Raw genomic sequence first — 57,671 nt, 5'->3', positions numbered from 1 at the left:
ATCAAACTGCCGATCCACATCCCAACTGGCCGTGCGCCGCGCCCTTCGCGCCAGTGTGTGGCCGGTATCGCGATCGCGCGGATCAATGATTGCCACGCCAAGATTGCTCTGCCAGCCGAACAGCTCATGCTTGAGCGCCGCTTCGAAGCCATTGATCCGCGCCGACGCAACGTTCTGTGGGCGTGAGTTGCTGCCGAGGATGATCGCGTCTTCCAGATCGGTGCGGTAAATCGAGGCTTCCAGCCGCGCGCTGTCGCTCAACTGGCTACGCCATTGCAGTTCGTAGCTTTTCGAGGTCTCCGGTTTCAGGTCGGGATTGCTGAAATTCGGGTAGTACAGGTCGTTGAAGGTCGGCGCGCGGAAACCTTCGCTGTAGCTCAGCAGCAGATCGTTATCCGAATTCAGGGGCAGGGTGAAGGTGCCGCTCCAGGTGTTCTGGGTACCGAACTGTTGGTTGTCGTCGTGGCGCAGGCCGATCTCGGTGGAGAAACTGTCCGCCTGATAACGATGCTGGATAAAGGCTGCGCGGTTCCAGCGGCTGTCCTCGTCAAACGCAGTGCTGCTGTTGATCCGGTCTTCGTACCAGTCACCACCGAGGATCAGGCTGTTGCGCGCGTCGAGCGTCAGGTCGTTCTGCCAGTTCACTGAGTCGCGATAGGTGTTGAACACCGTGCGCTCGTCACTGAGCTTGTCGAAAGTCTTCTCGCGGTTTTCGCTGTGGCCGAATTCGACGCGGGTTTTCCAGGTTTCGTTGACCCGCGCATCGACGTAACTGCTCACGCTGCTGACATTGAAGTCGCTGTAGGGCTGCTGTTGCACCGACTCGAACGTGTCCCTGTCGAAGCGACCGAACGGGTTGTCGAATTCGCCCTTGCCACGGTTATCCAGCAGGTTGGCGCCGACTTCGATGCCCTCGGCCAGCGCGTGGCTGAGGCTCAGGCTGAGGGATTTGTTGCGGTAAGCGTCATGGTCGCTGTCGCTTGGATACGAATCGTGGGTACGGTCGATCCCGGCAGTTTCGTCGAGGCTGGCACCGAGGTTGAAACGGGTTTTGTCGTCACCGCCGGACAAACCGAGGCTGCGCTGCCAAGTCTGCTGGCTGCCGAAGCCGAGGTGCAGGCGTGGCTGCAAGCCTTGCCCAGTGCCGCGCCGGGTGAAAATCTGGATCACCCCGCCAATTGCATCGCTGCCATAAATCACCGAGCGCGAGCCGCGCAGCACTTCGACGCGCTCGATCTGCTCGATGTTCAGGTGCTGCAGATTGCTGTCGCCGGAGGTCGAGTTGCCGATGCGCTGGCCATCGACCAGCACCAGGCTCTGCGCCGACTGCGTGCCGCGGATGTAGATCCCCGGCAGACTGCCGCGCCCGCCGGTCTGCGCCACTTGCACGCCGGGCACGCGACGCAGCAGATCCGGCACGTCGCTTGGTTGCAGGCGATCAATGTCTTCACGGGTGAACACGGTGTTGGCGGCGCTGCTGTCGTTGCGCGCCTCGACCTGACGATTGGCGCTGATCAGTGTGTCCGGCAGCTTCAGCGCCTGATCACGTTCGAAGGTGTCGGCGACAGCGCTGGCGCTGGGTAGCAGGAGAAAGGGCAGGGCGAGGCGCGAGAGGTTCATGGCAATCTATGGTCTTTGCAAAACCATGTAGGAGCTGCCGAAGGCTGCGATCTTTTGATTTTGCTTTTTAAAGGTTCCGGAGCTGCCGAAGAGCAAGATCAAAAGATCGCAGCCTTCGGCAGCTCCTACAAGGGATTGCGTCAGCTGTTGAGCAAGGCCAGTCGCTGGCGAATCGACGCTTCGATCCCGGCCTCATCCAGCCCGCACTCGGCGAGCATCTGCGCCGGTTTCGCATGCTCGACGTAGCTATCCGGCAAGCCCAGATGCAGCATCGACTTGAGGATGTTCTCGCGGGCGAGAAACTCGCTGACCGCGCCACCGGCGCCGCCCATGATCGCGTTCTCTTCGATGGTCACGATCAGTTCGTGGCTACCGGCGATCTCGCGCACAAGCCCTTCATCCAGCGGTTTGACGAAACGCATGTCGACCACGGTGGCGTCGAGCTTCTCGGCGACTTTCAAGGCTTCGCTCAGTTGCACACCGAACACCAGCATGGCGACTTTGCTGCCCTGGCGACGGACGATGCCCTTGCCGATTTCGATTGCTTCCAGATCTTTTTCGATCAATGCATTCGGGCCGCTGCCGCGTGGATAACGCACCGCCGCCGGGCCGTTGTAGAGGTGGCCGGTGGTGAGCATCTTGCGCAGTTCATTTTCATCGCTCGGGGTCATGATGAGCATGCCCGGGATGCAGCGCAGGTACGACAGGTCGAAGCTGCCGGCATGGGTCGGGCCGTCTTCGCCGACCAGACCGGCCCGGTCGATGGCGAACAGCACATCGAGGTTCTGCACCGCGACGTCGTGCACCAACTGGTCGTAACCGCGTTGCAGGAACGTCGAGTAGATTGCGACCACCGGTTTCGCGCCTTCGCAGGCCATGCCGGCGGCGAACGTCACCGCGTGTTGCTCGGCAATCGCCACGTCGAAATAACGCTCGGGGAAACGCTCGCTGAACGCCACCAGATCCGAGCCTTCCTTCATCGCCGGAGTGATGCCGACGAGGCGCGCGTCGGCCGCGGCCATGTCGCACAGCCACTCGCCGAACACCGCCGAATACTTCGGCCCGCTGGTGGCTTTTGGCGCGGCGGCCGGGGCGTCCAGTGGTTCGAGTTTGGTGATCGCGTGGTAACCGATCGGGTCGACTTCCGCCGGGGCGAAGCCTTTACCTTTCTTGGTGACGATGTGCAGGAATTGCGGGCCTTTGAGATCGCGCATGTTGCGCAGGGTGGCGATCAAGGTTGGCAGATCGTGGCCGTCGATCGGGCCGATGTAGTTCCAGCCCAGCTCTTCGAACAGGGTGCCGGGGACCAGCATGCCCTTGGCATATTCTTCGGTACGACGGGCGATTTCCCAGGCGCCGGGCAGGCGCGACAGGACTTTCTTGCTGCCCTCGCGCATGCTCGCGTAGGTGCGGCTGGAAAGGATCTTCGCCAGATAATTCGACAGCCCGCCGACGTTGCGCGAGATCGACATATCGTTGTCGTTGAGGATCACCAGCATGTTGGCGTTGACTTCCGGCGCATGGTTGAGCGCCTCGAACGCCATGCCGGCGGTCAGCGCACCGTCGCCGATCACGGCAATGGCCTTGCGATCGCTGTCCTGCAGGCGGGCGGCAATGGCCATGCCCAGCGCGGCGCTGATCGAGGTGCTGGAGTGGCCGACGCCAAAGGTGTCGTACTCGCTCTCGGAGCGACGCGGGAAAGCGGCGATGCCGTCTTTCTGACGCAGGCTGGCCATGCGCTCGCGGCGACCGGTGAGGATCTTGTGCGGATACGCCTGATGCCCGACGTCCCACAGCAGACGGTCGTCCGGAGTGTCGAAGACGTAATGCAGCGCGATGGTCAGCTCGATCACGCCCAGGCCGGCACCGAAATGCCCACCGGTCTGGCCGACCGTGTAGAGCAATTCCAGGCGCAACTCATCGGCCAGGGTTTCCAGCTCGGCTTCGCCTAACCGGCGCAGGCCGTCCGGCGTGTTCGCGCGGTCGAGCAGGGGCGTGGTCGGGCGCTTGCGGGGAATCTCATGAAACGTCGTGGGCATCAGGCGAATCGTTATAGGTATAAAAGATGCGGCAGTTTACCTGATGCATCGCCCCCTGCCCACGCGTTGGTATTTTTTGGCCGATACGCCGTCAGTTGCGTCGCTCGACGATATACCGGGCCAGCTCGCGCAACGGCTCGGCTGCCGCGTCAAACGGTCGCAGTGCCTGCAGGGCTTGGTCGCGCAGTTCCAAAGCGTAGGCCTTGGCAGCATCGAGGCCGAGCAGCGCAGGGTAGGTCGGCTTGTCCCGGGCAATGTCGGCGCCCTGGCGTTTGCCGAGGGTGGCGGTATCGCTTTCCACGTCGAGGATGTCGTCCTGCACCTGAAACGCCAAACCGATGGCCTGTGCATAAGTCTGCAAGGCCTGTAGCTGATCGGGCTGGGCGCGGCCGCTGGCCAGCGCGCCGAGCTTGACGCTGACTTCAATCAGCGCGCCGGTCTTGTGCCGGTGCATCTGTTCGAGGGCCTTCTGATCGAGTTTGAGACCGACCGAACCAAGATCGATGGCCTGGCCACCGACCATGCCCGCCGGACCGGCGGCCTGGGCCAGCGCGGTGACCATCTGCAGACGGATTTCGCTGCTGCAATCGCTCAGGCGCGGATCGAGCAGGGCGCTGAAGGCCAGGCTCTGCAGGCCGTCACCGGCGAGGATCGCGCAGGCTTCGTCGAATTTCTTGTGGGTGGTCGGCTGGCCGCGACGCAGATCGTCATCGTCCATGGCCGGCAGATCGTCATGCACCAGCGAGTAGGCATGGATCAACTCGACCGCACACGCCGCGCCGCTGGCCTGTTCGGCCTGACCACCGAGGGCTTCGCACGCGGCGTAAGCCAGCAACGGACGGACGCGTTTGCCACCGTTCATCACGCTGTAGCGCATCGCTTCGTAGAGCCGCGCCAGTTCCGGCAACGGCGCGTTGAACAGGGTCTCCAGCGCCGCATTGACCCGGGCCTGACTGCTCGCCGAATACGCCGCAATCATTCTGGCTCATCCGCGTCGAAGGGTTCCTCGGCGAGCTCGCCATCGCGCTCCAGCAGCACCTGCACTTTCTGCTCGGCCTGGGCCAGCGCCGCCTGGCAGTCCCGGGTCAGCCCGATGCCCTGCTCAAAAGCGGTCAGCGAGTCTTCCAGCGACAATTCACCGTTCTCCAGACGCTCGACCAGTGTTTGCAGGTCGGCGAGGGATTGTTCGAAATCCAGTGCAGCTTTTTTGCGGGCCATGGCGGCAATTTCCGGTAGACGTTAAACCGGCGCGACACTAGCAGATAGGGGGGGTATGGGCAAATGAGGGGGGCTGCGCAGACACCGCCAAGACCCGGATAGACGCTGTGGCGAGGGAGCTTGCTCCCGCTGGGTTGCGCAGCAACCCCAAAATCAGCCACCGCGATCAACAGGTGAACCGTGGTTGGCGGTCGGGGCCTGCTGCGCAGTCCAGCGGGAGCAAGCTCCCTCGCCACATGATTTTTGGTGACTCAGGACCATATAGGCTTGTTCGGCTCATTTTGTGAGCCGAATAACTTCGCTATTCGGCTCACGCCCTCTCGAAAGCGCAATTCCTACAGCAATCACACATGTATCCGATTGTTAAAAAACTGCCGAATCGCTAATCTTCGCGGCTTCTACGGCCCGACAGTTGCGGGTCATTCAGACGAAACGCAGTTCACCGCTGTGAAGTACCGAGGATCGGGTGCAAGGTTTCGTTCAAGGCATGGCAGGAGGCGTCACATGCGATCATTTCTTTTGCTGCTGATGGGCCTCGCCTGCGCGCCTGCGCTGTGGGCGGCGCCGACTGCAGAGTTGTCCGAGCCGGTCGGCGGCTGGCGTTATCACGGCTTGCTCGATCGTTCGGAAAACCCGCAGGTCGCCTACCCGACGCCGCCGATCGATCGCGGCATCCAGCGCAATCGCACGATGATCCAGGGCCAGCTCAAGGCCCTGGGGCACATGCGCCCGCCGCACAGCCTCGCCGTCAACGGCAATCCATTGAATCTGTACACCGATGATCAGGGGCGTTTCGCTCGGCCCTACGCATTCGGTGCGGGTTCCAACAGCGTCGAAGTGATCAGCGCCGAAGGCCAGTCGCTCAAGCGCGTGCAATTTTATGAAGCAAATAATCTGCGCACGCCGGCGCGGATTCGTCTTGTCTTGGGATGGGACGACCCGAAAGCCGAGCTGGATCTGCACATTGTCACACCCGACGGTCAGCATGCGTTCTGGTCGCGGCCAGCACTGAGCAATGGCGGCGGCCTCGACCCGGATGGCGTCGACGGCCCCGGCCCGGAAATGTTCACCATGACCGCGCCGCTGCACGGCACCTATCTGGTCTACGTCAACTATTGGGGCAACTACGGCGATGGCGGCTATAACTTCGAGGAGACCAGCAACCAGAACGAGGTGATCACCTCGCAGATCACTCTGGTGCTGAACGAAAACACCGTCGACGAAAAACGCGAAACCTTCATCGTGCCCCTGCGGGCGATCGGTGATCTGTTGCTGGTCAAGACTTTCAACTATTAAGCATCCCGCCACGGATGAACTCGGATGTTGTGAACATGAGCGATAACACTGTGACTCCAGCTGCCGCGACACCGGCGGCCAAACCTGCGCGGCGCTGGCCGCTGGTCGTGCTCGGGCTGTGCCTGGTGGCCGGTGTGGCGGGCGGTTTCGGCTGGCTGCTGCTCAAGCCCAAAGCGCCGCCGGCGACACTTGCCAGTGACAAGCTCGGCCTTGGCCGTCCGGACGCCTTGCTCGAAACCCGTTCACTGAGCCAGTTGCCCAAGGATCTGCTGACGGTGCCGTTTCTCAAGGCGACGCTGACCGAAGATTTCGTCTTCTATTACGAAACCCACGCCGACCGCCTCGGCCTGATCGGCAGTCTGCGCCGGATCATCTACGAGCATGACCTCAAATTGCAGGACAGCCTGATCGAGCAGCTTTTCGATCAACCGGCCGACGTTGCGCTATGGCGTGGCGCCGATGGTCGCTTGAAGGATTTCCTGCTGGTAATGGATCGTGGCGGCCTGGCCAAGTTGCTCGAGCCGTTGGCCAAGGTCGCGCTGGATGACACCCAGCTCAGCGTCTTCGGCAATCTCAAAGTCGGCAGCGACGAAGTGCCGCTGTATCAGCTCACCTACAACGCGAGCAAGTCGCTGCTGTTCGCGTCCCGCGGCGACAAACTGGTGGTGCTGTCCAATCCGGCGAAGTACTACGACCCGGAAAGCGGCGTCTCGGAAGAGTCGGGCCGCGTCTCCGCGCAAGCGCTGGCGGCATTGCTCAATGGCGAAAAGCTCTTCCCGGAAGCGTTCGGCCTGCCAGAGAAAAGCCCGGAAACCAAACAGCGTCTGTCCGTCAATTCCAGTGTCCTCGCCATGGGCTATCAGCGCTTCATCCCGAATTTCGCCGGGTTGCGTTTTGACATGGACGACAAGGGCTGGCACAGCTATCTGGCCATGGATGAGCTGGAAAATCAGCCGGACTTCGATTTCAAACCGGTCTGGCAAGCGATGCCGCTGGGGGCGAGCGCTTGCGTGACCCTGCCGGTGGCCGCCGAACCGCAGAAGCCGATCCTGATCAAACTCGGCGCCGACGAAGCGGTGGCGCAAACCCTCACCGAACACGTCGCTGGCGCGGCGGGCCTGTGCTGGTACGCCGACTCGCGGCTGTACACGCCGTTGCTGGTTGCCAGCCTCAAAGACGAAGACAGCAGCAAGCTTGATGGTGATCTCGGCAAACTGTTCGGTTCGATGGTCGGCGCGTTCGAAGCCAACGTCGCCGAGAGAGTATTCCCGGTGATCGACAAGCAGGAAGGCTCGAGCCACGTCTGGCAGCGTCAGGTCAGTTCCAGTTTCGGTCCGTACGCGGCGAAGACCGCTGAAAACCCGGAGGCGATTTCCGGCAAGGCGTTCATGAAAGTCAGCCTCGCCCGTCATGGTTCGACGCTGCTGTTTTCTCTCGACGACAAACTCGTCGACAAAGCCCTCGGCACCCTCGACAAGCGTTTCCCGCCGATGGCAGACGTGCTGCCAAAAGATGTGCTGATGCCGATCTACTTCGGCCCCGATGCGATGGCGCAACTGATGCAGCGCGAAACCCTCGACAGCCTGCCGCAGGACATGGAACCGGTGTTCTTCAATGCTGCGCAAACCTACCTGATGCCGAAACTGCGCACCCTCGGCGGCTACGGTAAATATGCCCTGACGCTGCCCGAAGGCAGTGAGCCGGACGGCCACTGGCAATGGCTGCCGCTGGAATGGAAAGCGCTGTGAGCGCACTGATCCGCAGCCTTGGCCTGCTCGCGCTGTTTCTGAGCGCAGGTGCCCGCGCAGTTGATGCGCCGGCGCTCGATCCGGCGCAATCCCAGGTATTCCGCGCCTGGTTCGTGCGCATCGCTCAAGAGCAATTGAGCCAGGGGCCGAGCCCGCGCTGGTATCAGCAGGACTGCGCCGGGCTGGTGCGCTTTGCCGCCAACGAAGCGCTGAAAGTCCATGACGACAAATGGCTGCGCAGCAATGGTCTGTCCAATCGTTATCTACCGCCGGAGCTGGCGCTGAGCGACGAGCAGCGCAAGCTCGCGCAACAGTGGCAGCAGGGCGGCGGCAAGGTCGGGCCGTACGTCAACGCGATCAAACTGATTCAGTTCAACAGCCACCTGATCAGCCGCGATGTGTCGCAGGCGCGGCCCGGTGACCTGATGTTTTTCGATCAGGGCGACGACCAGCACCTGATGATCTGGATGGGCCGCTACATCGCCTATCACACCGGCACCACCACCCCCACTGACAACGGCATGCGTTCGGCAAGCCTGCAGCAACTCATGACATGGAAGGACACCCGATGGATACCCGACGCAGCCAACCCCAACTTCATCGGCGTCTATCGACTGAACTTTCTCTCCCAATGACCGGTGCCCGCATGTTGCGTATCTGTTCGCGAATTTCCTTGCTGTTGGCGTTGCTGCTGCCGTTGACCAGCGCCAACGCCGAAGACTCGGTGGAGCCGAGCAATTACACGCCGGTGGCCGGTGAGAGTTTCTTTCTGCTGGCCGACAGCAGTTTTGCCAGCGACGAGCAGGCGATGGTCCGCCTCGAAGCACCGGGTCGTGACTACCGGCGCTTTCGCATGGAGCCGTACGGTGGCGCCGACATTCGCGTGTATCGCATCGACAAGCCGCTGGACTTCCTCAAGCGCCAGAAGAACCTGCACCGCGTCGTCAGTGACGGCCAGTTCAAGGGCGAAGGCCTGTCCAACACCCTCGCGTATCTGTGGGACAACTGGTATCGCAAATCCCGCCGGGTGATGCAGCGTGCGTTCTCTTACGAGTCGCGCAAACAGGTCACCGAAGAAGTGCCGGAGCTGAAGATGGGCGAGGCCATGGTTGCGCCGACGCCTTACGACGCGCAGCCGCAATTTGCCTTGATCCCGGGTCTGCCGGTGGTCAGCCAGTTCCGTTATCCGCTGTGGCAGGCCAAGCCGATTCAGCCGCCGGCCGGGGTCAATCTGGCCGGCTCGTCCAGCGACTTCGTCAGCGTCGCACCGGGCAACGTCTACATTCCGCTGGGTAATCTGAAGCCCGGGCTGTATCTGGTCGAAGCGTTGATCGGCAAATACCGCGCGACCACCATGGTTTTCGTCTCCAACACCGTCGCGGTGAGCAAGATTGCCGGTGATGAACTGCTGGTCTGGGCCGCACGCAAGCATGAAGGCAGTTCGGTGGCGAAGGTCAATGTGTTGTGGACCGACGGCCTCGGCGTGATGAGCAGCGGCGCCACCGATGCCGACGGTTTGCTGCGTCTGAAACACGTCAGCCCGGAGCGTTCGTTCGTTATCGGCGAGGACGAAGAGGGCGGCGTGTTCGTCTCGGAAAACTTCTACTACGACAGCGAAATCTACGACACCAAACTCTACGCCTTCACCGACCGGCCGCTGTATCGTCCGGGCGATTGGGTGTCGCTGAAAATCGTCGGTCGCGAGTTCAAGAATGCACGGGACTCGGTGTTGCCGGGTGCGGCGGATGTCAGCGTCAGCGTGCTCGATGCCACGGGTACCGAGCTGCAGACCCTCGACCTGAAACTGGATTCCAAGGCTGGAACCCAAGGCCGCTTCCAGTTGCCGGACAACGCCGTCGCCGGCGGCTACGAGATCCGTTTCAACTACAAGGATCAGGCCTACAGCAGTGCCTTCCGTGTGGCTGAGTACATCAAACCGCACTTCGAAATTTCGCTGAATCTGGCCAAGCAGGACTACCGCACCGGCGAGCCGGTGAAAGGCAGTCTGGTGTTGCTCTATCCGGATGGTAAACCGGTGGCCAACGCCAAATTGAACCTGAGCCTGCGCGCCCAGCAACTGTCGATGGTCGACAACGAGCTGCAATACCTCGGGCAATTCCCGGTGGAGCTGACCAGTACCGAACTGACCACCGACAGCAAGGGCAACGCGACCCTCGACCTTCCGGCCGCCGACAAGCCGAGCCGCTACATGCTCACGGTGTTTGCCAGCGACGGCGCGGCGTATCGGGTCAAGACCACCAAGGAAATCCTGATCGATCGTGGCGCGGCAACTTTTCGCCTGAGTGCGCCGCAGCGTTTCAGCGCGGTCGGTGACAAGGTCGCCTTCAGCTATGCCAACGAGGGGGGTACCGAACAAAGCAAAGCGGTGACGCCGAGCAGCTACGCCTGGGTACGCCTGGAAGACCAAAGCAGCGGTGAAGGCAAACTCGCTGCAGCTGACAAAGGTTTCAGCCTCGCTTTCGAGCGTCCGGGCACTTACAACCTGACGCTCAAGGATCAACACGGTCGCGTCCTCGGCGCCACCGGCCATTCGGTCACTGGCGACGGTGTCAAAGCGGTGCCGGGCACGGTGGAAATCGTCCTCGACAAGCCCGAGTACAAGGCCGGCGAAGAAGCGCTGGCGCTGATCACCTTTCCCGAACCGGTCAGCGATGCATTGCTGTCGCTGGAGCGCGACAAGGTCGAAGCCACCGCGCTGCTGGCCAAGGGCGGTGACTGGCTGAAACTGGAAAAACTCAGCGACACCCAATATCGCGCGCGCATAGCGGTGAAGGATAACTTTGCGCCGAACCTGACCTTCTCCGTGCTCTACACCAAGGGCGGTCAGTACAGCTTCCAGAATGCCGGGATCAAAGTGATCGCGCCGCAAATCGACGTGGCGATCAGCACCGACAAAGCTGTGTACCTGCCGGGCGATACGGTCACGGTCGACCTGACCACGCAGTTCGCCGGCAAAGACGTCCCGGCACACTTGACGGTCAGCGTGGTCGACGAAATGGTCTACGCGCTGCAACCAGAAGTCGCGCCGACCATCGATCAGTTCTTCTACCACCCACGGCGCAACAATGTGCGCACCAGCGCCAGCCTCTCGTTCATCAGCTACGACGTGGCGTTGCCGGGCAGCCCTGGCGCACCGGGCAAGGCCAACCGCAGCGAACGCGGCGTGAAAGTGCTGGAACGTCCACGCCGTGAAGACGTTGACACCGCGGCATGGCAGCCGGAGCTATTGACCGGCACCGACGGCAAAACCCGTTTCACCTTCAAGATGCCGGACTCGCTGACCCGCTGGCGCATTACCGCCCGCGCCATCGCCGATGACGGTCAGGTCGGGCAGAAGAAGCAGTTTGTCCGTTCGGAAAAACCGCTGTACCTGAAGTGGAGCGGGCCGAGCAGATTCCGCAAGGGCGATCAGCCGCAACTGGGTGTGTTTGCGTTCAGTCAGGCAGAGAAACCGGTCAAGGCTGAACTGGTCACGCACTATGCCGGCGCCGAACAGCGCTTGCCGGTGACCCTGAACAGCGGCATCAATTATTTGCCGCTTCCGGCGTTTGCCTTGGCCTCGGGCGAGTGGATGGCGGAGCTGGTGCAGGACGGCAAAGTCGCCGATGCCCTGGCTGTACGCTTGAGTGCAACCGGTGAAGGCTGGCAAGTCACGCAGACGCAAAGCCTCGATGTGGTCAGCGGTGACACTCCGTTGAGTTTGCCCGCTGATGCCACGGATATTCGTCTGCGGCTGGATGACAGTCCACAAGCGCTGTTCCGTGCCGCCCTCGACGATCTGCTCAGCTACCCGTACGGCGGCGTCGAGCAGACGGCCAGTCGCTTGCTGCCGCTAAGCATCGCTTATCCATCGCTGGCCTCGAACCCGCAGACTCGCGATCGCTTGCGTCTGATCATGCAGAACAGCCGGCTGCGTCTGGTGCAAATGGCCGGGCCGTCGGCGAGCTTCACCTGGTGGGGCTACGACGGCGAGCCGGATGCATTCCTCACCGCCTATGCCTATTACGCCGACTGGAATGCCAGCCGCGTACTCGACCTGACCCTGCCGCCGGAGCACTGGCAGCGGGTGCTGGAGGTTTACGCCAAGCAGGCACCGAACACGCCGTTGTTGCAACGGGCGTTGATTCTGTCGTTCGCTAGGCAGATGCAGTTGCCGGTGACCACGCTGCTCAGCGGTTTGATCGACGATCTGGCCAGGGCGGGTGAAGGCCGTGCCGAAACCTTGCTCGACGACGGCCAGGACAGTCTGGTGATGAGCGATCCGGATTCGGCGCTGGGTCTGGCAGCGGCGCGGGTGCTCGCCGCATCGTTGGCCGCGCAGTCGAAAGTCGCTTTGCCGGAGGCGTTCAATCGTCAACTGGGCGCAGCACAACAACGTCTGGCGACCAGTTCGCAGCCCTTCGTTGAAGCGCTGAACCTGTCGCTGCAGCCGTTCGATCAAGCTCGCGCGACGGCGTTGCTGCAACGGTTGCTGCCACAGCAATCGACGCTGGAACGTGCGCTGGCGCTGACCTGGCTGCAACGCAGCATCGCCCAGGCGTCACCGACCATCGCGTTGATGCCCGGTGAAGGCTGGAAGAAAAACTACGGCGCCAGCGGCGAGATGTACTGGACATGGCAAGGCGCGACGCCGCTGCCGAGTGTGCTGAGCGTGTCCGGCACGCAAGAGCGGCCGTTGCGTGCCGCGCTGAGCTTTCAGACTCAGCAGCCGCAGGTCGATCCGATGGCCGTGACCATCACCCGGCGCCTGTCACGACTGGTGCCGGGCGACGAAGCGTTCACCTTCAAACTTGAGCCGGTCGGCACGAAGCCTCTGTCCAGCGACAGCCTCTATCTGGACGAGGTGATTCTCACCAGTAAAGCGCCGAAACCGCTGCGCTACGGCATGCTTGAAGTGCCGCTGCCACCGGGCGCCGATGTCGAGCGCACGACGTGGGGCATCAAATTGCAGGGCAAGGAGGGCACCGAGCCGACCGCGCTGGAGAAGGCGCGCTTTGAACCGGGTCAGTTGGCTTATGCGGTGCCGGTCGATGCATTGAGCGGCGAGTTGCGCCTGCGTCATCTGGTGCGCTTCTCGCAGAAGGGCCAGTTCAACCTGCCGCCGGTACGCTTCAAGCAAGTCTATGCGCCGCAGCATCAGGCCCAGGAAGCGAAAGCCGCCCTCGGTCAGGTCACGGTCAACTGACATGATTCGGCCGCTGCCGTGGCTGCTGATGTGTGTGATGCCTGCGCTGGCAACGGCGCAGGACGAGCCGTTGCGCGTGGCGTACAAGGGCGAGTTGTTGTCGTTGAGTCAGACGCAACTGATCAAGCGGGAACGGTTGCCAGCGTCGCTGGATGCGCCGCTGGGCAGTCTGTGGAAATTGTTCGTCTACGCGTGGCTGGTGGACACCGGCGCGCGGGAACCAGCGTATGAATGTCGCGGGCAGTTGAAGGAAGAGGTTTATTGCTGTGCGGCGGGCGGCAGGATCGAGCGGGATCAGGCGCTGGTGAAATCCTGCGGATTGTATTTCGAACCCGCACGGTTGGGCATTGCTCCGACGGATTGGCGTGAGTATTGGCAGGCTCGGCAGGCGCCGTCGTGGTTGCTCGACTTGCCATCGGTGCAACCGGCGCAGCGGGTTTACGTGGCTGAATTGCTGAAAGTTCTGGCCGCTTTGCCTGCTCAGGATCAGATGCGCCGGGTGTTGCTCGATGTCGTGCTGAACGCGGCGGACGGCAATGTCGTCGGCGAGTTGGGCGGGCGTCTGCGGGTGAAAACCTGGAGCTGGCTCGGCGACCAGGATGCGCAATCGCGACAAGGCGGATTCGCTGGCTGGACCACCGATGGTGCGCCGGTCTGGGCGGGTGGGCGCGGCACCAGTCAGATGGTCCTGCGTCACTACGGCCAAGCGTTGGCCAGCGTATTGCCGACGGCTTGGCCGGTGGACGCAGGCCGTTGTGTGGAAGTCGGGCTGTTTTCGAAATACCCGGTTTCGAAAGTTCTGGCGGGGGATCGCGTTGCCACGTCCGGGCCATTGCGCGGCGACTATCGCGTCGAATTTGCCAATGGCAACGCACTGGATATCCAGAGCGATGGCGAACTGTTTCTGCTCAATGACAAACTCGTCGCAAGGCTTGATCGCGAAGAATATGTCGCCCGTGTCCTTGAGCGCGAAGCCAGACCGGAACCTGCCGAAGCCGCCAAGGCGCTGGCCGTAGCGATCCGCACTTATCTACTACAAAACGCCACGCGCAACGGTGATTGCCTGAGCATCGACGACAGCAGCAATCGCCAGCGCGTCGCCCCGCGTCCAGCCTCTGCCGAGTCACGCAACATCGCGGCGTGGACGGCGGATCTGGTACTGGCCGGCAGCACCGTCACCTATCACTCCGAGCAACCCGGCCCGGACAAACTCGCCTGGCAGCAAGCCGTGGAACAGGCCAACGCCGGCCAGCGCTATGACGCGATTCTGCTGCACGCCTATCCACGCGCCAGCCTCAGCCGCTGGGATAACCCGGTCGCCTCCTGCGAAGCATTACCCGCCGCGCAAGACTGGCTGCAAAAGCAGCGACGCGGCTGGCGTCCTAGGCTCGAAAGCGAAACCGGCTACAACGAAGTCAGCACTTTCGCCGTTTGCAAACTCGCCTTCGGCCGGCCCTTCGTCGACCGCGAGCGCCAGCGCATTTACGTGCGCGGCGTGCTGACCCTGCAGGATCGCCTCGACCTGACCCACGAATATCTGCACCTGGCCTTCGAAGCACACCCCAACGGCCAGGATGAAACCTACATCGAAGGGCTCGCCCGTCACCTTTTGCTGGAATAGACCATGACACTCCGTTATCCACAGGTCTTGCTGCTGCTCTGTGCCCTCAATGTGCTGCCGCAGGCCTACGCCGCCGATGGCGTGAAACTCGACACCCCGGTCGGCGGCTGGCGCAGCGGCGCACCGCAAGGCGAGGGCGAAAGCTTCCGCCAGACCGTCAACTACCCGGCCTCATCGGTCAACACACCGCTTGGCCAGGCCAATACCGCCAGAATCAGCGGCCAGATCAAAGCCGTGCCGAAGAACAACGAACCTGGACGCCTGATCGTCAATGGCGTCAGCATGCCACTGAAAATCGACCCGACCGGCGGCTTCGACCGCCCGTTCTCCTTCCCCAACGGCAGCAACAGCGTCGAAGTCCGCAGCGCCGACGGCCAGCAACGCCACCGCACGCAATTCCTCAACGCCCGCGGCGGCGCCACCCCGGCGAAACTGCGCGTGCTGCTGGCCTGGGACAGCGACGGCACCGACCTCGACCTGCACCTGATCACCCCCGATGGTGCCCACATCTGGTACGGCAATCGCACTGCCGCCAACGGCGCCGCCCTCGACGTCGACGTCACCACCGGCTACGGCCCGGAAATCGCCGCCATGCCCGCGCCGATCAAGGGCCAGTATCTGGTGTATGTGAATTATTACGGCGGCGGGTATCGCGGGGATGACGAGGGCGGGGATGAAGCGGTGCAGGCGCTGACGACCGCGCAGGTGACGGTGATTACTGAAGAAGGCACGCCGAGCGAGAAGATGGAAACGTTTGTAGTGCCGATGCGGACGGCGGGGGAGTTGACGTTGGTGAAGTCGTTTAGTTATCCGTAAGGGGCATTTGTCAAACAAGTTGTTGGACAAATTCAGCAACTGTAGCTGGGCGCTCAAACAGCTTACAGATCAGCCAGACTGACCTGCATTCGCTGAGGAGCGGCGAGGCGCTCGTGAACGATGGCGGCAAGTTCGTCATCTTCTTCAGCGGCCAACTTATCTTCGGCAGGCGGCTCGCCTCGTTCGGCGGCGCGCTCCAGCGCTTCCTCAATGGGGAATGAGGTTTTGGGCATTTGGTGTTTCCTGCGATATTTGGCGGGGCGGTAACCAGTGCATTGGGCGCTATACAAGCTGGAAATGCAATTTCAGTAATGGATATGATTTGCTGCAGACATTAAAAAGCCGGCTTGTGGCCGGCTTCTCGGGGACTGGCTTGGTTTATTTTTGGTAAACCGCGCCAGCCTTCAAAACGTACATCCGGATCTGCGTCCGGCTGTGGGACTTGGTCAGACGTTGGTCTGCTGCGTCGGGCGTCATCCGAGCCGCTGGGCGGGTCGATGCGCGAATGTGGGGCGCAGGATACTGAGTTTTGCTTGGGATTCCCAGCCTCAAGTGCGGTTTAGAGCGACTGAAGCGGTACAAATCCTGGATTTGTACCGGTTATAGGGCCCTCTTCGCGAGCAGGCTCGCTCCCACAGGTTCTGCGTAAAAATCGAGATCGGCGCGCGCATCACAAAAAAGGCACCACCGGCCTGCGCTTGCCCAGTGTCGACCACCAGAACACCCAGCCAAGAATGTGAATCCGCTGCTCTTCGATCTGCGCCGGCCGGAAAACCTCGTCGGGGTATTCGGCGCTGTTGTGGCTGCGCATGCGCAGGCCGTTGCCGGGCATGCGGTGCAGGTATTTGATGCGCAGCATGCCGTCGTGTTCGATGGCGTAGATTTCGCCGTCGACGACCTGGGTCAGGCCGCGGTCGATGGCGACAATGGAGCCGTCTTCGATGCGTTCGGCCATGCTGTTGCCGATCATGTGCGCGCAGATGGCGTTGGCGTGCTGGATGTCGAGTTGATCGAGGTGGGCGCGGGGCAGGCGCAGGGATTGGTCGGGGTCTAGGATGACGTGGGTTTTGCCGTCGCCATTGGCGATCGGAGTTTCCTTGAAAAACGCCAGGTCGATGTCGCTGGGATTGATGACGGTGTAGACGCCGCAGATCGACTGGGCATCGAACGTGTCGCCATTGCTGGCGGGCGGGTGCAGGCGTGGGACCTCCTTGACGCCTTCCCCGGTTTTCAGCCATTCACTATTGACCGACAACAGGCGTGAGACTTCTTCCATGCGATACGCCGGGACACCCCGGGTGTACCAGTTATGAACGTTTTGGGCTTCCGTGCCCCAGAACCTTGCGAAATCCGTGGTGCTGATGTTCGCTGCTTCCAGGAGTGCCTTGAATCGTGGACCGCTAGTGTTCTTTCTCATAAACACGGAGTCTACGGCCGGACTAGAGCGGTTTGAATAAACCGGGCGTTCAAAAAAAGCCTGTATTTTGCGACGGGATGTAAGACGCGCTTGTGGGAAATTAAACAGATTAAAACTGCATGTAGGAATTTAAACGGTTTGTTTAATCGGGCTTTTTCAAGAGCCCCTCACCCCAGCCCTCTCCCGGAGGGAGAGGGGGCCGACCAGAGCGTATTTCGAGTTACATCGACTTGAAGAACCGAGTCGATTATGCAGACGCCGATAACAAAAAACCCCGGAAGTCCGGGGTTTTTTTCAAGCTTCACGCAAAGCGCAATGGCTTAGCCCTTGTAGGCGGCAACCGACTTGGTGATCGCTTCGCGGGCGGCGTCTGCGCCGGCCCAGCCTTCGATCTTGACCCACTTGCCTTTCTCGAGATCCTTGTAGTTCGCGAAGAAGTGCTCGATCTGCTGGATCAGCAGGGGTGGCAGGTCGGTATATTCCTTCACGTCGACGTACAGCTGCGACAGCTTGTCGTGTGGCACTGCGATGACTTTGGCATCGCCGCCGCCGTCGTCGGTCATGTTCAGGATGCCGACCGGACGGGCGCGGATGACCGAGCCTGGCGCTACCGGGTAAGGAGTCACGACCAGCACGTCGAGGGGGTCACCGTCGTCAGCCAGGGTGTTCGGGATGTAACCGTAGTTGGCCGGGTAGAACATTGGGGTGGCCATGAAACGGTCAACGAACAGGCAATCGCTGTCTTTGTCGATTTCGTACTTGATCGGCGCGTGGTTGGCCGGGATCTCGATCGCGACGTAGATGTCGTTCGGCAGGTCTTTGCCAGCCGGAATCTTGCTGTAGCTCATTGGGCGTTGCCCCCGTAGTTGACCAAAAACACTTGGCCGGATTGACCAAAAAGTGGCGGCGATTATAGGCACATTCCTACGCCGACGCCACGTACCAGAAGTCGTGCAGAGCTTAGTCGTGCGCCTGATAGACCGGGTCTGTGGCCTGAAGTTGCCGCAGTCTGCCCAACGGATCCTGCCGGTAGAAAAGCTGCAGCTGCAAGTAGACCTGTGGATAAGCCTCGTGGAGCAGATCCGGGGCGCTGAAGAAGTATTCGCTGGTGACGGCGAAGAACTCCGCCGGGTTCTCGGCGGCATAGGGATCGATGGCGGTTTCGGCGTCGGGATCGTGGTCGAGCTGGCGGTTGAGGTCGTCGTAAGCGGCCTGCATCACCGCGGCCCAGTCGCTGACGCGCATATCGGCATGCAACGGCGGCAGGCCGTTGGCGTCGCCGTTGAGCATATCGAGCTTGTGCGCCAGTTCGTGGATCACCAGGTTGTAGCCTTCCCAGCCACCGCTGGCCTGTACGCCGGGCCAGGCGAGAATCACCGGCCCCTGCTGCCAGGCTTCACCGCTGTGTTCGCCGTCCCACTCATGCTCGACGCCGCTGGCATCGCGATGGCGTTGCGGGCTGAGAAAGTCGTCCGGGTACAGCACGATCTCGTGAAACCCCTGATACCAGTTCAGGTCACCGAGATGCAGCAGCGGCACCTGTGCTTGCGCGGCGAGCAGCAGGCGTTGCTCCTGATGCAGTTCGACACCGGGCAGGGCGGTCAGGCGTTTGTCGTCGAGAAACAGCACGCAGGCTTCGCGCAACCACTGGTCCTCAGCAGCGCTGATGCCGTCGAGAAAGGAGAGCTGATGGCGCACCCGTTGCCACAGGTCGTCGGCAATCGGGTGCCTGGCGAGGATGCGCCGGCGACGCCAGGCGCTCAGTGACCACATCGGATCAGTGTGATTGCACTTTGGTGCCGCCGAAACGGCTGCGCACCACGCCGATGATCATCGGCACCAGCGACAGCAGGATGATGGCCACCACCAGCAGCGAGAGGTTTTTCTTGATGAACGGCACGTTGCCGAAGAAGTAACCGAGCGTGACCAGACCGCCGACCCAGAGGATGGTGCCGAGCACGCTGAAGCCGAAGAACCGCGGGTACGGCATCCGCGCCACACCGGCCACGAACGGCGCGAAGGTGCGGATGATCGGCAGGAAGCGCGCCATGGTCACGGTCTTGCCGCCGTGCTTGTCGTAGAAATCGTGGGTCTTTTGCAGGTAATCGCGGCGGAAGATTTTCGAGTTCGGGTTGCTGAACAACTTCTCCCCAGCCGTGCGTCCGATCACATAGTTGGTGCTGTCGCCCATGATCGCCGCCAGCATCAGCAGGCCGCCAAGCAACACCGGATCCATGCCGCCGCCGGCCGCTACCGCGCCGGCGATGAACAGCAGCGAGTCGCCCGGCAGGAACGGCATCACCACCAACCCGGTTTCACAGAAAATCACCAGAAACAGGATGGCGTAGATCCATGGCCCATAGTTGTTCACCAGCAAATCGAGGTACACATCGAGATGCAGGATAAGGTCGAGCGGGTTGAAATCCATGGGGGCACCTGTATGACGGCCCGACTCGGCAGGCCTGTGCGGATGACTTCGTGTAAGCCTACAGCGGGGTGTAGTTTTTCTTACAAGCCGGAAAGATCGGGATTATACGGTCTGACCGCTGAAAAGCGTGCCGGTTTTGTAGCGGGGAATGTCGTGGTGTGAACAATTGTCAGCCCGCTAAAGATCGTAGCCTTCGGCAGCTCCTGCAATTGGAACGCGTTGCGCTGCAGGAGCTGCCGAAGGCTGCGATTTTTTGGGGTCAGAGCTCGTCGCTGATCGGCAGCACGTAGTTCTTGAACTCGGTGTCTTCCTTGAAGCCGATGGATTCGTAGGTTTTCTGCGCCACTTCGTTGTCTGCGCTGGTCGAGACGCGCATGCGCACGGCCTGGGTTTCCTTGGCCATTTTCTTCGCGGTGCGGATCAGGTTGTCGGCCACCAGTTGCCGGCGCGCGTCTTCAGCGACGTAGATATCGTTGAGAATCCACACGCGTTTGAGCGACAGCGACGAGAAGCTCGGATAGAGCTGGCAGAAACCCATGAGTTTCCTGTCGTCATCGTCGGCCAGGGCCAGATAGATCACCGACTCTTTGCGGCGCAGGCGTTTTTCGAGAAACGCCCGGGAGGAATCCGGGTAAGGCAGGGAGCCGTAGAACTCGCGATATTTGACGAACAAAGGAGTCAGCAAATCCAGATGTTCGAGGGTCGCTTGAATAATCCGCATGATAGGTCTCGTCTTCAAGTGGCTGTCTTCAACTGCTCTGACGGCGATGGGAAACCCGCGCGGCCGTGCGTCGATCCTGCCTGAAAGCAGCGCAGAATGGCAATGCGGAAACGGTTCAGGCTGGCGGCGGATCGAGCAGGAAATTACCTTTCATGTCGACAGTGTCATCCGTCTCCAATGTATGAAGCTGGGCTTCGTCCTTCAAATTGACTCCCGATAGCTGCCGACGGCAGGCTTCGCGCATCAGATACAGCAAGCGATGCGCCGCCATGCCGTAGCTCAAGCCTTCAAGACGAACATTGGAAATGCAATTGCGATACGCGTCGGTCAGACCGACCTTCGGCGCGTAGGTGAAATACAGCCCAAGGCTGTCCGGCGAACTCAGGCCCGGGCGCTCGCCGATCAGCATCACCAGCATTTTCGCCCCGAGCAACTGGCCGATTTCGTCTCCGATGGCGACGCGACCCTGTTCGACCAGCACCACGGGGGCCACGGACCCGCCGTCGCCGCTCATCTGTTCTTCCAGCCGCGTGAGAAATGGAAGCGTGTGCCGATGCACCGCCAGCGCCGACAGGCCATCCGCGACGACTATCACCAGATCGACGCCGCCCGGGTGAGCGCTGGCGTAATCGCGTAAGGCTTGCGCCGATTCATCGTTGAGTTTGCGTCCCAGATCCGGGCGCTGCAGGTAGCTGTCACGATCGGGCGCGGCGCTGTGCAGCAGCAGGGTTTCCCGCCCGCGCTCGCTTAGCTGGCTGCTGATCTCGGCATGGTCGAAGGCCAGATGCACGGCATCACGGGCCTGTGCGTGGGCAAACTGAAAATCCAGCTGCGCCCGCGTCGGCAGGCTGGTGCCGGTGCGGCCCAAGGCAATCCGCGCCGGGGTCAGGCGACGCAGTTCCAGCCAGGGATTTTGCGGATCGACCGGTGGTTTTTCCATAAGACTCATCCCAAGTGCGCCAAGGCCTGGCGGAAGGCTGGCGGCAGGTTGTCGCCGAAGCGAACCTTGCCGTCCGCCTGGGTGAAGATGCCCATGTTCGCCAGCCATTGCTCGAACTCCGGCGCCGGTTTGAGGCCCAGGGTCTGGCGGGCGTACAAGGCGTCGTGAAAGGAAGTGGTCTGGTAATTGAGCATGATGTCGTCGGAGCCGGGGATGCCCATGATGAAGTTGATCCCGGCGACGCCGAGCAACGTCAGCAGGGTGTCCATGTCGTCCTGATCGGCTTCGGCATGGTTGGTGTAGCAGATGTCGCAGCCCATCGGCACGCCGAGCAACTTGCCGCAGAAATGATCTTCGAGGCCGGCGCGGATGATCTGCTTGCCGTTGTACAGATATTCCGGGCCGATAAATCCTACGACGGTGTTCACCAGGAACGGCTTGAAATGTCGCGCCACGGCGTAGGCTCTCGTCTCGCACGTCTGTTGGTCGACACCGTGATGGGCATTGGCCGACAGCGCGCTGCCCTGGCCGGTTTCGAAATACATCAGGTTCTGTCCGAGGGTGCCGCGCTTGAGGCTCAGGCCGGCGTCGTAGCCTTCCTGCAAGACGTTCAGGTTGATGCCGAAACTGGCATTGGCGGCTTCGGTGCCGGCAATCGACTGAAACACCAGATCCAATGGCACGCCACGATTGATCGCCTCGATCGAGGTGGTGACGTGGGTCAGTACGCAGGCCTGGGTCGGGATGTCGTAGCGCTGGATGATCGCGTCGAGCATCTCCAGCATCGCGCAGATCGAAGCGATGCTGTCGGTGGCCGGGTTGACGCCGATCATCGCATCGCCGTTGCCGTAGAGCAGACCGTCGAGAATGCTCGCGGCGATACCGGACGGCTCGTCAGTCGGGTGGTTGGGTTGCAGGCGGGTCGACAAGCGCCCGCGCAAACCGAGGGTGCCGCGAAATTTTGTCACCACACGGATTTTCTGCGCCACCAGCACCAAGTCCTGCACGCGCATGATTTTCGACACGGCGGCGACCATCTCCGGGGTCAGGCCGGGGGCGAGGGCGCGCAGGCTGGTTTCGTCAGCGGCATCGCTGAGCAGCCAGTCGCGAAAGCCGCCGACGGTGAGGTGGCTGACCACGGCGAAGGCCTGTGCGTCGTGGGTGTCGATTATCAGCCGGGTGACTTCATCGGCTTCGTAGGGAATCAGCGCTTCCTGCAGAAAGTGCGGGAGCGGGATGTCCGCCAGGGCCATTTGCGCGGCCACCCGTTCGCCGTCGTTGAGCGCGGCGATCTCGGCAAGGAAATCCCCCGAGCGGGCGGGGCTGGCCTTCGCCATGACGTCTTTGAGGCTGTCGAAGCGGTAAGTCTGCGCGCCGACCGTGTGAGCAAAACTGGCCATTCAGCGTTCTCCGTGACGGCGCAGAACAGCTCTGCGCCGTGGTTTTCGACAATCAGTGCAAGGCTTGTTCAGCTTTTTGAATCGCCGCGAATTCTTCTTCCGGCGTGCCTGCTACCAAGTGATGCCGACTGTAGAAAGCAAAGTAAGCAATTAACACTCCATAGATGATCGCCGCGCCGATCACCACCCGTGGATCGACGAGGAACCCCGCCACCACGGCGAGGCAGGCCAGCACCAGCGCGACACCCGAGGTGAAAATGCCGCCCGGCGTACGGTACGGTCGGTCCATTTTGGGGCGACGGATGCGCAGGGTAATGTGCGCGGCCATCATCAGCACATAGGAAATGGTAGCGCCGAACACCGCGACCAGAATCAGCAGGTCGCCCTGACCGGTCAGCGACAGACCAAAGCCGATGATGCCGGGAATCACCAGCGCCAGCACCGGCGCTTTGCTCTTGTTGGTCTGCGACAGTTTGCGCGGCAGGTAACCGGCCCGCGACAGCGCGAAGATCTGCCGCGAGTAGGCGTAGATGATCGAGAAGAAACTGGCGATCAGCCCGGCCAGACCGACAAGATTGACGAAGCTGCCCATCCAGGTCGAGCCGCCGTAGGCTTTACTCAGCGCCTCGACCAGCGGGTTGCCGGAGGTCAGCAACGAGTTGGCACCAGCGCCGCCAGGGCCGACGATCAGAATCAGCAGGGCAAACATCAGCAGCACCAGCATTGCCCCGATCAGGCCACGCGGCAGGTCGCGCTTGGGATTTTTGGTTTCTTCGGCGGCCAGCGGCACGCCTTCGACGGCGAGAAAAAACCAGATTGCATAGGGAATCGCCGCCCACACGCCGACATAACCGAAGGGCAGAAACGGACTGGCGCCGACCGCAGTGGTCACCGGGATGTCGAGCAGATTGGCGACATCGAAGTGCGGCACCATCGCCACCAGAAACACCCCCAGCGCCAACGCGGCGACAGCGGTGATGATGAACATCAGTTTGAGCGCTTCACCGACCCCGAAAATATGGATGGCGATGAAGATGATGTAGAACGCCAGATAGATCATCCAGCCGCCAATGCCGAACAGCGACTCGCAGTAGGCACCGATAAACACCGCGATGGCGGCGGGGGCGATGGCGTATTCGATAAGGATCGCCGTGCCGGTGAGAAATCCGCCCCATGGCCCGAACGCACTGCGGGCGAAACCGTAGCCGCCGCCGGCAGTAGGAATCATCGAGGACAGTTCGGCCAGGGAAAAGCACATGCACAGGTACATGGTCGCCATCAGCAGTGTGGCGAGAAACATGCCGCCCCAGCCACCCTGGGCAAGGCCGAAGTTCCAGCCGGCGTAGTCGCCGGAAATCACATAGGCGACGCCGAGGCCGACGAGCAGGACCCAGCCGGCGGCGCCTTTTTTCAGTTCGCGTTGTTGGAAATAGTCGGAGCCGACTTTTTCGAAGTCGACGGAGGAGCCGGTCGCCGGAGCGCCGGCCGGGGATTCGCTTGGCATAGGGTTCACCTTTCTTATTGTTTTATAGGCCCGGCTACAGCCAAGCCATTGGGTTGAATGGCACAACGCTTTCGCGAGCAGGCTCGCTCCCACAGGGGATTGCGTACGACCATAAATCACCTGTGGGAGCGAGCCTGCTCGCGAAGACAATCCAGAGGGCGAAGCAGGAACAACTGCCTCACCCCGTCTGAATCAGAAGAACCCCAACGGATTGATGTCGTAGCTCACCAGCAGGTTTTTGGTCTGCTGGTAATGGTCGAGCATCATCTTGTGGGTCTCACGCCCGACGCCGGACTTCTTGTAACCGCCGAACGCGGCATGCGCCGGGTACAGGTGGTAGCAGTTGGTCCACACGCGACCGGCCTTGATCGCCCGGCCCATGCGGTAGGCGCGGTTGATGTCGCGGGTCCACAGGCCGGCACCGAGGCCGAACTCGGTGTCGTTGGCGATCGCCAGGGCTTCGGCTTCGTCCTTGAAGGTGGTGATGCTCACCACCGGGCCGAAGATTTCTTCCTGGAACACGCGCATCTTGTTGGTGCCCTTGAGCAGAGTCGGCTGGATGTAATAACCGGTCGCCAGGCTGCCCTCGAGTTTTTCCACCTTGCCGCCGGTCAGCAACTCCGCGCCTTCGCCCTTGGCGATTTCCAGGTACGAGAGGATCTTGTCGAATTGCTGCTCCGACGCTTGCGCCCCGACCATGGTGTCGGTGTCGAGCGGGTCGCCACGTTTGATCTGGCTGACTTTCTTCATCACGGCCTGCATGAATTCGTCATAGATCGATTCCTGCACCAGCGCGCGGGAAGGGCAGGTGCACACTTCGCCCTGGTTGAAGAACGCCAGTACCAGACCTTCGGCGGCTTTTTCGATGAAGCTCGGCTCGGCCTGCATGATGTCTTCGAAGAAGATGTTCGGCGACTTGCCGCCCAGCTCCACGGTGGACGGAATGATGTTTTCCGCCGCGCATTTCATGATGTGCGAGCCGACCGGGGTCGAACCGGTGAAGGCGATCTTGGCGATGCGCTTGCTGGTCGCCAAGGCTTCGCCGGCTTCTTTGCCGAAGCCTTGCACGACGTTGAGCACGCCCGGCGGCAGCAGGTCGCCGATCAGTTCCATCAGCACGCAGATGCCCAGCGGGGTTTGCTCGGCAGGTTTGAGCACCACGCAGTTACCGGCGGCCAGTGCTGGCGCGAGTTTCCACGCGGCCATCAGCAGCGGGAAGTTCCACGGGATGATCTGGCCGACCACGCCCAGCGGTTCATGGATGTGATAGGCCACGGTGTTGCCGTCGATTTCCGCAGCGCTGCCTTCCTGAGCGCGCAAGCACCCGGCGAAGTAGCGGAAGTGGTCAGCAGCCAGCGGGATATCGGCGTTGAGGGTTTCGCGGATGGCTTTGCCGTTGTCCCAGGTTTCGGTGATCGCCAGCAGTTCGAGGTTTTCTTCGATACGGTCGGCGATTTTCAGCAGGATCAGCGAGCGCGCCTGCACGGAAGTGGCGCCCCACGCATCGGCGGCGGCATGTGCAGCGTCCAGCGCCTTGTCGATGTCTTCGGCGGTGGAGCGGGGGAATTCGGCGATGGGCTGGCCATTGACTGGCGAGGTATTGGTGAAGTACTGACCTTTGACTGGCGCGACGAACTCGCCGCCGATGTAGTTACCGTACTTGCTCTTGAACGAGACTTTGGCGCCGTCAGTACCGGGGTGGGCGTAACGCATGATGATGTTCTCCTTGGCCTTGTACTTATTAGAGAAACGCGCAAGTGCGCTTGCTATAAGCGTAGAGCAAGGGCCGGGCCACTGCCGTGCGGGTCAGGCAAATCAAGGGCTTGGCCGGTTTGTCTCGGACGAATGGAGGGGCGCTGTGACGGTTTCGGTACAGCGCGGGTGACAATTTGTACCACTTGCGGCACAGCCCGTGACCGAGCGGTCTTGCCAGCATTGCAATGCGTCGGTGGCTGGAGGATGCTGAGCGTCACCTCATGCTTTGGGCCGTCGCGCCTCGGGGAGAACAATAAGAAATGCACGACAACCATTTGAGTCGCCATGCCCGCCAGGTTCTCACCGTCATCCAGGGCAAACCGCACCTGCACGGCCCCGGAGCCGATCCGTCGATCGCCCGTTCGTGGCTGCGCTGTCTTGAGGACTATCACCTCGATCCTTCTGTGACCATGGCCCCGACCGTGCTCGAGCATGGCCGGGTGCTGGAAAGTCGCGAACGTCTGCAGCAAGTGTTGCAGATCGCCGGTACCGAAATGAGCAGCTTGCATCAACAGCTCTCCGGGGCCGGTCACGCGGTGCTGCTGACTGACGCGCGTGGGGTGATCCTCAATTGCGTCACCGCGCCTGCCGAACGCAAGATTTTCGAGCGCGCCGGGCTCTGGCTTGGCGCCGACTGGAGCGAAGCCTGCGAAGGCACCAACGGCATCGGCACCTGCCTGGTCGAGCGTCAGGCGCTGACCATTCACCAGGACGAACACTTTCGCGGCCGCCACACCGGGCTGACCTGCTCGGCGAGCCCGGTGTTCGATCCGCATGGCGAGCTGCTGGCGGTACTCGACGTCTCCTCGGCGCGGCCGGACGTCTCGCGGCAAAGCCAGTTCCATACCATGGCGCTGGTCAATCTGTCGGCGAAGATGATCGAGAGCTGCTACTTCCTGCGCTGTTTCGACAATCAGTGGTTGCTGCGTTTTCACCTGCAGGCCGAGTCCGTCGGCTTGTTCAGCGAAGGACTATTGGCGTTCGACGGCGAAGGGCGGATCAGCGCGGTCAACCAGAGCGCGCTGAACCTGCTCGGACATGGTCGCGGTGGTCTGCTCGGGCAACCGGTGGAAGCGTTTTTCGATTGCTCGCTGGACGAATTGCTTGGCCGTGCGAGCGCCAATGCCAGCGCCAGTTGGCCGCTGCGTACCTGTGATGGGCGGCATTTGTTTGCCGTGTTGCGCGGCGAATCGCGCAAGCCGACAGCGATTGTCCCAACGCCCATCCCTGCGCCGGCGCCACGCCTGTCCGGCATTTGCCTCGGCGACGAAGCTTTGCAGGCCGAGTTCCGCAAAGCCCTGCGCGTGTTCGAGCGCGACGTGCCGCTGTTGATCAACGGCGAAACCGGTTCGGGCAAAGAGGCGTTCGCCAAGGCAGTGCATCAGGCCAGCCAGCGCTGCGGCAATGCCTTCGTCGCACTCAATTGTGCAGCCATTCCGGAAAGCCTGATCGAGAGCGAACTGTTCGGCTATCGCGGGGGCAGCTTCACTGGCGCGCGCAAGGACGGCATGCGCGGCAAACTGCAACAGGCCGATGGCGGCACGTTGTTTCTCGATGAAATCGGCGACATGCCACTGGCCTTGCAGACGCGCTTGCTGCGTGTGCTGGAGGATCGGCAAGTGGTGCCGATTGGCGGCGAACCGCAAGCGGTGAACGTGCGGATCATCAGCGCGACGCACCGCAATCTGCTGGAGCGGGTCGAGGATGGCAGTTTTCGCGAGGATCTGTATTACCGCTTGAACGGGCTGGAAGTGGCGTTGCCAGCATTGCGTGAACGCAGTGATAAATCGCAGTTGCTGGATTTTCTATTGGCCGAGGAGGCTGTAGGCGAAACGATCCTGATCGAAGAACCGGCGCGGCAGGCGTTGCTGGCGTTCAACTGGCCGGGGAACGTGCGGCAACTGCGCAATGTCCTGCGCACGCTGGCGGCGTTGTGTGATGGCGGGCGGGTCGGGGTTGAGGATTTACCGGTGATGATTCGCCAGGCGCGGCCGGCGGTTGTGGCGGCCGACACTGCCGCACAGCCACTGGAAGATGCCGAGCGCCTCGCATTGCTCAGTGTGCTGGAGCAGACCCGGTGGCACATGACCCATACAGCGCAGCAACTGGGCGTAAGCCGCAACACCCTTTATAGAAAACTGCGTAAACACGGAATTGAGCGGCGTGTCAGCTGAAAGCCCTCACCCTAACCCTCTCCCAGAGGGAGAGGGGACTGACCGAGGTGTTTTGGCGATTTACGCCGACCTGAAATATCGAGCCGAACTCAGGATTTGAAGGCGACCGAGATCGGCTCCCTCTCCCTGGGGAGAGGGCTGGGGTGAGGGGCTGCGGTCTGAAGCCGTGCGCAGATGTAGCCGCCAACCCGTCTTCATCCTTCAGCTAAAGAGTGCCATTTCCCCCTCCCTACGCTAACCTGCGGCCATGTTTTACGAGGTCGACTATGCACATTCATATTCTGGGTATCTGCGGGACTTTCATGGGCTCGATGGCGGTGTTGGCCAAAGAGCTGGGCCATCACGTGACCGGCTCCGACGCCAACGTCTATCCGCCGATGAGCACGCAGCTCGAGGCCCAGGGCATTCAGCTGACGCAGGGTTATGACCCGGCGCAGCTCGATCCGGCGCCGGATCTGGTGGTGATCGGCAATGCCATGTCCCGTGGCAACCCGGCGGTGGAATATGTGCTGAACAAAGGCCTGCCGTACGTCTCCGGCCCGCAATGGCTGGCCGATCATGTCCTGCAAGGGCGCTGGGTACTGGCCGTTGCCGGTACCCACGGCAAGACCACCACCAGCAGCATGCTCGCCTGGGTGCTGGAATACGCCGGCATGAGCCCGGGTTTCCTCATCGGCGGCGTGCCGCAGAATTTCTCTGTGTCGGCGCGCCTGGGCGGCACCCCATTCTTTGTGATCGAGGCTGACGAATACGACAGCGCCTTCTTCGACAAGCGCTCGAAATTCGTCCACTACCGCCCGCGCACCGCGATCCTCAACAACCTTGAGTTCGATCACGCCGACATCTTCCCCGATCTGCCGGCGATCGAACGACAGTTCCACCACTTGGTTCGCACCATCCCGAGCGAAGGCCTGGTGATCCACCCGACCACCGAGCCGGCCTTGCAGCGCGTGATTGAAATGGGTTGCTGGACCCCGGTGCAAACCACCGGTGCCGGCGGTCTGTGGCAGGTCAAGTTGCTCAGCGAAGACGGCTCGGCATTCGAAGTGATGTTCGAAGGTGTGTCGCAAGGCACCGTCGAGTGGGAATTGACCGGTCAGCACAACGTCGCCAATGCCTTGGCTGCTCTGGCTGCGGCGCGGCATGTCGGTGTGGTGCCATCGATGGGCATTGCCGGGTTGAGCGCGTTCAAGAACGTCAAACGCCGTATGGAGAAAGTCGCTGAGGTGCGCGGCATCACCATTTACGACGATTTCGCTCACCACCCGACCGCCATCGCCACCACGCTTGATGGCCTACGTAAACGCATCGGCGACGCGCCACTGATTGCGATCATCGAGCCGCGCTCCAATTCGATGAAACTCGGCGCCCACCGTGACGGCTTGCCGGACAGCGTGGTCGATGCCGATCAGGTGATCTGGTACGCCCCGGCCAACCTTGGCTGGGACTTGGCTGCAACCGCTGCGTTGTGCACGGTGCCGTCGATCGTCAGCGATTCGCTGGAAGGCATCATCGAGCGCGTGAAGAGCCAGGCGCAGCCCGGCACCCACGTGGTGATCATGAGCAACGGTGGCTTCGGCGGGCTGCACGGCAAACTCGCCGAGGCGCTGCAATGAACACTTTTTCCCAGGCCGGCGGCCCGGAACGCATCACCCTGGCGATGACCGGCGCCTCGGGCGCGCAGTACGGTTTGCGCCTGCTTGATTGTCTGGTACGCGAAGATCGCGAAGTGCACTTCCTGATTTCCAAGGCTGCGCAACTGGTGATGGCCACCGAGACCGACGTGTCCCTGCCGAACAAACCACAGATGATGCAGGCCTTTCTCACCGAGTACACCGGTGCCGCCGCCGGGCAGATTCGGGTGTATGGCAAGGAAGACTGGATGTCCCCGGTGGCCTCCGGCTCCGGTGCGCCGGCGGCAATGGTGGTGGTGCCGTGCTCGACCGGGACGCTGTCGGCAATTGCGACCGGTGCCTGCAACAACCTCATCGAACGCGCGGCCGACGTCACGCTGAAAGAGCGTCGCCAGTTGATTCTGGTGCCGCGGGAGGCGCCGTACTCGAGCATTCATCTGGAGCACATGCTCAAGCTGTCGAACCTGGGCGTGACCATTTTGCCGGCGTCGCCGGGCTTCTATCACCAGCCGCAGACCATCGATGATTTGATCGACTTCGTCGTGGCGCGGATTCTCAATCTGCTCGGCATCCCGCAGGACATGTTGCCGCGTTGGGGTGAGCATCATCTGAGCAGCGATGAATAAGCTGCCGGTGCTCGTGCTGGCGGTGCTGCTGACCGGGTGTGCCACCGCGCGCACGCTGGATGCGGCGAAACCCGGCGCGCCGGTGGTGTATGCCGGGACGCGGCTGGATTTGTATGCGTTGAATGGCGGCTGCTGTGCGATGGATCGGTTTGGTGCCGAGGCGCCGAGTTACCCGGGCGTGGACCTGCCGGCCAGCGCGTTGCTCGACACGCTGTTGTTGCCGCTGTCTTTGCTGACTGTGATCGGCGTGGGATTCCAGGCGACTGGCGGGTTGTAAAGGTCAAAAGATCGCAGCCTTCGGCAGCTCCTACAGGGGAATGGGGTCTTCTGTAGGAGCTGCCGAAGGCTGCGATCTTTTGGTTCTGAAAGTCCCAGAGTTATTTGCCTAACTTGCGCAGCTCATCCGATTCGATCACCCGCACCCCATCCTGTTCTTCCAGCGCCAGGCGCCACATCGCCCGTGCCAATTGGCAGGCTTCGATGCCGTGGTATTTCCCTGGAATCAGCTTCGATAACGGCCCGGCCAGTTGCTCGGCCAGACGCGGTTCAATGCGCTCGCCCAGCAACAGCGAAGGTCGGCAGATGGTCAGTTGCGGCCAGTTCTGCGCGCGCAGGGCCTGTTCCATCTCGCCTTTGACGCGGTTGTAGAACACCGAGGAATTCGGATCGGCGCCAATCGCGCTGATCACGATCAGGTGCCGCGCGCCCATCTCCCGCGCGCGTTTGGCAAACGCCACGACCATGTCCAGATCCACTGCGCGAAAGGCTTCTTCGGAGCCGGCCTGCTTGATCGTGGTGCCGAGGCAGCAATAAGCGATATCGACCCGGCCACTGAGCTGCGGCAGAAACGTCTGCGGGTCGCCGACCGGGTTTTCCAGATGCGGATGCTCGGCCAGCGGCCGGCGTGATGGGGCGAGGACACGGGTAATCGTTGGCTCGTTGAGCAAACGGTCGAGCAGATGTTCACCGGTCAGTCCGGTGGCTCCGGCAAGCAATACGTGCTGAGGCGTCAAGTACATAGTGTCTCTCCCTTGATACTGTTCAGCTTAGTTGCCTTTTGTCGCCGCGTCGTTCAATGCGCTGCTTTGCAAAGCTTTGCGCGCTTGCTGTTTACGCAGCAATTGCCAGTGCGACAGCACGGTCTTCGGTGCCCAGATCTGCGGCTCCGAGGCTTCGAAACCGTCGGCCAGTTCGCGTTCGGCGACAGTGGCCTTGGCCAGTTTGAAAGCTTGTTCCAGATCGTCGGTCTGGTTCAGCGCCTGAGCAAACAGGGCGTCGCCAAAGTAAGTGAAATTGGCTTCTTCCGAACAGCCGAACGACACCCGATCTGCACGCGAGGCGGTCATGATCAGCGTACGTTCGTCCTTCAATGCCGGGATGAAACCGCCGGAATAGCACGAGGAAATCACGATGACCTTGTCGCGATGCTTGAGCGGCGCGAGCACCGCGGCGAGTTCATCGGCGGGCAGGTCGGCCAGTTCCATGCGCGGCTGATCGAGCACCAGTTCATGCTCGGCGGTGCCGTGGCTGGTCAGATAAATGAACAGCAGATCTTCCGGCCCGCTGCGTTCGGCGAGGGTTTGCGCGGCGCGGCGCAGGTTCTCGCGGGTGGCCATCGGCCGGTCACCGAGGTGGTCGCGGTGATTGACCAGACGGATCTGGCCGAAGGCGCCGAAGCGCGTGTTGAGCATGTTGGCGACGTAGTCGGATTCGCGCAGAAACACGCTTTGCTTGCCATCGCCACCGAGGGTCAGGGTGTACAACTCGACCGCCGGGGTCGAGGCCGGGATTGCCGACAGCGCCTCGTCGAGCAGACGACCCTGGGCGAGCAAACCGAGCTCGAGGGTGTCGGGCAGCAATTTGCCGTCGGCGTCTCGCACACGCTGGCCGTTGATCCAGGTGCCACTGAGCACGCTGCCATCGGTCAGCACCAGCGTGCCGCGGCCGGAGTAGCTGTCGTTGTCGAAGCTGCCGACGTAGAAGCTGCCGTCGGACAGGTTCAAACGGCCCTGGCCGGTGAATCGCCAGTCGTTGAACACACCGATGTAATGGCTGCCGTCAGCGCCGATCAATTCACCCTTGCCGCTCAGCGCGCCTTCCTTGAACTGGCCGAGCCAGACGTCGCCGTCGGCATTCTCGTAGCGGCCCTTGCCGTGCAGTTGATTGTTCTTGAAACCGCCAACGTAGATATCGCCGTCGGCGCTGGTGTAAGTGCCATTGCCTTCCAGTTGACCGTTGACGAAATGCCCCGTGAACGCATTGCCGCTGGCGTCGCCGCGCTGGCCTTCACCGTTGGGTTTGCCGTGGGCGAACTGGCCTTGATAGGCGCTGCCGTCGTCCATCTCCAGACGGCCGAGGCCGGAATACTGGTCAGCCTTGAATTCGCCGCGATAGGTCATGCCGTTTTCTTTCAGCGTACCCTCGCCATCGCGCCGGCCCTGCTTGAAACCGCCGGTGTAGCTGCTGGCATGGGTGCTCAGGCTGCCCTGGCCGTCAAACAGACCTTGCTGGAACTGGCCGCGATAGACCTCGCCATTGCTGCCGTGCCATTCGCCTTGCCCGTGCCACTGGCCCTTGTCGAACTGCCCGGCGTACCAGCTGCCGTTTGGGTAGTCGACGCGGCCCTGACCCTGCAGCAAGCCGTCGACCAGTTCGCCGCGATAGCGTCCGCCATCGGGCAGGCGCGCATCCGGCGGCAACAGCGATTCGCCGTCGCCGCAAGCGGTGAGCATCAGGGTCAGGGCAAGGGGTGCAAGTCGAGCGATTGAGCGCATAGCGGGATCCGGGCAATTAGGCGACCGAGTATGCCGCAGCTATGCATCGCATATATAGAGACGTGACGCGAAACAGCGTGCGCTGCTTCGCATCCGGGATGATCAGACGAAGCAGAGTGACAGCGGCTCGGCGATATAGGCCGGTTTGTCCGAGCCCTCTATCTCCAGTGTCGCGGTAGCCTTGAGCAGCCACTGGCCGGGTTTTTTCTCGGTGACTTCGACCATGTCGACCTTCAATCGGACTTTCGAATTGACCTTGACCGGCTGGATGAACCGCACGCTGTCCAGGCCATAGTTGACGACCATCTTCACGCCTTCGGGCAGCACGAGGATGTCTTCCATCAGTTTCGGCATCAGCGACAGCGACAGGAAACCGTGGGCTATCGTGCTGCCGAATGGCGTTTGCGCGGCTTTGACCGGGTCGACGTGAATGAACTGAAAATCACCGGTGGCTTCGGCGAACAGGTTGATGCGCTCCTGATCGATGGTGAGCCATTCGGAACGTCCAAGTTCCTTGCCGACATAATCTTTGAGCTCTGCAACGGGAACATAGGGCATTGAGACTCTCCTTGGGTTCATCGGTTTTATAGTTTTTCTGGTGGCGGATTTGACCGGCCTGCGAACCACTGTAGATCATCATGGCGATTTGCTCAGGTCAACCGACCATGCTTTTGGCGAATGCCGGTCCATAGCGCCGGCATGCTTATAATGCCGGGCCCCTGCTGGGTGAAATACAAGACGGAGATGTCAGATGTTGTTACGTGGCCTGACCCTGCTGGTGCTGTTTCAATTGCTCGGCACAGCGCTCAATCACTTGTTGCTGCCGATATTGCCGGGGCCGATCATCGGGCTGCTGCTGTTGCTGGTGTTCCTGATCATTCGCGGTGAAGTCGGCGAGCCGCTGAACCAGGCGGCGGGCAGTCTGCTGCGTTATCTACCGTTGCTGCTGGTGCCGCCGGCAGTAGGCGTGATGGTGTATGCCACGGCGATTGCCGCCGATTTCTGGGCGATCGTCGGCGCGCTGGTGGTCTCGCTGATCCTGTCGATGGCCTTTGCCGGCGTGCTCATGCAACGTTTGGTCAAGCGTCACGCGCCGCCGGCGGAGGAGTCCTGATGCTGTTCGACTGGCAAGGCGCGTGGGCCTCGGTGATTCACCATCCGCTGTTCGGCATCGGCATTACCCTCGGTGCCTATCAACTGGTGCTGGCGGCGTTCGAGAAAACCCGCTGGATCTTTCTGCAACCGGTGCTGGTATCCATGTTGTTGGTGATCGGTGTGCTGGTCGGCTGCGGCCTGACCTACGCCGAGTACCGCAAGAGCACCGAAATCCTCAGCATTCTGCTGGGGCCGGCAACCGTCGCACTGGCGGTGCCGCTGTACCTGAATCTGCGCCGGATCCGCCAATTGTTCTGGCCGATTTTTACTACGCTGGTGATAGGCGGGGTAGTGGCGACAGGCATGGGCGTGGCGCTGGGCTGGTGGTTCGGTGCCGATCAGATGATCCTGATGACCATGGCGCCTAAATCGGTGACTTCGCCGATCGCCATGCTGGTCGCCGAGCAGATCGGCGGTGTGGCCGCGCTGGCCGCGGTGTTCGTGCTGATCACCGGGGTGATCGGCGCGATCTTCGGCCCCGCGCTGTTGACCCGGCTTGGCGTGCACAGCCCCGAGGCGCGCGGCATGGCGCTGGGCATGACCGCCCACGCGGTCGGCACGGCGGTGGCGATGCAGGAAAATGATGAGTGCGGCGCGTTTGCCGCGCTGGCGATGAGTCTGATGGGCGTGGCCACGGCGGTGTTCCTGCCGTTGGCGGTGTCGATGGTGGTGTAAGGAAATGTCTATGAGTCTGCCGCTTTTCCCGCTGAACACGGTGCTGTTCCCCGGCTGCAATCTCGATCTGCAGATCTTCGAGGCACGCTACCTCGACATGATCGGCCGCTGCATGAAGCAGGGCGTCGGCTTCGGGGTGGTGTGCATTCTTGAAGGCAGTGAAGTCGGCGTGGCGCCGGAGGGTTTCGCGCTGGTGGGATGCGAGGCGCGGATCACCGATTTCCAGCAGCAGGACAACGGTCTGCTCGGCATCCGCGTGCAGGGTGGGCGACGCTTCAATGTGCTGCGCACCGAAGTGCAGCGTGATCAATTGATTCTCGCCGATGTCGAGTGGCTCGACGACGAGCCCGAGCAACCGCTGCAGGAGGAGGACGCCGATCTGGTGGCGCTGCTCAAGGCGCTGGCCGAGCACCCCATGGTCGAAGCGCTGGACATGGGCACCGAAGCCGCGGGCCAACAGTCACTGGCCAATCAGCTTGCCTATCTGTTGCCTTTCGCCGAAGAAGACAAAATCGATCTGCTGCAACTCGACGACCCGCAGCAGCGGCTCGACGCAATCCAGGCATTGCTGGATGAATTGCAGGGTGAATTGTTTGCCTAGTTGCACTCTGAATCAACTCAGGGCGCCTGCCAGCATTGTATTGGTTCGGTCTTTATCATAATTTCAGGTGACCCGCAGGAAGCGGGATATTTGAATAAAAATAAGGACGAATCATGACTGTATATGAAGATGAATGGGCATTTTGGGATGATATTTCCGGCAAGTATATTTTGAAACATGCCGAGACGGATCATAACGTCAGGCACGTGGTTGACGCGGCATCAACTTATGCGGACCTGATGGTGATAGCCCGCCGTAAAAGAAAATCTGAAAAAGTTCCTGTCGGCGAAGTGCCGCGGATGTCTGCATCAGCAACTACCGTCGTGACTGCGACGGCGGTCTGATCATTTCCCTTTTTCAGCATTGCCTGCCGTTGCGGTTACCAGACGGCAGGTGTTTACAGGTGGGCAACCATGGCTTTAGCAAACATAAACAACCAGACATTCACCGCGCATCTTTATCTTGATGGTCGGCCGGTAGTGCTCAATCAACAACGTCTGCAACAGGCTCTGCGCAACCTGCGGATAACCAGAGCCGAGAAACTGGAGGCCGAAGTAGGACTCGCAGATTCACGCGTGTCCAGTTTCATAACCCTGGCCGACCATGAAGACGACACACCACTGTTGCTGAAATTTGTCCCCAAAGGGGACGAATATCTCATCAGTGTGGTACTGGCGGGAATGTTCGATGGCGCGCGGTTATTCCTGGAGGACAAGACTCATAATCTGTTGGCCAGCACCAGTGCCCCAGAGCAGTACTTTTCAATCAGCACTACCGGTGTTTCAAAGGCCAGCTTCAGTCATTTCAAATCCGGCCCTGCCTGGCTCGAGCTGATCGGCGAGCCTCATGACAGGCCCTTGTATCGTCATATAAGCAGCGGAATGAGCACATTCCTCGCGGTCGATCCCAACAGCACTGGGCATAACGCCTTCAATAACAAACCTGCGATATTTGTGATCAAGGTCATCGACGAGCGTTCAGCGGTTACTTGATAAAAAAGGCGCCATTCATTTTTAAATGAATGGCGCCTTTTGTCAGGCTCGATAATGTTCGGGCACTGGCCAGGTCACATCGTTGGAGTAGGTGTTTTCGCCTTTTGGCAACTTCAAGACGACACCGCCGGAGCGGGCTATTCGATTGATCAAATGGTCATAAGCAGTGGCACCATGGCGCATGTAATCGGCCCCGTCGGTGCCTGCCCATGTGGCTTTCTCGATAGCCTCAGCGGAGTTCCCGGCTTTGCGCAAGATATCTTCGACTCTGGCCGCCTGGCTCAAGTCCGAACTCACCAGCCATATCCTCTCTGCACTGATACCTCGCGTCGGCATTGATATCCGGCCTTCGAGGGTATCGCCGTCGAAATCCTTGTTGTTCAGATAGATGTTTTCCACTCGTGGCACCACCTCGATACCCCGAGTGTCGATGACGTACAGGAAACCTAGCGTTTGCTTGCGACGGAGCAATGGATAGTCACGCGAGTTGTCCATTTCAAACGAAGTCTCGGAATCGTTGGCTGAACTGTGTCGATTTCCACTCGACGAATCACTGTCGGAGAAATGCCCCGGATAACGATTGGCCTGACTGTTGTAGTGCCTTGGGTTGGAGTAGTAATCAAATCCCATGTAGCTCAAGCCATCGGCCGCGCCGAATGTCGCGCTGAAAGCCGATTTGGTCGTGGAGTCGGAAGGATTGCCCCGCAATTTCACCAGGCGTTTGTCTCGAGCCAGTTCAAAAGGCGTGCGCAAGTCAGCACGGAACATGGCCGGGATGTCTGTTCGGTAAAGGTAGCCATGCTTGTTTCTCTTGTAGCCTGCATGCTCCAGATAACTTTTCAGGAAGTTTTCTTCATAGCGCTGCTCTACGGGATGTGAGTCGAACTCAGAGCTCTCGCCTTCCTCTCTCATTCTCAGAACGAGAGGTTGCATCTCTTCTGCAATCTGCGCAAAGCGGGTGTCATCCAGCGGATTCTCGGTCAGGCGTTTGTGCTGTTCGGCCCAATCGGGGAATCGCCCATGCTCCATGTCTTGTCGCAGACGTTTTTGCTGAGCCATGCTCAAGTTGTAGCTGCGCAGAATGTGCGCACGTTCCGTCTCGGACCTGTGTGGATATGACCATCTGAATGAGTCGCTCAGAAACTTGTGAGTATCCGGCTCGTTGAAGCGCGTAGCCCAGTCGGGCGCTCTTCCCAAGGCTTCTGCTTCGATTCGGAATACCAGCGCCTGTGCGCCCTCAAGGCGGTATACGCTCCAGATATCACCATCGCTCCAATGCGCAAGTTTCAGCGGGACAGATGCATCGCCCCGTGCCTCGTTCGGATCAACCCGAATCAAGCGTCCATTCTCATCCGCCAGGGCGAAACCTGCCTCTCGTTTCACTACTGTGAATTCATGCCACTTGCCATACGGGCCAGTGTGCTCAATCGCCCGGTGTTCGCGAACCGAGTAGTAGCCCCGCGCATCCGCGGTATAAGACGAGGCGTACTGCATGGGGTCGTAGTACTCGAGCGGCTTCTTCAGACTCCAGACATTACTGTCGTTCACGCGATAGAGAGCAGGCCCTGAAGGAACCCGCTCGCTCGGCAATCTGGCGCGCCAGGCCTTCATCAGATCGTGAAACGCCACCATCACTGTCAGTCCGGAAGCTGCCAAGTCATCGTTGGCGATGTCGGCGAACGTGCGACCCTTGTAGGCCTTCAACCCGTCGGCATTGTGACTCAACGTCTCATCAATCCTCTGCAAATAGGGCTCCAGGGGTGATGCCGCCGCTCGACGTTGAAGTGCCTGCGTTTGCGGAATCTGCGTAATTGTCATGCCAGGCTCTGTTTTTGCAAGACTGCTGTGAGGATGGCCAGTGACAGGTCCGGGCAACCAGTCCGGATCGTCCGGCCTCATGCGCACGGGCAAGTGCAAGTCCAGATCCATCGTGCGCTCAGGATGAGAGGGGCGGGATGTTGAAGTCGATGCATCTGGTGTCAATGAAGGGCGTACGCCCCCAGGTTTTTGTCGCATGGGAAAATCCTTTTTTTGCGAGTCGGCCCTCCATGGGCCGTGGTGAGCGGGTGCCAGTCCGGGCATCGGAGCCGGAACTGGCACGTTGTTGAATCTGGAGCGGTCGCGGTCAGGTTCCGCTGATGGGGATGAAAAGATCGTCGAGGTTCAAGTGTTTCTGCGGATCGGTCGTCAGGCTCCAGCTTTTTCTGATCGAGTTGTAAGTCAGCGTACCCTCGGTGTCGGGCTGGTAACCGATGTCGGTTACGTAAACTCGTGCCGCCAGTTCGTTGCGCTGTCTGTGCTGCTCGATGTCGGCCACCAGTGCGTCGACGCTGGCGTAGCTGCGGGCATTGATGACGTACAGCTGCAACACTTCAAACAGCAGCGAGACTTCATAGATATGGCCGGCGGAGGTCACCACGCTGATGGATTCCACAGGCGTGTCATCCTCGATATCCGGCAGTTCGATGGTGACGCTGGCAATGCGCAAGCGATTGTCCTCAAGCTGGATATCGTCACGTTTGACGGTTTCGCTCAGCGTGCGAGTGAACAGATTCCACGTTGACGCATTCGCCGTTTTCGCCGCGGCGCCCGGGGTGGACAGGCGCACGATGCAGTTGCTGGCCAGGTAAACGTCGTACGTCGCGCTCTGGCCCTCGAGTACGTAGATGCCTGTGTGCGTGCGTAGCTCGATGACCACTTTGCTCGCTTGCGCAGTCAGCACCGGTTTTTCGCTGACCAGGGGCTGGACAAACAGGTAGTTGCCATTGCGCCTTTTCAGCCAGCTGCGCGTGCTGGACACCCGCGTACCGGGATTTCTGGCGTCCTCTTCGTAGTCCAGCACGGGCACCTGCAGGCGGTACGAGACTTCATCCTGCATGACCAGCACGATGTCTTGCGCCAGCAACGGGGTGGTGACTTTCAGGCTGTTGCGGCCGCTGTAGCCCGTGGCCGCGGCGATGGTCGTTATCACGCCCTTGAACAGTACTGCTTTGGAGGGCAGCAGAAGCGACAGGCAAATGTCTTTGTAGATCAGGTGGGTATTGCCCGAAACGCCGTTACGCACTTCGACCTGGTAGCTGAGCACCGCGTCGACGATTTCGCTGGCCTTGAAGTCAAGGTAAACCGTGCTGGCCGTGGCAGCGGCAGCAGTCGCTGCAACGAACTCGACCCGACGATCCGTGCGTGCAACGAAGTGTCGGTGCAAGCCCTGAGGGGTGATCGTCACCGTGCCGCCATTGACGATGGCCGGGGCAGGTGCCGGTCGACCGTTGACGGTCACAGCGACCTCGATGTCCTGACTCGCTGCTTCACCAGGTCGAGCCGGGAGCAGCGCCAGCAGTTCATATTCGTCCTGAGTGCGGAACAGCCATCGGGCGTTTTTCAGTTGGCGTTGGCCGTCGACCATTTGATAGACGTTTTCCAGAGTCAGCACATGGTCGGGGTCGCAGCCATCGTTGCCGCGCAACGAGGTGATCACCAGTGAAGTGCCGATGAGCTGCCAGCGCTGAATGACCGCCCGCGCCCAGCCGAACTCGACCACGCTCGAATGTTCAGCCTCCTCGATGATTGTCGTCCGCGCGTTGGTGTTGGCGATGTAGTAACGATCCTCGCCATGGCCACCGTCGACCCGACATTCGGTGCCGAAGATAGCGATGGTGTCATTGCCGTCGCCGGCCTTGACGCGGTCGTATCCGTTGGCAGAAATCTGATTGGCGTCGGCCGTACCCGTGACGTGACTGGTGCCCTTGCGCAGGGTCGAGACATTCTCGAAAGAGGTCAGGTGGGCGACTTCGATCCCTTCGGCCTGCGGATCCAGGCCGCGCAGCATCACTTTGCCGGTCTGCAGATTGATGTCATGCCCGACGTGGCGCGTGTCACTGGTCGGGCGACTGCCTTCGAACGCCACCGTATCAGCGCCGCCTCCGCCGTCCAGCACGTTGACATGGGCCGGTTTGCCCGAGCGATCCAGTTCTCGGGCGGTGATTTCGTGATAGAAGGCATCGTTCTTGTCGCCGCCGGTGAGGGCCTTGTGGCCGTCGCGGTAGGTGAACAGGTTGGGCTGCGCCTTGACGCCGACGACGCGATCATTGCCATCGCCCATGCGCCAGAACACGCCTTTGCCTTCACCCGCGCTGCCGCTGACCTTGCCCTTGAGATCCGGCAAGCCATCGCGGGCATCGATCACATCGTCTGCGCCGACGATCACTGCCTGATTGTCGAGCTTGAACGGTTTCTCCCCGGTGCTTTCGTCCCAGACGTAACGCCATAGCTCGACCGCCTGTAATTCGGCGCGGAAGGCGCCGTTCACCACATGTTCGATGGAATTTTTGTACGCGCCCTCCAGCATGTCCTTGGCTGACAGTTCGAGCTGTTTCTCATGGTCGCGATAGCCTTTGGACAGCTTGAAGCGATCCATTACCTCGGTGTCCAGCTCCTTGCCAGTGAAGGCGAACCAGCCCGAGCGCAGGCGTTCATGGGCGGTCAGCTCGATGTAGTCGTCGATATCGTCAACCACTCGTGCAGCCTGGTAGATCATTGAGCCGGCGATCAACAATGCCGCAGCGACGAGGCCGACGGGCCCTGCAACGCTGCCAAAACCGGCCAGGGCGGCGACGCCCAGCACCAGGCTGATCCCCGCACCGGCGACACTCATGGCACCGCTGACGTAGTGATCCTGGGCCTCTTTGCCGGATGTGGCCGCGGCGGCGTTGAACGATTTGACGGCGTCGATGATATCGAAGGGCAGCGTGATCGCGCTGGCGAACATCCCGGCCCCGCGGCTCATGTATTTGCCCACCGACGTCAGCGGGAAATATTTGAAGAGTTTGCCGCCGTTGGTGAGCATTGCCTCGCCGGTTTTGGTCAGGCCCTGCTCGATGATCAGCGAGCCCAGTTCCGCTGCGATGGATCCGCCCTGGAAGATCGCTTCCAGCTTGTCACCCTTTCTGATTGCGTCGGCCATGGCCATGTAGCCGCTGTAAATGCCGAAGGCTTGCAAGCCGACGCCTGCACCGCTCATCAAATAGCTTTTGTTCCTGTTAACCCAGCCGGGGGTGTTTTCGAACGAATCGGCCCGATGGATGCCCAGTTTTTGCGCGGCTTTGCCGAGCTGGTTGAGGCGCTCCATCGTGCTCCCGGTACCGATGGGCGTATCGCTGATGAACAACGGCCCGGCATCGATGGAGCGTTTGCAGGCGATTTCAAAAAACAGCATGGCAGGCACGGCGCTGTCCGGAATGTCGACCGACTGCAGTCGGGCTTCGACTTTTGCCGCTTCGAAATTAAGGCCATCCAGAAAGGCCTGATCGGCATTTTTCATATCGGTATTGGCCGGGCTGACGGGTTGCCCGTTGACCGTGGCGCCCAATGCCTGCAGTTCGACCCGACTGGTCGTGAACTCGCCGATGCGCAATGGGCCGTAATACTTGTCGAGAGACCTGAGGCTTTGCCGGTGGGTGGCATCAGCGTTGTTTTCGAGAGCGGGTGAAGGCAAATGATGGAGATTGCCTGTCGAGGGCGCATGGACATTGGCCGAGGCATCGATCGGCGTGACCTGAAGCAGGCGCACGTTGGCAATGTGCGCGGAGGGTACGATGAGTTTCGACACGTCTTAATCCTTTAATGGTGTGTTTGAACAGCCGGTTTCCTTACCGGTGTTGCCTGTGTCATCTGCGTTTCAGGACCAGACGATGTCGTGCCCGGACTCGTTCCTGTTGCCCGACAGCCTGACTATCGGCAGAGCGGCCGCTTCGGCCTTGTCGATCAATCGATCGTATTCGAACTTGTTGGCATGCCCGGCATGGGTAGCCGCTTCGATCCGCTCGGCGCTGTTGCCGGCCATGTCCTTGATGTCCATCACCCTGGCGCCTTTGGTCTGGGCACTGTTGAGCAGCCAGATGCGCTCGGCATCGAGACCGCTGCGGGTGACCGAAATCAGCCCCTCGAAATCGTCGCTGGGGAACCAGGTCGGCGGCGTGTCGCGCGCTGTGGCATTGAACATCATGTTTTCTTCGTGGGGGACGACTTCCAGGTTCCGGGTGTCGAGGGCGTAGAGGAACATCTCCGTCTGGCGCGTGCGCGTGGATCGATAACCGCGCTCGGGATCCCATGTCACGGGGCTGGCCGGGTCAGACCAGTCGGAAGACGAACTGCTCGAAGAATCACTTGCGTCACTGTCCGAGCTGCTGTCTGCGGCATCCCGCCCCGGGTACTTATGCATCTGACTGTTGAAACGCAGGTACTCGGGATCGGGCGCGCTGGCATACACCTGCGCTTCTTTGAGGCTGAACGTTGCGCTGATCGGCTTGTGCGTGGTGGCGCCGGGCTCATGGTGGTAGCGCGGCAGCATGGTGCCGTCGTTTGCCAATTCGAAAGGGGTGCGCTCGTCACCGCGAAACAGCGCCGGGATATCGGTGCGGTACAGGCAGTTGTTCTTGTTGCGCAGATAGCCGAGTCGCTTGAGCAGCGCTTCGCGTAGCTCGGGGGTCAGAAAGTTTTCGGCGTGATACCAGTCGTGGCGGGCATTGCGCTTGAGGTTCAGCTGTTCAACCGCATCCTTGGCCAACTGATCGAGGCGGTGCGGATTGTCGACGTCGTCCAGCAGCCGCTTGTGTGCCTGGGCCCATGCAGGAATCGCCAGTTGCTTTTTCATCTCCTGCTGCAAACGCGTCAGTTGATCCGGCAGCAGGTTGTAGGACTGCAGAACGGCTTCGCGCTCTGCCAGGCTCAAGCCCGGATGCAGCCAGCGCAAAGCGTCACGCAGCAAGTCGGTGGCCGGATTTTCCGTGCTCACCGGATCTGCCCACTGTGGGGGTGTGCCTGCGGCCTCGGCTTCGACACGAAACCGCGTGATGTCCCGGCCTTGCAGCCCATACAGTTGCCAGATTTCCAGATCGGTCCACTGCTTGAGGTGCGAGGGAGGTGCGTTGAAACCGCCCTCTGGAGGATCGACCCGCCTGAGGTTGCCGAAAGAATCCCTGAAAGCAAACTGGATGCCGTCTTCGTTCGACCTCAGAACCGGTTGCATTTCGTAGTAGCCCTGGGCATCCGGCGAACGCTGCGAAGCGCGGTAACGGCTTTCATCGATAGGCGTGGTCATTGAGGTCAAACGCGGGCGCTTGGCAACAGGGGCGGCATCGGGCTGTGCGCTCACGGTCACCCCGGCCCGCTGCGGCACCGGTTGTTCGGTCAGGCGCCAGGTCGGGCTGTCGGCGTTTTTATAAAGGCGCGGGCCGGAGGCGGTGCGTTCGGTCAAGCGCTTGCTGCGCCAGACGCCGGACTCATCCCGGTCAACGTGGGTGGTCTTGATTGCGCCGTCAATTTCGACATCGACAAATCTTCTGCCGACGATCCAGCGAAATCCGTCAGCGTCCGCAGGGTTCATTCCGTGCACAAAAGCGTCGGACAGCCAGTAGTCATGGACCGGACTATTGGCTTGAGGCGCCTGGGTGCCCCGTGTCGGCATCCGAAAGATTTCGACGGCGGGTGGCTGTAAACGGGGCGCGACGATTTGCACGCCCATTGCATCCGCCGGCGACGTGGGATCGACAAGCCCGGGTGTGGGGAAGAGGGCGGGTGAAACGCCATCGAGCTGGCGTGGCGGGAGAGCGGCGGATTCCGGCGGGTGCGATGTGGCCGCGGGGGGCTTTCGAGGTGTTTTTGGGCTCATGGAATACTCGGAACAAACAGATTGAAAGGCATTGTTTTAGACGTTTGAAAGTTGCGGTATCAAACGTTGAACATGCGCTTTAGTTGTAATTAAGCCAAATCAATCTAACCGGTTTTCACTGGGAGGAATGACACTTTCAAACGAAGTGTGGCCTGATTATGTAACGTCTGTTTTGTATATGTTTCAAGCGGGGAATTGTCTGGTTTTAATCAGGAAGTTTGACCGGGCACAAGTAATCGAGTGTCAGCAGTGAGTGCCGCTCTTGTCGGAATATTCCTAAAGAGCGGCGTTAGACAAACAATACTTGTAAGTTGGTCCGGTTTAGTAGGCGTAACGCAACAGTGTGTGTGGCAGGTGGCGCAAGACGAAAAAACCGAACAGGGCCACCATCGATGGCAGGATCAACCACCAGATCCTGAACGGCATCGGGTCGAGTGACGTCTGCCGCTGGCTCAGCCATAACATCGCGGCGCAGACGCAACTGGCGAGCATGGCGCCGGCGAGGATGTCGGTCGGCCAGTGCGCGCCCAGATAAACCCGCGACAAGGCGATCGACAGCGCCGGTATACAGGCAATCAGCAGCCAGGTCAGGCGCATGCGTGGCGGCTGTCCGCGACCGGCCAGCACGCCGAGTGTCAGGAACAGGGCAAACGCGCCGGATGCGTGGCCGCTGGGCATGCTGTAGGTGGTCAATGGATCACTGAGCACCTCTGGGCGTACCCGGGCGAAAAAGTATTTGGTTCCGGTGTTGGCCATCGCAGTGATGAGCATGGTGGAGCCGGCGAACATCGCCTGGCGCCATTGCTTGCACAGCAACAGCAGCACGACGAGCAGGGCGCTGAACAGCAGCATGTTGCGGAATTCGCCGATCAGGGTCAGCGTCACGGCGATTTCGTCCAGCGCTGGCTGGCGGTGCTCCTGCACCAGGGTCATCACGCCATTGTCGAGCGCGGTCAGGTACGGATAGCCGATGAACAGGCCGATCAGGATCAGCAAGCTCATGCTACCGATCCAGATTGTCGCGCGACGATGACGACGCACACTGCTGTTGACGCTCAGGCCGACCATCACTGCCACGCTGGCGGCGACGATGCCGGCCTCGAGCCAGAAACCTTCGGGCAGAGGCAGGCGGAACGCAGCACCTGTGGCCCAGCCCGGCAGCAGATAGGCCAGGCTCCAGCCGGCGGCTGCGAGCAGGCTGACGGCGAAGAAACGCGGGAACGGCATGTCGCACATCCCCGCGACCATCGGCAGCATCGGCCGCAAAGGACCGATGAAACGCCCGACCAGCAGGCTGGCGATGCCATAGCGCTGGAAGTACGACTCGGCACCCGCCATCCATTCCGGGTGGTGGCGCAGCCCGGGGAGGCGGCGGATGTTCTGGTGAAAATGGCGCCCGAGGAAATACGAAATCAGATCGCCGAGGATGCCGCCGAGAAAGCCCAGCAGCAGCGTCTCGCTCAATGACAGCGCGCCGCTGCCGGCCAGTACCGCCACGGCGAACAACAGCACCGTGCCCGGGACGATCAGCCCGGCAATCGCCAGACATTCCACGCACGCAACGATGAACACCGCTGCGGCCAGCCACTGTGGATTGGCGCCGAGCCATCCGGTGATGCTATCGAGCCATGGGCCCATAGAGAAAACTCCATCCAATCTTTAATTGATCGTTACGCGTTTGACTTCTGACCTGTGGGAGCGAGCCTGCTCGCGAATGCGGTGTGTCAGACGATAGAAGCGTTGGCTGGCACGACCCCTTCGCGAGCAGGCTCGCTCCCACAGGGGGGCATCATCTATTTGCGGATTCGGCGTCAGCTCCGGGAAGCAGGCAATAATCCCGGCCTTCGACCTGACCCCGTCGCAGCGGGTTCCGCGTGCACCATTGGGCATACGCGGCGTCAACGAAGCGATACATCAAGTGTTCATCGCGGCCCAGCGGAATTCCCAGCCGGGTGGTCTGGATAATGTGTGTCGGCGCCGCCCCGGCGTCCTCGACCAGCAACAATTCATGGTCGAAACGCTTGGCGTCCCACATCGGCACTTTCAAACCCAGCGCCTTGCACAGCAATGTCTGCCCGGCGCAGAGCTTCTGCGTCGGACGCGGCCGGCCCTGAGCATCGGGGTTGTTCACCAGCATCTGCGCCAGACTCGCCGGGCCGCTGACTTCATCGACCCACGGATAGGCGGACTTGATCAAAACGGCATTGCCCGGCCCCTGGGCGCTGAAGTTCAGCGAATCACCGCCGCGGGCGTAGTACATATAGATGTGCCCGCCATCCAGAAACAAAGCCTTACGTTTTTCTGTATAGCCGAGGGAGGCGTGGCTGCCTTTTTCCGCGCAGTAATAGGCCTCGGTTTCGATGATCCGCGCACTCAGCCACAGATCGCCGACGCGGTGACGGATCACTTTGCCGAGCAGGGCCTGCGCCAGTACCTGGGCGTCGCGGTCGAAGAAACTGTCCGGCAGGCCCACGGGCAGGCGCGCGGACTCGGGGCATAGGGGCACGTTGGTCATGATGGGCAAGGTTTATCCAGGCTCAATGAGGTCGTGATGATAACAACGCTGAGCTTAATTACGTCTGAACGACGGGCAAACGCAGCTCATTTCGACCATCCGCCCGTCACCGCTGTTAGTCCCGGGACGCGACAGCTATAATCTGCCGCTTTCCTCTTTGCCAAGACCCCAGCAGACCATGACTGAGTCCGTTCTTGACTACATGACCCGATTGGGTCGCGCCGCCCGCGCTGCCTCCCGGGTCATCGGTCGCGCCAGCACCGCGCAGAAAAACCGCGCCTTGCAGGCTGCCGCCAATGCTCTGGACGCTGCGCGCGCCGAGCTTGCTGCAGCCAATGAGCAGGATCTGGCAGCCGGTCGCGCCAACGGTCTGGAACCGGCATTGCTCGAGCGTCTGGAACTGACCCCGGCACGCATCGACGGGATGATCGTCGGCTTGCGCCAGGTCGCAGCACTGGCGGATCCGGTCGGCGCGATCCGCGACATGAGCTTCCGTCCGTCGGGCATTCAGGTCGGCAAGATGCGTGTCCCGCTGGGCGTGATCGGGATCATCTACGAATCCCGCCCGAACGTGACCATCGATGCCGCCAGCCTGTGCCTGAAGTCCGGCAATGCGACCATCCTGCGCGGTGGCTCCGAGGCGATTCATTCCAACCGGGCGATTGCCGCCTGCATTCAGCGCGGCCTGGCCGAGGCTGAATTGCCCGCCGCCGTGGTGCAAGTGGTGGAAACCACCGACCGCGCCGCCGTCGGTGCGATGATCAGCATGCCTGAATACGTCGACGTCATCGTTCCGCGTGGCGGGCGTGGCCTGATCGAGCGCATCAGCCGCGATGCCCGCGTTCCGGTGATCAAGCACCTGGACGGCATCTGCCACGTGTATGTCAGCGAACACGCCGATCCGGCAAAAGCTCAACGCATCGCCTTCAACGCCAAGACTTACCGTTATGGCATCTGCGGCGCGATGGAGACCCTGCTGGTCGATCAGGCTGTTGCAAATGACTTTCTGCCAGCAATGGCCGCGCAGTTCCGCGAAAAAGGCGTCGAGCTGCGTGGTTGCGAGCGTACCCGGGCGATCATCGAGGCTGTAGCCGCCACCGAGGACGACTGGCACACCGAGTATCTGGCGCCGATCCTGTCGATCCGCGTGGTCGACGGCCTGGAGCAGGCGATCGAGCACATCAACCATTACGGCTCCCATCACACCGACTCGATCGTCAGCGAAAACCTCGCCGACACCCGTCGGTTCGTGGCGGAAGTCGACTCGGCCTCGGTGATGATCAACACACCGACCTGCTTTGCCGATGGATTTGAATACGGATTGGGTGCCGAGATCGGCATTTCTACTGATAAGCTGCACGCCCGCGGCCCGGTGGGCCTCGAAGGGCTGACCTGCGAGAAGTACATCGTGGTCGGCGACGGCCAGTTGCGCGGCCAGGCGACGGTCTGACTTGACCGACCTCGACCTGACAGCGCCGCACACCGGCAGCGAGTCGCGCCCGCAACGCATTGGCGTACTGGGCGGTACGTTCGACCCGGTGCACATCGGCCATTTGCGTGGCGCGCTGGAAGTCGTCGAGGCGTTGGCGCTGGACGAGTTGCGCCTGATGCCGAACGCGCGGCCGCCACATCGCGGTACGCCGCAGGTGTCGGCGCAGGATCGGCTGGCGATGGTCGAGTGCGCGGTGGCCGGATTGCCGCCGCTGGTGGTGGACGCCCGCGAATTGCAGCGGGACAAACCGTCCTGGACCATCGATACCCTGGAGTCGCTGCGCGCAGAGATGCCCGCCGAGACCCAGGTTTTTCTGCTTTTGGGCTGGGACGCATTTTGCGGCCTGCCCACTTGGCACCGCTGGGAAGAGTTGCTCCAGCATTGCCACATCCTGGTGCTACAGCGCCCGGACGCCGACAGCGAACCGCCGGATGCCTTGCGCAACCTGCTGGCAGCGCGTTCGGTGAGCGACCCGCTGGCCCTGAAAGGGCCGAGCGGACAGATTGCATTCGTCTGGCAGACACCGCTCGCGGTTTCCGCCACCCAGATCCGTCAACTGCTGGCCAGCGGTAAGTCGGTACGTTTCCTGGTGCCCGACGCGGTCCTGGCCTACATCGATGCGCACGGTCTGTACCGTGCGTCGAACTGAACAAGGCGTGCTTCACCGATGCGGATTACCGTATCCCCAAGCCGCCGAATACATGAGCAAAACGAGTTTCATATGACTGATAAAGATCTACCGAAAGTAAAGCGCAAAGGCACGTTCAAGAGCGCACCACTGCCGGAAGCCGTCAACACCAACGAGCCGCTCAAGGGCGACGAACTGGTCAAGATTGCCGTCGCCGCGCTGGAAGACGTCAAGGCCCAGGACATCCAGATCATCGATGTGCGCGACAAGCAGAGCATCACTGACTACATGATCATCGCCACCGGTACCTCCAATCGCCAGATCAACGCGATGCTCGACAAGGTCCGCGAGGAAGTGAAAAAGCAGGGCGCCAAGCCGCTGGGCGAAGAAGGCAAGGGCGACAGCGACTGGGTACTGCTCGACCTCGACCTGGTGATCGTGCACATGATGACCGCCTCGGCGCGTCAGTTCTACGACCTGGAGCGCCTGTGGGCCGGTGCCGAGCAAAGCCGTGCGGCTGATGCCAAGCACCACAGCCCGGAGAACACCCACGAGCATTTCACCAAGCTCAACAAAGACCAGTTCTAAGGGATTGCTGTGCGACTGCGCCTGATCGCCGTCGGTTCACGCATGCCCAAGTGGGTGGAAGAAGGCTGGCATGAGTATGCCAAGCGTCTTCCGTCCGAGCTGGCGCTGGAACTGGTGGAAATTCCGCTCAACACCCGTGGCAAGAATGCCGACGTGGCCCGTTTCATCCGCCAGGAAGGCGAAGCCATGCTGGCCAAGGTCGGGCACAACGAGCGGATCGTCACGCTGGAGGTTCACGGCAAGCCCTGGAGCACCGAGCAACTGGCGGTCGAACTCGATCGCTGGCGCCTGGATTCGCGCACGGTCAACTTCATGGTCGGCGGCCCGGAAGGGCTGGCACCGGAAGTCTGTGCCCGCGCCGACCAGCGCTGGTCGTTATCGCCGCTGACCTTGCCGCACCCGTTGGTGCGGATTCTGATCGGCGAACAGTTGTACCGTGCCTGGACCGTGTTGTCCGGCCACCCTTACCACAAGTAAGCCTGCCCTCATGTCTCAGCCGATCCGCATCAAGGACCACGAAAAGGACGCCCGTCTGGTGCGCAGCCGTGTCGTGTTCGGTGCGATCGTGATCGTGTCGCTGATCTGTGTGCTGATCGCGCGCCTGTATTACCTGCAGGTGATCCAGTACGAGTACCACTCGACCCTGTCGGAAAACAACCGCGTCCACGTGCAGCCGATTCCGCCGACGCGCGGGCTGATTTTCGACCGCAACGGTGTGGTCGTGGCCGACAACCGGCCGAGCTTCAGCCTGAGCATGACCCGCGAGCGCTCCGGCGACTGGCAACAAGTGCTCGACGTCATCGTCGAGGTGCTGGAGCTGACGCCCGAGGACCGGGTGATCTTCGAGAAACGCATGCGTCAGGGGCGCCGGCCGTTCGAGCCGGTACCGATCCTGTTCGAGCTGACCGAAGAACAGATCGCCCGGATCGCGGTGAACCAGTTCCGCCTGCCCGGGGTGGAAGTGGTCGCGCAACTGGTCCGGCATTACCCGCAGGGCGCGCATTTTGCGCACTCGGTGGGCTACATGGGGCGGATCAACGAGAAAGAGCTGAAGTCGCTGGATCCGGTCAACTACAGCGGCACCCACCACATCGGCAAAACCGGCATCGAGCGTTTCTACGAGCCGGAATTGCACGGTCAGGTCGGTTACGAGGAAGTCGAGACCAACGCCCGTGGCCGCGTGTTGCGCGTGCTCAAGCGCACCGATCCGATTCCCGGCAAGGACATCGTCCTGAGCCTCGACATCAAATTGCAGGAAGCCGCCGAGGCCGCACTGGGCGGGCGACGTGGCGCGGTGGTAGCGCTCGATCCGAAAACCGGCGAGGTGCTGGCGATGGTCAGTCAGCCGAGTTTCGACCCGAACCTGTTCGTCACCGGCATCAGCTTCAAGGCCTACGCCGAGTTGCGCGACTCCATTGATCGGCCGCTGTTCAACCGTGTGCTGCGCGGCCTGTACCCGCCGGGCTCGACGATCAAACCGGCGGTGGCGATTGCCGGTCTCGACGCTGGCGTGGTCACGGCTTCCAGCCGAGTGTTCGACCCGGGCTATTACATGCTGCCCAACTACGATCACAAGTACCGCAACTGGAACCGCACCGGTGACGGCTTCGTCGACCTCGACACGGCGATCATGCGGTCCAACGACACCTACTTCTATGACCTGGCGCACAAGCTCGGCATCGATCGGCTGTCGACCTACATGAACAAGTTCGGCATCGGCCAGAAGGTTTCGCTGGACATGTTCGAAGAATCCCCGGGCCTGATGCCGTCTCGCGAATGGAAGCGGGCGACGCGCAAACAGGCGTGGTTCCCCGGCGAAACCCTGATTCTCGGGATCGGCCAGGGCTACATGCAATCGACGCCGCTGCAACTGGCCCAGGCCACGGCGCTGGTGGCCAACAAGGGCATCTGGAATCGTCCGCACCTGGCCAGGTCCCTCGATGGGGTCAAACCCGTGGATGACAACCCGATGCCTAACATCGTCCTGCGCGACCCCTCCGACTGGAACAAGGTCAACCACGGCATGCAGCAGGTGATGCACGGTGCCCGTGGTACCGCGCGCAAAGCGGCGATCGGCGCGCAATACCGCATCGCCGGCAAGTCCGGTACCGCGCAGGTGGTGGCGATCAAGCAGGGCGAGAAATACGACCGCTCCAAGGTCCAGGAGCGCCACCGCGACCACGCCCTGTTCGTCGGCTTCGCCCCGGCCGATGACCCGAAAATTGTCGTCTCGGTGATGGTAGAGAACGGTGAGTCCGGCTCCGGCGTGGCCGCGCCCGTGGTACGTCAGGTGATGGATGCCTGGTTGCTCGACCAGGACGGCCATCTGAAAGCCGAGTACGCCAGCCCTATCACTGCGGAGGCCACGGCCCGTGATGAATAATTTTGATCGCATGCTCTCCAGCGAGGATGTGATGCGTCGCCGCGCGACGTTGCTGCAAAGACTGCATATCGATGGCCCGCTGTTGATCCTGTTGCTGATCCTCGCCGCCGGCAGTCTGTTCGTGCTGTATTCGGCCAGCGGCAAGAGCTGGGATCTGCTCGGCAAGCAGGCGACGTCGTTCGGCATCGGCCTGGTGGCGATGATCGTCATCGCCCAGCTCGAGCCGCGATTCATGGCCCGCTGGGTGCCGCTCGGCTACGTGATCGGCGTGGTGTTGCTGATCGTCGTCGACATCATGGGCCACAACGCCATGGGCGCCACGCGCTGGATCAACATCCCCGGGGTGATCCGCTTCCAGCCCTCGGAATTCATGAAAATTCTCATGCCGGCGACCATCGCCTGGTATCTGTCGAAACGCACCTTGCCGCCGCAGCTCAAGCACGTCGGCATCAGCCTGATGCTGATTGGTGTGCCGTTCATTCTGATCGTGCGCCAGCCGGATCTCGGCACATCGCTGCTGATTCTGGCTGGTGGCGCCTTCGTCCTGTTCATGGGCGGCCTGCGCTGGCGCTGGATTCTCAGCGTGCTGGCGGCGGCGGTGCCGGTGTCGGTGGCGATGTGGTTCTTCGTCATGCACGACTATCAGAAGCAGCGGGTCCTGACCTTTCTCGACCCGGAAAGCGATCCGCTCGGCACCGGCTGGAACATCATTCAGTCGAAAGCCGCGATCGGTTCCGGCGGCGTATTCGGCAAAGGCTGGCTGCTCGGCACCCAGTCGCACCTCGATTTCCTTCCGGAAAGCCACACCGACTTCATCATTGCCGTGCTGGGCGAAGAGTTCGGTCTGGTGGGGATTTGTGCACTGCTGCTGATCTACTTGCTGTTGATCGGTCGCGGGCTGGTGATCACTGCCCAGGCGCAAACGCTGTTCGGCAAATTGCTCGCCGGCGCGTTGACCATGACTTTTTTTGTTTACGTTTTCGTCAACATCGGTATGGTCAGTGGCCTGTTGCCGGTCGTGGGGGTGCCGTTGCCGTTCATTAGCTACGGAGGAACTTCGCTGGTGACGCTGCTGTCAGCGTTTGGGGTTTTGATGTCGATCCATACCCATCGCAAGTGGATCGCACAGGTTTGAATAAGGTGAAGAGTGCAATGCAAGCAATGCGTGGCTGGGCGACTCGATGCGCGCCGCTGGTTGGCCTGATGGGCCTGCTGGGGAGCGTGCAGGAAGCGCTGGCCGGCGACTATGAAGGCTCGCCGCAGGTGGCCGAATTCGTCGGTGAAATGACCCGCGACTACGGTTTCGCCGGTGAACAACTGATGGGTGTGTTCCGCGAGGCGCAACGCAAGCAGTCGATTCTCGACGCCATCTCCAAACCCGCCGAACGGGTCAAGCAGTGGAACGAATATCGTCCGATGTTCATCACCGACGCGCGCATCGCCCGGGGTGTGGACTTCTGGCGTCAGCACGAGGCGACCCTGGCCCGCGCCGAGCAGGAATACGGCGTGCCGGCACAAGTCATCGTGTCGATCATCGGCGTCGAGACCTTTTTCGGACGTAATACCGGCAATTTCCGGGTGATCGATGCGTTGTCGACCCTCGGCTTCGACTATCCTCCCCGTGCCGAATTTTTCCGCAAGGAACTGCGTGAGTTCCTCCTGCTGGCCCGCGAAGAGCAGGTCGATCCGCTGACCCTGAAAGGCTCGTACGCCGGGGCCATGGGCCTGCCGCAGTTCATGCCGAGCAGCTTTCGCGCCTACGCAGTGGATTTCGACGGTGACGGCCACATCAATATCTGGAACAACCCGGACGATGCGATCGGTAGCGTCGCCAGCTATTTCAAGCGCCATGGCTGGGTCGCCGGGGAGCCAGTGGTCAGCCGCGCCGATGTGCGCGGCGAGCAAGTCGATGAAGGCCTGACCACCGGTATCGAGCCAGTGAAATCGGTCGCAGAGTTGCGGGCGCTGGGCTGGTCAAGTCATGATGCGCTGCGCGATGATATGCCGGTTACCGCATTTCGCCTCGAAGGCGACAACGGCCCTGAATACTGGATGGGCCTGCAGAATTTCTACGCGATCACGCGTTATAACCGCAGCGTGATGTACGCCATGGCCGTACATCAACTGTCTGAACAGCTGGTACAAGCACGGGGCGTCAAGTAATGCAGGCATTGCCTAACAATAAACCCCTGAAGCTGGTGGCTTTCGCTGCGTTGGCAGTCCTGGTCGCCAGTTGCACGACCAGCCGCACGCCGACACAGAAAACCCCGTCCACCGCGGTCCGCGCCCAACCGGGCCTGGACATCAACCGCGCGCACAAAGACGGCGCGCCGTGGTGGGACGTCGATGTCTCGCGCATCCCCGATGCGACACCGACCCTGCACACCGGCCCGTACAAGGCCAACCCTTACACGGTGTTGGGCAAGACCTATTTCCCGCTGCAGGAATCCAAGACCTACGTGGCCTCGGGCACGGCGTCCTGGTACGGCACCAAGTTCCACGGTCAGAACACCGCCAACGGCGAAGTGTATGACCTGTACGGCATGAGCGCCGCGCACAAGACCTTGCCACTGCCAAGTTACGTTCGGGTGACCAACCTGGACAACCACAAGACCGTGATCCTGCGCGTCAACGACCGTGGGCCGTTCTACTCCGATCGCATCATCGACTTGTCCTACGCGGCGGCGAAAAAACTCGGCTATGCCGAAACCGGCACCGCACGGGTCAAGGTCGAAGGCATCGATCCGCAGCAATGGTGGGCGGCCAAGGGCCGTCCGGCGCCGCTGATGCTCAACGAGCCGCAAGTGGCGCAGAATAGCGCCCCGGTGATCACCGCTTCGGCCGGGACTGTCGAGCAGTGGACGCCGCCGCCGCAGCAGCACGCGGCGGCCGTGGTGCCCGTGCAGATCGATGCAAAAAAAAACGCTTCTGCACCAGCGTCTGGCCAGTATCTGCAGGTGGGCGCGTTCGCCAACCCGGACGCTGCCGAACTGCTGAGGTCGAAGCTCAGCGGGATGGTGAGCGCGCCGGTGTTCATCAGCTCGATCGTGCGCAATCAGCAGACCCTGCACCGGGTACGCCTGGGGCCGATCGGCTCGCCGGGTGAAATCGCCCAGGTGCAGAACAGTGTGCGGCTGGCCAATCTGGGTTCGCCCAGCGTGGTTACTGAGTAATACGTAGACCTTGATTGACGGTTCACTTGCGGTATTCGGGGGGTGAACCAGGTTGTTGGCTCGTCGAAGAACAAAAGCCCGGCAAGGGTGACTGGAGTGAGCAACTGAACACGCGATGGCCCGTTAGAAGGCTGTCTGAATAAGTTTTGCCTTCGGGCAAGTTTCCATTAGCGATTTCGAGAGACGGATGAACATCACCACCTTTGCCAAACGCCTGTGTCTGCTAGTCCCGCTGCTCCTCTCGCCAGCCGCTTTCGCGGCCGAGATGATGCCGTCGCCACCACAACTGGCCGCCAAGGCCTATGTTCTGATGGATGCCAGCAGCGGCAACGTGCTGGTCGAAAACAACGGCGACCAGCGTCTGCCACCGGCCAGCCTGACCAAGCTGATGACCGCGTACATCGCGACCCTGGAAATCCGTCGCGGCCAGATCGGTGAAAACGACCCGGTGACCGTCAGCGAAAACGCCTGGCGCACCGGCGGTTCGCGGATGTTCATCAAGGTCGGCTCGCAGGTGACTGTCAGCGACCTGCTGCACGGCATCATCATCCAGTCCGGTAACGACGCCAGCGTCGCCCTGGCCGAGCACATCGCCGGCAGCGAAGACGCATTCGCCGACCTGATGAACAAGACCGTCACCGAACTGGGCATGACCAATACCCACTTCATGAACCCGACCGGTCTGCCGAACCCTGAGCACTACTCGTCGGCCCACGACATGGCGATCCTGGCCCGTGCGATCATCCACGAAGACCCGGCTCACTACGCGATCTACTCGCAGAAGGAGTTCTTCTGGAACGGCATCAAGCAGCCTAACCGCAACCTGCTGCTGTGGCGCGACAAGACCGTTGACGGTCTGAAAACCGGCCACACCGACGAAGCCGGCTACTGCATGGTGTCCTCGGCGGTACGTGACGGCCAGCGCTTGATCGCCGTGGTGTTCGGCACCAACAGCGAAGTGGCCCGCGCCGCAGAAACCCAGAAGCTGCTGACCTACGGTTTCCGCTTCTTCGAAACCCAGACCTTCTATCAGAAGGGTACTGAACTGGCGCAGGCGCCGGTGTGGAAAGGCACCACCAGCCAGGTCAAGGCCGGCCTGGCACAAGACCTGACCATGACCCTGCCGAAAGGCCAGCTGAAGAAGCTCGCTGCCAGCATGACCATGAACCCGCAACTGGTTGCGCCAATCGCCAAGGGCGACGTGATCGGTAAAGTCGAAGTCAAACTGGAAGACAAGGTGGTGCACAGCGCCGACCTGATCGCTCTGGATGGCGTCGAGGAGGGTGGTATCTTCCGCCGCATGTGGGATAGCATCCGTCTATTCTTCTACGGCTTGTTCAACTGATTCAGTGTTGACCTGCATGGCCCCGCCCCGAACCGGTGCGGGGCCATGTGCGTTACCACGGCTTAAGAGGCCGTTACGCCATGACCGATACCGAAGTAAAGGCGCCAAAGATCGAATTTCCGCAGACTGATTATCCGATCAAGGTGATCAGCGACACGGGCGTCGGCAACAAAGACCAGATCATCGACATCGTCAAGAAACACGCGACCATCAACGATGAGCGCATCGACGAACGTCAAAGCACCAACGGCAAATACACCACGATTCAGTTGCATATCGTCGCCACCGACCAGGATCAGTTGTACAACATCAACAGCGAACTGCGGGCGACCGGCTTCGTGCACATGGTGTTGTGATGCACGGCACGCTGGGCTTTCGCGAGCTGGGCCAGATGGCTTACGAGCCGGTCTGGCATGCCATGCAACGCTTCACCAACGAACGCGGCAATGCTGCCGCCGACGAAATCTGGCTCGTCGAACACCCGCCGGTGTTCACCCAGGGCCAGGCCGGCAAGGCCGAACACCTGTTGCTGCCGGGAGATATTCCGGTGGTGCAGGTCGATCGTGGCGGCCAAGTGACTTATCATGGCCCCGGGCAACTGGTGGCTTATCTGTTGCTGGATGTGCGCAAGCTGGGTTTCGGCGTGCGTGATCTGGTCAGCCGCATGGAAGCCTGCCTGATCGAACTGCTGGCCAGCTACGGCGTCACCGCTGCGGCCAAGCCAGATGCTCCCGGCGTGTATGTCGATGGAGCGAAAATCGCTTCTCTGGGTTTGCGCATTCGCCACGGTTGTTCCTTTCATGGCCTGGCCCTGAACGTGGATATGAACCTGGAACCGTTTCGACGGATTAATCCCTGCGGCTACGCCGGGCTGGCCATGACCCAGCTGAGCGATCACGCAGGATCGATTGAATTTGCCGAGGTAAGTGCCCGGCTGCGCGCGCAGCTCGTCAAACACCTCGACTATGCTGAGCAGACGACCCTCACGGGCGGAATCGACTGATATGACTACTGATGCAGTGCAAACCATGATCCCGACGCTCGACGTGACCGAGCGCCCGGCCCCGCGTCCCAAGGTTGAAGCCGGCGTCAAGCTGCGCGGCGCCGAGAAGGTTGCACGCATCCCGGTCAAGATCATCCCGACCACCGAACTGCCGAAGAAACCTGACTGGATTCGCGTGCGCATCCCGGTTTCGCCGGAAGTCGACCGCATCAAGAGCCTGCTGCGCAAGCACAAGCTGCATAGCGTCTGCGAGGAAGCCTCCTGCCCGAACCTCGGCGAATGCTTCTCCGGCGGCACCGCGACCTTCATGATCATGGGCGACATCTGCACCCGTCGCTGCCCGTTCTGCGACGTTGGCCACGGTCGTCCGAAGCCACTGGACGTCAACGAGCCGGAGAGCCTGGCCATCGCCATCGCCGACCTCAAGCTCAAATACGTGGTGATCACTTCGGTGGACCGCGATGACCTGCGTGACGGCGGTGCCCAGCACTTTGCCGACTGCATCCGCGAAATCC

49 protein-coding genes (2 of these 49 only partly in view) are annotated in these 57,671 nt (G+C 61.2%); 27 read left to right on the top strand and 22 right to left on the bottom strand.

The annotated features are described in order from the left end of the window. From BLU71_RS18595 to BLU71_RS18580, 4 genes are all read right to left on the bottom strand, one after another. Positions 1–1,620: the 5' portion of a TonB-dependent receptor domain-containing protein gene (locus tag BLU71_RS18595; protein ID WP_083353651.1), read on the bottom strand. Its footprint begins 264 nt before the window's first position; the window shows 1,620 of its 1,884 coding nt (coding positions 1–1,620); its start codon is at positions 1,618–1,620; its stop codon lies off the left edge, out of view. Between the two features lie 140 nt (positions 1,621–1,760). Next, positions 1,761–3,659 (bottom strand): 1-deoxy-D-xylulose-5-phosphate synthase, encoded by a 1,899-nt coding sequence (gene dxs, locus BLU71_RS18590; RefSeq protein WP_083353650.1) that lies wholly within the window; start codon positions 3,657–3,659, stop codon positions 1,761–1,763. A gap of 91 nt (positions 3,660–3,750) precedes the next feature. Continuing rightward, a complete protein-coding gene (ispA, locus tag BLU71_RS18585; protein WP_064364018.1) occupies positions 3,751–4,638 on the bottom strand; it encodes a (2E,6E)-farnesyl diphosphate synthase in 888 nt (295 codons plus the stop codon). Further along, positions 4,635–4,877, bottom strand: coding sequence for an exodeoxyribonuclease VII small subunit (locus tag BLU71_RS18580; RefSeq protein WP_016772991.1), 243 nt, complete (start codon positions 4,875–4,877; stop codon positions 4,635–4,637). Before BLU71_RS18580 ends, ispA begins: the two co-directional genes overlap by 4 nt. A gap of 504 nt (positions 4,878–5,381) precedes the next feature. Between BLU71_RS18580 and BLU71_RS18575 the strand changes: the two genes are divergently transcribed. The 6 genes from BLU71_RS18575 to BLU71_RS18550 are packed head-to-tail and all read left to right on the top strand — an operon-like array spanning position 5,382 to position 15,564. Further along, a complete protein-coding gene (locus BLU71_RS18575; protein ID WP_064364019.1) occupies positions 5,382–6,173 on the top strand; it encodes a YfaP family protein in 792 nt (263 codons plus the stop codon). A 35-nt stretch (positions 6,174–6,208) separates the two neighbouring features. Beyond that, the gene (locus BLU71_RS18570; RefSeq protein WP_083353649.1) at positions 6,209–7,921 is read left to right on the top strand and encodes a DUF2138 domain-containing protein; all 1,713 of its coding nucleotides are present in this window, start codon (positions 6,209–6,211) and stop codon (positions 7,919–7,921) included. Beyond that, entirely contained in the window at positions 7,906–8,556 is a 651-nt protein-coding gene (locus BLU71_RS18565) for a DUF1175 domain-containing protein (RefSeq protein WP_065615600.1), read from the top strand. The genes BLU71_RS18570 and BLU71_RS18565 overlap by 16 nt, the downstream gene beginning before the upstream one ends. Next, complete coding sequence (locus BLU71_RS18560; protein ID WP_083353648.1) at positions 8,553–13,127, top strand: alpha-2-macroglobulin family protein; 4,575 nt, start codon at positions 8,553–8,555, stop codon at positions 13,125–13,127. The genes BLU71_RS18565 and BLU71_RS18560 overlap by 4 nt, the downstream gene beginning before the upstream one ends. A 1-nt stretch (position 13,128) precedes the next feature. Then, on the top strand, positions 13,129–14,748 hold the full coding sequence (locus tag BLU71_RS18555) for a DUF2300 domain-containing protein (protein WP_083353647.1): 1,620 nt from the start codon (positions 13,129–13,131) through the stop codon (positions 14,746–14,748). Positions 14,749–14,751: 3 nt separating this feature from the next. Beyond that, a complete protein-coding gene (locus tag BLU71_RS18550; RefSeq protein WP_065615602.1) occupies positions 14,752–15,564 on the top strand; it encodes a YfaP family protein in 813 nt (270 codons plus the stop codon). Between the two features lie 62 nt (positions 15,565–15,626). Here BLU71_RS18550 and BLU71_RS27370 read toward each other — a convergent pair whose 3' ends face one another. The 10 genes from BLU71_RS27370 to BLU71_RS18505 all read right to left on the bottom strand — a co-directional run bounded on the left by BLU71_RS27370 (position 15,627) and on the right by BLU71_RS18505 (position 25,687). Next, entirely contained in the window at positions 15,627–15,797 is a 171-nt protein-coding gene (locus BLU71_RS27370; RefSeq protein WP_156889239.1) for a hypothetical protein, read from the bottom strand. A 437-nt stretch (positions 15,798–16,234) separates the two neighbouring features. Next, positions 16,235–16,981: a S24 family peptidase gene (locus BLU71_RS18545; RefSeq protein WP_042610604.1), complete on the bottom strand. Its 747-nt coding sequence runs from the start codon at positions 16,979–16,981 to the stop codon at positions 16,235–16,237. A 320-nt stretch (positions 16,982–17,301) separates the two neighbouring features. Beyond that, positions 17,302–17,829, bottom strand: coding sequence for an inorganic diphosphatase (gene ppa, locus BLU71_RS18540; protein ID WP_003205933.1), 528 nt, complete (start codon positions 17,827–17,829; stop codon positions 17,302–17,304). A 112-nt stretch (positions 17,830–17,941) separates the two neighbouring features. After that, on the bottom strand, positions 17,942–18,754 hold the full coding sequence (locus BLU71_RS18535; RefSeq protein WP_083353646.1) for a zinc-dependent peptidase: 813 nt from the start codon (positions 18,752–18,754) through the stop codon (positions 17,942–17,944). A 4-nt stretch (positions 18,755–18,758) separates the two neighbouring features. Then, a complete protein-coding gene (locus tag BLU71_RS18530; RefSeq protein ID WP_016773001.1) occupies positions 18,759–19,409 on the bottom strand; it encodes a DedA family protein in 651 nt (216 codons plus the stop codon). A 259-nt stretch (positions 19,410–19,668) separates the two neighbouring features. After that, a complete protein-coding gene (locus BLU71_RS18525) occupies positions 19,669–20,130 on the bottom strand; it encodes a GNAT family N-acetyltransferase (protein ID WP_042610602.1) in 462 nt (153 codons plus the stop codon). A 115-nt stretch (positions 20,131–20,245) separates the two neighbouring features. Then, entirely contained in the window at positions 20,246–21,070 is an 825-nt protein-coding gene (eutC, locus tag BLU71_RS18520) for an ethanolamine ammonia-lyase subunit EutC (protein WP_083353645.1), read from the bottom strand. 5 nt (positions 21,071–21,075) lie between these two features. After that, a complete protein-coding gene (locus BLU71_RS18515) occupies positions 21,076–22,470 on the bottom strand; it encodes an ethanolamine ammonia-lyase subunit EutB (protein ID WP_083353644.1) in 1,395 nt (464 codons plus the stop codon). Positions 22,471–22,522: 52 nt separating this feature from the next. After that, positions 22,523–23,974 carry an ethanolamine permease gene (eat, locus tag BLU71_RS18510; protein ID WP_042610599.1) on the bottom strand — a complete coding sequence of 484 codons (1,452 nt, stop codon included), beginning with the start codon at positions 23,972–23,974 and terminating at the stop codon, positions 22,523–22,525. Positions 23,975–24,166: 192 nt separating this feature from the next. After that, positions 24,167–25,687 carry an aldehyde dehydrogenase family protein gene (locus BLU71_RS18505; RefSeq protein WP_024014465.1) on the bottom strand — a complete coding sequence of 507 codons (1,521 nt, stop codon included), beginning with the start codon at positions 25,685–25,687 and terminating at the stop codon, positions 24,167–24,169. Between the two features lie 302 nt (positions 25,688–25,989). On the opposite strand from BLU71_RS18505, the gene BLU71_RS18500 reads away from it, so the two are divergent. The 4 genes from BLU71_RS18500 (at position 25,990) to BLU71_RS18485 (ending at position 30,440) form a co-directional block, all read left to right on the top strand. Then, complete coding sequence (locus tag BLU71_RS18500) at positions 25,990–27,903, top strand: sigma-54-dependent Fis family transcriptional regulator (protein ID WP_083353643.1); 1,914 nt, start codon at positions 25,990–25,992, stop codon at positions 27,901–27,903. 266 nt (positions 27,904–28,169) lie between these two features. Beyond that, positions 28,170–29,519, top strand: coding sequence for a UDP-N-acetylmuramate:L-alanyl-gamma-D-glutamyl-meso-diaminopimelate ligase (gene mpl, locus BLU71_RS18495; RefSeq protein ID WP_083353642.1), 1,350 nt, complete (start codon positions 28,170–28,172; stop codon positions 29,517–29,519). Then, a complete protein-coding gene (gene ubiX, locus BLU71_RS18490; protein WP_024014462.1) occupies positions 29,516–30,163 on the top strand; it encodes a flavin prenyltransferase UbiX in 648 nt (215 codons plus the stop codon). Before mpl ends, ubiX begins: the two co-directional genes overlap by 4 nt. Continuing rightward, positions 30,156–30,440: a YceK/YidQ family lipoprotein gene (locus BLU71_RS18485; RefSeq protein WP_064364047.1), complete on the top strand. Its 285-nt coding sequence runs from the start codon at positions 30,156–30,158 to the stop codon at positions 30,438–30,440. The genes ubiX and BLU71_RS18485 overlap by 8 nt, the downstream gene beginning before the upstream one ends. Before the next feature lie 100 nt (positions 30,441–30,540). Here BLU71_RS18485 and BLU71_RS18480 read toward each other — a convergent pair whose 3' ends face one another. The 3 genes from BLU71_RS18480 to BLU71_RS18470 form a co-directional block, all read right to left on the bottom strand. Then, positions 30,541–31,182 (bottom strand): oxidoreductase, encoded by a 642-nt coding sequence (locus BLU71_RS18480; protein ID WP_042610595.1) that lies wholly within the window; start codon positions 31,180–31,182, stop codon positions 30,541–30,543. A 27-nt stretch (positions 31,183–31,209) separates the two neighbouring features. Then, on the bottom strand, positions 31,210–32,937 hold the full coding sequence (locus BLU71_RS18475) for a C13 family peptidase (protein WP_083353641.1): 1,728 nt from the start codon (positions 32,935–32,937) through the stop codon (positions 31,210–31,212). 102 nt (positions 32,938–33,039) lie between these two features. Then, positions 33,040–33,495 (bottom strand): MaoC family dehydratase, encoded by a 456-nt coding sequence (locus BLU71_RS18470; protein WP_016773011.1) that lies wholly within the window; start codon positions 33,493–33,495, stop codon positions 33,040–33,042. 193 nt (positions 33,496–33,688) lie between these two features. Between BLU71_RS18470 and BLU71_RS18465 the strand changes: the two genes are divergently transcribed. The 5 genes from BLU71_RS18465 to BLU71_RS18445 all read left to right on the top strand — a co-directional run bounded on the left by BLU71_RS18465 (position 33,689) and on the right by BLU71_RS18445 (position 36,360). After that, entirely contained in the window at positions 33,689–34,051 is a 363-nt protein-coding gene (locus BLU71_RS18465; RefSeq protein ID WP_016773012.1) for a CidA/LrgA family protein, read from the top strand. Further along, on the top strand, positions 34,051–34,767 hold the full coding sequence (locus BLU71_RS18460) for an LrgB family protein (protein ID WP_083353640.1): 717 nt from the start codon (positions 34,051–34,053) through the stop codon (positions 34,765–34,767). Before BLU71_RS18465 ends, BLU71_RS18460 begins: the two co-directional genes overlap by 1 nt. 10 nt (positions 34,768–34,777) lie before the next feature. Next, complete coding sequence (locus BLU71_RS18455) at positions 34,778–35,368, top strand: LON peptidase substrate-binding domain-containing protein (protein WP_042610593.1); 591 nt, start codon at positions 34,778–34,780, stop codon at positions 35,366–35,368. A gap of 113 nt (positions 35,369–35,481) precedes the next feature. Beyond that, a complete protein-coding gene (locus BLU71_RS18450) occupies positions 35,482–35,712 on the top strand; it encodes a hypothetical protein (RefSeq protein ID WP_083353639.1) in 231 nt (76 codons plus the stop codon). 69 nt (positions 35,713–35,781) lie between these two features. Beyond that, positions 35,782–36,360 carry a hypothetical protein gene (locus tag BLU71_RS18445; RefSeq protein ID WP_065615611.1) on the top strand — a complete coding sequence of 193 codons (579 nt, stop codon included), beginning with the start codon at positions 35,782–35,784 and terminating at the stop codon, positions 36,358–36,360. A 42-nt stretch (positions 36,361–36,402) separates the two neighbouring features. Here the strand turns inward: BLU71_RS18445 and BLU71_RS18440 are convergent, their stop codons facing one another. The 5 genes from BLU71_RS18440 to BLU71_RS18420 form a co-directional block, all read right to left on the bottom strand. Then, positions 36,403–38,178 (bottom strand): hypothetical protein, encoded by a 1,776-nt coding sequence (locus tag BLU71_RS18440; RefSeq protein ID WP_231982423.1) that lies wholly within the window; start codon positions 38,176–38,178, stop codon positions 36,403–36,405. A 307-nt stretch (positions 38,179–38,485) separates the two neighbouring features. Beyond that, positions 38,486–41,968 (bottom strand): hypothetical protein, encoded by a 3,483-nt coding sequence (locus BLU71_RS18435; protein ID WP_083353637.1) that lies wholly within the window; start codon positions 41,966–41,968, stop codon positions 38,486–38,488. 69 nt (positions 41,969–42,037) lie between these two features. Further along, complete coding sequence (locus tag BLU71_RS18430) at positions 42,038–43,744, bottom strand: hypothetical protein (RefSeq protein WP_231982422.1); 1,707 nt, start codon at positions 43,742–43,744, stop codon at positions 42,038–42,040. 606 nt (positions 43,745–44,350) lie between these two features. Beyond that, positions 44,351–45,667 carry a bifunctional DedA family/phosphatase PAP2 family protein gene (locus BLU71_RS18425; protein ID WP_042610587.1) on the bottom strand — a complete coding sequence of 439 codons (1,317 nt, stop codon included), beginning with the start codon at positions 45,665–45,667 and terminating at the stop codon, positions 44,351–44,353. A gap of 151 nt (positions 45,668–45,818) precedes the next feature. Beyond that, positions 45,819–46,544 carry a DNA-3-methyladenine glycosylase gene (locus BLU71_RS18420; RefSeq protein ID WP_042610586.1) on the bottom strand — a complete coding sequence of 242 codons (726 nt, stop codon included), beginning with the start codon at positions 46,542–46,544 and terminating at the stop codon, positions 45,819–45,821. Between the two features lie 178 nt (positions 46,545–46,722). Here BLU71_RS18420 and BLU71_RS18415 point away from each other — a divergent pair, with 178 nt between their 5' ends. The 12 genes from BLU71_RS18415 to lipA form a co-directional block, all read left to right on the top strand. Then, positions 46,723–47,994, top strand: a complete 1,272-nt coding sequence (locus tag BLU71_RS18415; RefSeq protein WP_083353635.1) for a glutamate-5-semialdehyde dehydrogenase — start codon at positions 46,723–46,725, stop codon at positions 47,992–47,994. 16 nt (positions 47,995–48,010) lie between these two features. Beyond that, positions 48,011–48,685, top strand: a complete 675-nt coding sequence (gene nadD / locus BLU71_RS18410; RefSeq protein ID WP_376779090.1) for a nicotinate-nucleotide adenylyltransferase — start codon at positions 48,011–48,013, stop codon at positions 48,683–48,685. A gap of 72 nt (positions 48,686–48,757) precedes the next feature. Then, positions 48,758–49,252, top strand: a complete 495-nt coding sequence (gene rsfS, locus BLU71_RS18405) for a ribosome silencing factor (RefSeq protein WP_016773024.1) — start codon at positions 48,758–48,760, stop codon at positions 49,250–49,252. A 9-nt stretch (positions 49,253–49,261) separates the two neighbouring features. Then, positions 49,262–49,729, top strand: a complete 468-nt coding sequence (gene rlmH, locus BLU71_RS18400; RefSeq protein WP_011063671.1) for a 23S rRNA (pseudouridine(1915)-N(3))-methyltransferase RlmH — start codon at positions 49,262–49,264, stop codon at positions 49,727–49,729. Between the two features lie 10 nt (positions 49,730–49,739). Next, positions 49,740–51,635 carry a penicillin-binding protein 2 gene (gene mrdA, locus BLU71_RS18395; protein WP_042610582.1) on the top strand — a complete coding sequence of 632 codons (1,896 nt, stop codon included), beginning with the start codon at positions 49,740–49,742 and terminating at the stop codon, positions 51,633–51,635. A 31-nt stretch (positions 51,636–51,666) separates the two neighbouring features. Then, the gene (gene rodA, locus BLU71_RS18390) at positions 51,667–52,770 is read left to right on the top strand and encodes a rod shape-determining protein RodA (protein ID WP_042610663.1); all 1,104 of its coding nucleotides are present in this window, start codon (positions 51,667–51,669) and stop codon (positions 52,768–52,770) included. Between the two features lie 17 nt (positions 52,771–52,787). Continuing rightward, on the top strand, positions 52,788–53,798 hold the full coding sequence (gene mltB, locus BLU71_RS18385; RefSeq protein ID WP_065615617.1) for a lytic murein transglycosylase B: 1,011 nt from the start codon (positions 52,788–52,790) through the stop codon (positions 53,796–53,798). Next, on the top strand, positions 53,798–54,808 hold the full coding sequence (locus BLU71_RS18380; RefSeq protein WP_065615618.1) for a septal ring lytic transglycosylase RlpA family protein: 1,011 nt from the start codon (positions 53,798–53,800) through the stop codon (positions 54,806–54,808). Before mltB ends, BLU71_RS18380 begins: the two co-directional genes overlap by 1 nt. Positions 54,809–54,995: 187 nt before the next feature. Further along, positions 54,996–56,153, top strand: coding sequence for a D-alanyl-D-alanine carboxypeptidase family protein (locus BLU71_RS18375; protein WP_016773028.1), 1,158 nt, complete (start codon positions 54,996–54,998; stop codon positions 56,151–56,153). Positions 56,154–56,233: 80 nt separating this feature from the next. Beyond that, entirely contained in the window at positions 56,234–56,509 is a 276-nt protein-coding gene (locus tag BLU71_RS18370) for a DUF493 domain-containing protein (RefSeq protein WP_042610580.1), read from the top strand. Further along, on the top strand, positions 56,509–57,156 hold the full coding sequence (gene lipB / locus BLU71_RS18365) for a lipoyl(octanoyl) transferase LipB (RefSeq protein ID WP_024014445.1): 648 nt from the start codon (positions 56,509–56,511) through the stop codon (positions 57,154–57,156). Before BLU71_RS18370 ends, lipB begins: the two co-directional genes overlap by 1 nt. Positions 57,157–57,181: 25 nt before the next feature. Continuing rightward, positions 57,182–57,671: the 5' end (the start) of a lipoyl synthase gene (lipA, locus tag BLU71_RS18360; protein ID WP_160768663.1), read on the top strand. Its footprint extends 509 nt past the window's final position; the window shows 490 of its 999 coding nt (coding positions 1–490); its start codon is at positions 57,182–57,184; its stop codon lies beyond the right edge, outside the window.

This window comes from Pseudomonas moraviensis (assembly GCF_900105805.1).
Lineage (GTDB): Bacteria > Pseudomonadota > Gammaproteobacteria > Pseudomonadales > Pseudomonadaceae > Aquipseudomonas > Aquipseudomonas moraviensis_A.
The sequence above is the reverse complement of the archived record's forward strand: the minus strand, read 5'-3'. Positions and strand labels throughout refer to the sequence as shown.

Bases quoted from the DNA above. Each gene is read 5' to 3' on its own strand.
- dxs (WP_083353650.1), bottom strand. From the start codon at position 3,659: ATGCCCACGACGTTTCATGAGATTCCCCGCAAGCGCCCGACCACGCCC.
- ispA (WP_064364018.1), bottom strand. From the start codon at position 4,638: ATGATTGCGGCGTATTCGGCGAGCAGTCAGGCCCGGGTCAATGCGGCG.
- BLU71_RS18580 (WP_016772991.1), bottom strand. From the start codon at position 4,877: ATGGCCCGCAAAAAAGCTGCACTGGATTTCGAACAATCCCTCGCCGAC.
- BLU71_RS18575 (WP_064364019.1), top strand. From the start codon at position 5,382: ATGCGATCATTTCTTTTGCTGCTGATGGGCCTCGCCTGCGCGCCTGCG.
- BLU71_RS18570 (WP_083353649.1), top strand. From the start codon at position 6,209: ATGAGCGATAACACTGTGACTCCAGCTGCCGCGACACCGGCGGCCAAA.
- BLU71_RS18565 (WP_065615600.1), top strand. From the start codon at position 7,906: ATGGAAAGCGCTGTGAGCGCACTGATCCGCAGCCTTGGCCTGCTCGCG.
- BLU71_RS18560 (WP_083353648.1), top strand. From the start codon at position 8,553: ATGACCGGTGCCCGCATGTTGCGTATCTGTTCGCGAATTTCCTTGCTG.
- BLU71_RS18555 (WP_083353647.1), top strand. From the start codon at position 13,129: ATGATTCGGCCGCTGCCGTGGCTGCTGATGTGTGTGATGCCTGCGCTG.
- BLU71_RS18550 (WP_065615602.1), top strand. From the start codon at position 14,752: ATGACACTCCGTTATCCACAGGTCTTGCTGCTGCTCTGTGCCCTCAAT.
- BLU71_RS27370 (WP_156889239.1), bottom strand. From the start codon at position 15,797: ATGCCCAAAACCTCATTCCCCATTGAGGAAGCGCTGGAGCGCGCCGCC.
- BLU71_RS18545 (WP_042610604.1), bottom strand. From the start codon at position 16,981: ATGAGAAAGAACACTAGCGGTCCACGATTCAAGGCACTCCTGGAAGCA.
- ppa (WP_003205933.1), bottom strand. From the start codon at position 17,829: ATGAGCTACAGCAAGATTCCGGCTGGCAAAGACCTGCCGAACGACATC.
- BLU71_RS18535 (WP_083353646.1), bottom strand. From the start codon at position 18,754: ATGTGGTCACTGAGCGCCTGGCGTCGCCGGCGCATCCTCGCCAGGCAC.
- BLU71_RS18530 (WP_016773001.1), bottom strand. From the start codon at position 19,409: ATGGATTTCAACCCGCTCGACCTTATCCTGCATCTCGATGTGTACCTC.
- BLU71_RS18525 (WP_042610602.1), bottom strand. From the start codon at position 20,130: ATGCGGATTATTCAAGCGACCCTCGAACATCTGGATTTGCTGACTCCT.
- eutC (WP_083353645.1), bottom strand. From the start codon at position 21,070: ATGGAAAAACCACCGGTCGATCCGCAAAATCCCTGGCTGGAACTGCGT.
- BLU71_RS18515 (WP_083353644.1), bottom strand. From the start codon at position 22,470: ATGGCCAGTTTTGCTCACACGGTCGGCGCGCAGACTTACCGCTTCGAC.
- eat (WP_042610599.1), bottom strand. From the start codon at position 23,974: ATGCCAAGCGAATCCCCGGCCGGCGCTCCGGCGACCGGCTCCTCCGTC.
- BLU71_RS18505 (WP_024014465.1), bottom strand. From the start codon at position 25,687: ATGCGTTACGCCCACCCCGGTACTGACGGCGCCAAAGTCTCGTTCAAG.
- BLU71_RS18500 (WP_083353643.1), top strand. From the start codon at position 25,990: ATGCACGACAACCATTTGAGTCGCCATGCCCGCCAGGTTCTCACCGTC.
- mpl (WP_083353642.1), top strand. From the start codon at position 28,170: ATGCACATTCATATTCTGGGTATCTGCGGGACTTTCATGGGCTCGATG.
- ubiX (WP_024014462.1), top strand. From the start codon at position 29,516: ATGAACACTTTTTCCCAGGCCGGCGGCCCGGAACGCATCACCCTGGCG.
- BLU71_RS18485 (WP_064364047.1), top strand. From the start codon at position 30,156: ATGAATAAGCTGCCGGTGCTCGTGCTGGCGGTGCTGCTGACCGGGTGT.
- BLU71_RS18480 (WP_042610595.1), bottom strand. From the start codon at position 31,182: ATGTACTTGACGCCTCAGCACGTATTGCTTGCCGGAGCCACCGGACTG.
- BLU71_RS18475 (WP_083353641.1), bottom strand. From the start codon at position 32,937: ATGCGCTCAATCGCTCGACTTGCACCCCTTGCCCTGACCCTGATGCTC.
- BLU71_RS18470 (WP_016773011.1), bottom strand. From the start codon at position 33,495: ATGCCCTATGTTCCCGTTGCAGAGCTCAAAGATTATGTCGGCAAGGAA.
- BLU71_RS18465 (WP_016773012.1), top strand. From the start codon at position 33,689: ATGTTGTTACGTGGCCTGACCCTGCTGGTGCTGTTTCAATTGCTCGGC.
- BLU71_RS18460 (WP_083353640.1), top strand. From the start codon at position 34,051: ATGCTGTTCGACTGGCAAGGCGCGTGGGCCTCGGTGATTCACCATCCG.
- BLU71_RS18455 (WP_042610593.1), top strand. From the start codon at position 34,778: ATGAGTCTGCCGCTTTTCCCGCTGAACACGGTGCTGTTCCCCGGCTGC.
- BLU71_RS18450 (WP_083353639.1), top strand. From the start codon at position 35,482: ATGACTGTATATGAAGATGAATGGGCATTTTGGGATGATATTTCCGGC.
- BLU71_RS18445 (WP_065615611.1), top strand. From the start codon at position 35,782: ATGGCTTTAGCAAACATAAACAACCAGACATTCACCGCGCATCTTTAT.
- BLU71_RS18440 (WP_231982423.1), bottom strand. From the start codon at position 38,178: ATGACAATTACGCAGATTCCGCAAACGCAGGCACTTCAACGTCGAGCG.
- BLU71_RS18430 (WP_231982422.1), bottom strand. From the start codon at position 43,744: ATGAACCCTGCGGACGCTGACGGATTTCGCTGGATCGTCGGCAGAAGA.
- BLU71_RS18425 (WP_042610587.1), bottom strand. From the start codon at position 45,667: ATGGGCCCATGGCTCGATAGCATCACCGGATGGCTCGGCGCCAATCCA.
- BLU71_RS18420 (WP_042610586.1), bottom strand. From the start codon at position 46,544: ATGACCAACGTGCCCCTATGCCCCGAGTCCGCGCGCCTGCCCGTGGGC.
- BLU71_RS18415 (WP_083353635.1), top strand. From the start codon at position 46,723: ATGACTGAGTCCGTTCTTGACTACATGACCCGATTGGGTCGCGCCGCC.
- rsfS (WP_016773024.1), top strand. From the start codon at position 48,758: ATGACTGATAAAGATCTACCGAAAGTAAAGCGCAAAGGCACGTTCAAG.
- mrdA (WP_042610582.1), top strand. From the start codon at position 49,740: ATGTCTCAGCCGATCCGCATCAAGGACCACGAAAAGGACGCCCGTCTG.
- rodA (WP_042610663.1), top strand. From the start codon at position 51,667: ATGCGTCGCCGCGCGACGTTGCTGCAAAGACTGCATATCGATGGCCCG.
- mltB (WP_065615617.1), top strand. From the start codon at position 52,788: ATGCAAGCAATGCGTGGCTGGGCGACTCGATGCGCGCCGCTGGTTGGC.
- BLU71_RS18380 (WP_065615618.1), top strand. From the start codon at position 53,798: ATGCAGGCATTGCCTAACAATAAACCCCTGAAGCTGGTGGCTTTCGCT.
- BLU71_RS18375 (WP_016773028.1), top strand. From the start codon at position 54,996: ATGAACATCACCACCTTTGCCAAACGCCTGTGTCTGCTAGTCCCGCTG.
- BLU71_RS18370 (WP_042610580.1), top strand. From the start codon at position 56,234: ATGACCGATACCGAAGTAAAGGCGCCAAAGATCGAATTTCCGCAGACT.
- lipB (WP_024014445.1), top strand. From the start codon at position 56,509: ATGCACGGCACGCTGGGCTTTCGCGAGCTGGGCCAGATGGCTTACGAG.